Annotated in this window: 51 protein-coding genes and 2 pseudogenes (1 of these 53 running past the window's edge); 15 read left to right on the top strand and 38 right to left on the bottom strand. The window is 69.6% G+C overall.

The features are described 5' to 3' along the window. The 3 genes and pseudogenes from M878_RS83365 to M878_RS83360 form a co-directional block, all read right to left on the bottom strand. Positions 1–635 carry the 5' portion of a 5'-nucleotidase gene (locus M878_RS83365; RefSeq protein WP_023551956.1) on the bottom strand. The gene continues 304 nt to the left of window position 1, outside the view, so only the first 635 of its 939 coding nucleotides appear in the window; it begins with the start codon at positions 633–635; its stop codon lies off the left edge, out of view. Positions 636–681: 46 nt separating this feature from the next. Then, positions 682–843, bottom strand: a pseudogene (locus M878_RS000000100435) (PadR family transcriptional regulator); the annotation flags it as partial. Then, positions 777–1,421, bottom strand: coding sequence for a GNAT family N-acetyltransferase (locus M878_RS83360; RefSeq protein WP_023551955.1), 645 nt, complete (start codon positions 1,419–1,421; stop codon positions 777–779). The gene M878_RS83360 and the pseudogene M878_RS000000100435, both read right to left, overlap by 67 nt. A gap of 64 nt (positions 1,422–1,485) precedes the next feature. On the opposite strand from M878_RS83360, the gene M878_RS83355 reads away from it, so the two are divergent. After that, complete coding sequence (locus M878_RS83355) at positions 1,486–2,436, top strand: RluA family pseudouridine synthase (RefSeq protein ID WP_031226632.1); 951 nt, start codon at positions 1,486–1,488, stop codon at positions 2,434–2,436. 7 nt (positions 2,437–2,443) lie between these two features. Here the strand turns inward: M878_RS83355 and M878_RS83350 are convergent, their stop codons facing one another. The 16 genes from M878_RS83350 to M878_RS83280 all read right to left on the bottom strand — a co-directional run bounded on the left by M878_RS83350 (position 2,444) and on the right by M878_RS83280 (position 18,978). Next, entirely contained in the window at positions 2,444–3,931 is a 1,488-nt protein-coding gene (locus tag M878_RS83350) for a cytochrome P450 (RefSeq protein ID WP_023551953.1), read from the bottom strand. Between the two features lie 138 nt (positions 3,932–4,069). After that, positions 4,070–4,690 (bottom strand): GTP-binding protein, encoded by a 621-nt coding sequence (locus tag M878_RS83345; RefSeq protein ID WP_023551952.1) that lies wholly within the window; start codon positions 4,688–4,690, stop codon positions 4,070–4,072. Continuing rightward, positions 4,671–5,093, bottom strand: coding sequence for a DUF742 domain-containing protein (locus M878_RS49535; protein WP_031226630.1), 423 nt, complete (start codon positions 5,091–5,093; stop codon positions 4,671–4,673). Before M878_RS49535 ends, M878_RS83345 begins: the two co-directional genes overlap by 20 nt. Next, the gene (locus M878_RS83340) at positions 5,090–5,494 is read right to left on the bottom strand and encodes a roadblock/LC7 domain-containing protein (RefSeq protein WP_023551950.1); all 405 of its coding nucleotides are present in this window, start codon (positions 5,492–5,494) and stop codon (positions 5,090–5,092) included. Before M878_RS83340 ends, M878_RS49535 begins: the two co-directional genes overlap by 4 nt. Next, positions 5,491–7,155 (bottom strand): ATP-binding protein, encoded by a 1,665-nt coding sequence (locus tag M878_RS83335; protein WP_167345807.1) that lies wholly within the window; start codon positions 7,153–7,155, stop codon positions 5,491–5,493. The genes M878_RS83340 and M878_RS83335 overlap by 4 nt, the downstream gene beginning before the upstream one ends. A 330-nt stretch (positions 7,156–7,485) precedes the next feature. Further along, positions 7,486–10,338: a DEAD/DEAH box helicase gene (locus tag M878_RS83330; protein ID WP_031226625.1), complete on the bottom strand. Its 2,853-nt coding sequence runs from the start codon at positions 10,336–10,338 to the stop codon at positions 7,486–7,488. Between the two features lie 127 nt (positions 10,339–10,465). Beyond that, a complete protein-coding gene (tatC, locus tag M878_RS83325; protein WP_031226623.1) occupies positions 10,466–11,410 on the bottom strand; it encodes a twin-arginine translocase subunit TatC in 945 nt (314 codons plus the stop codon). 47 nt (positions 11,411–11,457) lie between these two features. Further along, positions 11,458–11,745: a Sec-independent protein translocase subunit TatA gene (tatA, locus tag M878_RS83320; protein WP_023551946.1), complete on the bottom strand. Its 288-nt coding sequence runs from the start codon at positions 11,743–11,745 to the stop codon at positions 11,458–11,460. A 240-nt stretch (positions 11,746–11,985) separates the two neighbouring features. Further along, on the bottom strand, positions 11,986–12,180 hold the full coding sequence (locus tag M878_RS83315) for a hypothetical protein (protein ID WP_023551945.1): 195 nt from the start codon (positions 12,178–12,180) through the stop codon (positions 11,986–11,988). A gap of 42 nt (positions 12,181–12,222) precedes the next feature. Next, positions 12,223–12,483, bottom strand: coding sequence for a hypothetical protein (locus tag M878_RS83310; RefSeq protein WP_037731079.1), 261 nt, complete (start codon positions 12,481–12,483; stop codon positions 12,223–12,225). Between the two features lie 94 nt (positions 12,484–12,577). Next, the gene (locus M878_RS83305) at positions 12,578–13,582 is read right to left on the bottom strand and encodes a helix-turn-helix transcriptional regulator (protein WP_023551943.1); all 1,005 of its coding nucleotides are present in this window, start codon (positions 13,580–13,582) and stop codon (positions 12,578–12,580) included. 15 nt (positions 13,583–13,597) lie between these two features. Beyond that, the gene (locus M878_RS83300; RefSeq protein WP_023551942.1) at positions 13,598–14,551 is read right to left on the bottom strand and encodes a helix-turn-helix transcriptional regulator; all 954 of its coding nucleotides are present in this window, start codon (positions 14,549–14,551) and stop codon (positions 13,598–13,600) included. A gap of 192 nt (positions 14,552–14,743) precedes the next feature. Then, positions 14,744–15,115 (bottom strand): FKBP-type peptidyl-prolyl cis-trans isomerase, encoded by a 372-nt coding sequence (locus M878_RS83295; protein ID WP_023551941.1) that lies wholly within the window; start codon positions 15,113–15,115, stop codon positions 14,744–14,746. A gap of 84 nt (positions 15,116–15,199) precedes the next feature. Next, the gene (locus M878_RS83290) at positions 15,200–16,204 is read right to left on the bottom strand and encodes an FKBP-type peptidyl-prolyl cis-trans isomerase (RefSeq protein WP_031226620.1); all 1,005 of its coding nucleotides are present in this window, start codon (positions 16,202–16,204) and stop codon (positions 15,200–15,202) included. A gap of 143 nt (positions 16,205–16,347) precedes the next feature. After that, entirely contained in the window at positions 16,348–17,709 is a 1,362-nt protein-coding gene (gene pafA / locus M878_RS83285) for a Pup--protein ligase (RefSeq protein ID WP_023551939.1), read from the bottom strand. A 9-nt stretch (positions 17,710–17,718) separates the two neighbouring features. Then, positions 17,719–18,978: an MFS transporter gene (locus tag M878_RS83280; protein WP_023551938.1), complete on the bottom strand. Its 1,260-nt coding sequence runs from the start codon at positions 18,976–18,978 to the stop codon at positions 17,719–17,721. Between the two features lie 169 nt (positions 18,979–19,147). Here M878_RS83280 and M878_RS83275 point away from each other — a divergent pair, with 169 nt between their 5' ends. Further along, positions 19,148–20,164: a LacI family DNA-binding transcriptional regulator gene (locus M878_RS83275; protein ID WP_023551937.1), complete on the top strand. Its 1,017-nt coding sequence runs from the start codon at positions 19,148–19,150 to the stop codon at positions 20,162–20,164. 87 nt (positions 20,165–20,251) lie between these two features. Here the strand turns inward: M878_RS83275 and prcA are convergent, their stop codons facing one another. The 6 genes from prcA to arc form a co-directional block, all read right to left on the bottom strand. Further along, positions 20,252–21,004 carry a proteasome subunit alpha gene (gene prcA, locus M878_RS83270; RefSeq protein ID WP_023551936.1) on the bottom strand — a complete coding sequence of 251 codons (753 nt, stop codon included), beginning with the start codon at positions 21,002–21,004 and terminating at the stop codon, positions 20,252–20,254. 63 nt (positions 21,005–21,067) lie between these two features. Continuing rightward, complete coding sequence (prcB, locus tag M878_RS83265) at positions 21,068–21,913, bottom strand: proteasome subunit beta (protein ID WP_031226618.1); 846 nt, start codon at positions 21,911–21,913, stop codon at positions 21,068–21,070. Next, positions 21,865–22,458: an endonuclease VII domain-containing protein gene (locus M878_RS49530; protein ID WP_245238261.1), complete on the bottom strand. Its 594-nt coding sequence runs from the start codon at positions 22,456–22,458 to the stop codon at positions 21,865–21,867. The genes prcB and M878_RS49530 overlap by 49 nt, the downstream gene beginning before the upstream one ends. A 32-nt stretch (positions 22,459–22,490) precedes the next feature. Then, on the bottom strand, positions 22,491–22,709 hold the full coding sequence (locus M878_RS83260) for a ubiquitin-like protein Pup (RefSeq protein WP_023551933.1): 219 nt from the start codon (positions 22,707–22,709) through the stop codon (positions 22,491–22,493). A gap of 172 nt (positions 22,710–22,881) precedes the next feature. Beyond that, complete coding sequence (dop, locus tag M878_RS83255; protein ID WP_342452736.1) at positions 22,882–24,393, bottom strand: depupylase/deamidase Dop; 1,512 nt, start codon at positions 24,391–24,393, stop codon at positions 22,882–22,884. Positions 24,394–24,625: 232 nt separating this feature from the next. Beyond that, entirely contained in the window at positions 24,626–26,392 is a 1,767-nt protein-coding gene (arc, locus tag M878_RS83250; RefSeq protein WP_023551931.1) for a proteasome ATPase, read from the bottom strand. Between the two features lie 519 nt (positions 26,393–26,911). On the opposite strand from arc, the gene M878_RS83245 reads away from it, so the two are divergent. Then, positions 26,912–27,214: a ferredoxin gene (locus M878_RS83245; protein ID WP_037730234.1), complete on the top strand. Its 303-nt coding sequence runs from the start codon at positions 26,912–26,914 to the stop codon at positions 27,212–27,214. A gap of 37 nt (positions 27,215–27,251) precedes the next feature. Here M878_RS83245 and M878_RS83240 read toward each other — a convergent pair whose 3' ends face one another. The 3 genes from M878_RS83240 to M878_RS95200 form a co-directional block, all read right to left on the bottom strand. Continuing rightward, a complete protein-coding gene (locus M878_RS83240) occupies positions 27,252–27,833 on the bottom strand; it encodes a hypothetical protein (protein WP_023551929.1) in 582 nt (193 codons plus the stop codon). A 247-nt stretch (positions 27,834–28,080) separates the two neighbouring features. Next, positions 28,081–28,983: a tRNA (adenine-N1)-methyltransferase gene (locus M878_RS83235; RefSeq protein ID WP_023551928.1), complete on the bottom strand. Its 903-nt coding sequence runs from the start codon at positions 28,981–28,983 to the stop codon at positions 28,081–28,083. Between the two features lie 162 nt (positions 28,984–29,145). Then, positions 29,146–30,279, bottom strand: coding sequence for a site-2 protease family protein (locus tag M878_RS95200; RefSeq protein ID WP_023551927.1), 1,134 nt, complete (start codon positions 30,277–30,279; stop codon positions 29,146–29,148). A gap of 826 nt (positions 30,280–31,105) precedes the next feature. Between M878_RS95200 and M878_RS49525 the strand changes: the two genes are divergently transcribed. Then, positions 31,106–32,269 carry a RecB family exonuclease gene (locus M878_RS49525; protein WP_023551926.1) on the top strand — a complete coding sequence of 388 codons (1,164 nt, stop codon included), beginning with the start codon at positions 31,106–31,108 and terminating at the stop codon, positions 32,267–32,269. 14 nt (positions 32,270–32,283) lie between these two features. Then, entirely contained in the window at positions 32,284–32,955 is a 672-nt protein-coding gene (locus M878_RS83225; RefSeq protein ID WP_023551925.1) for a response regulator, read from the top strand. Positions 32,956–33,030: 75 nt separating this feature from the next. On the opposite strand, the gene M878_RS83220 is transcribed toward M878_RS83225, so the two are convergent. The 4 genes from M878_RS83220 to metH all read right to left on the bottom strand — a co-directional run bounded on the left by M878_RS83220 (position 33,031) and on the right by metH (position 41,155). Beyond that, positions 33,031–34,611 carry an ABC transporter substrate-binding protein gene (locus M878_RS83220; protein WP_031226613.1) on the bottom strand — a complete coding sequence of 527 codons (1,581 nt, stop codon included), beginning with the start codon at positions 34,609–34,611 and terminating at the stop codon, positions 33,031–33,033. A gap of 94 nt (positions 34,612–34,705) precedes the next feature. After that, a complete protein-coding gene (locus M878_RS83215) occupies positions 34,706–36,310 on the bottom strand; it encodes an ABC transporter substrate-binding protein (protein ID WP_023551923.1) in 1,605 nt (534 codons plus the stop codon). Between the two features lie 431 nt (positions 36,311–36,741). Continuing rightward, positions 36,742–37,443 (bottom strand): HAD family hydrolase, encoded by a 702-nt coding sequence (locus M878_RS83210; protein WP_023551922.1) that lies wholly within the window; start codon positions 37,441–37,443, stop codon positions 36,742–36,744. 202 nt (positions 37,444–37,645) lie between these two features. Continuing rightward, a complete protein-coding gene (metH, locus tag M878_RS83205; protein ID WP_023551921.1) occupies positions 37,646–41,155 on the bottom strand; it encodes a methionine synthase in 3,510 nt (1,169 codons plus the stop codon). A 349-nt stretch (positions 41,156–41,504) separates the two neighbouring features. Here metH and M878_RS83200 point away from each other — a divergent pair, with 349 nt between their 5' ends. From M878_RS83200 to M878_RS83170, 7 genes are all read left to right on the top strand, one after another. Then, positions 41,505–42,269: an IclR family transcriptional regulator gene (locus tag M878_RS83200; RefSeq protein ID WP_023551920.1), complete on the top strand. Its 765-nt coding sequence runs from the start codon at positions 41,505–41,507 to the stop codon at positions 42,267–42,269. 390 nt (positions 42,270–42,659) lie between these two features. After that, complete coding sequence (locus M878_RS83195; RefSeq protein WP_023551919.1) at positions 42,660–43,454, top strand: MIP/aquaporin family protein; 795 nt, start codon at positions 42,660–42,662, stop codon at positions 43,452–43,454. Positions 43,455–43,525: 71 nt separating this feature from the next. After that, positions 43,526–45,064 (top strand): glycerol kinase GlpK, encoded by a 1,539-nt coding sequence (glpK, locus tag M878_RS83190; protein ID WP_023551918.1) that lies wholly within the window; start codon positions 43,526–43,528, stop codon positions 45,062–45,064. A gap of 42 nt (positions 45,065–45,106) precedes the next feature. Then, positions 45,107–46,723, top strand: coding sequence for a glycerol-3-phosphate dehydrogenase/oxidase (locus tag M878_RS83185; RefSeq protein ID WP_023551917.1), 1,617 nt, complete (start codon positions 45,107–45,109; stop codon positions 46,721–46,723). Positions 46,724–46,830: 107 nt separating this feature from the next. Beyond that, on the top strand, positions 46,831–47,376 hold the full coding sequence (locus M878_RS83180; protein WP_023551916.1) for a hypothetical protein: 546 nt from the start codon (positions 46,831–46,833) through the stop codon (positions 47,374–47,376). Positions 47,377–47,444: 68 nt separating this feature from the next. Continuing rightward, positions 47,445–48,116 (top strand): FadR/GntR family transcriptional regulator, encoded by a 672-nt coding sequence (locus M878_RS83175; protein ID WP_023551915.1) that lies wholly within the window; start codon positions 47,445–47,447, stop codon positions 48,114–48,116. A gap of 166 nt (positions 48,117–48,282) precedes the next feature. Then, positions 48,283–49,206 (top strand): PAC2 family protein, encoded by a 924-nt coding sequence (locus M878_RS83170; RefSeq protein WP_023551914.1) that lies wholly within the window; start codon positions 48,283–48,285, stop codon positions 49,204–49,206. 78 nt (positions 49,207–49,284) lie between these two features. Here the strand turns inward: M878_RS83170 and mshC are convergent, their stop codons facing one another. From mshC to M878_RS83150, 4 genes are all read right to left on the bottom strand, one after another. After that, complete coding sequence (mshC, locus tag M878_RS83165; protein ID WP_031226610.1) at positions 49,285–50,514, bottom strand: cysteine--1-D-myo-inosityl 2-amino-2-deoxy-alpha-D-glucopyranoside ligase; 1,230 nt, start codon at positions 50,512–50,514, stop codon at positions 49,285–49,287. A gap of 154 nt (positions 50,515–50,668) precedes the next feature. Next, complete coding sequence (locus M878_RS83160) at positions 50,669–51,508, bottom strand: SCO1664 family protein (protein ID WP_078630468.1); 840 nt, start codon at positions 51,506–51,508, stop codon at positions 50,669–50,671. Beyond that, positions 51,472–52,062 (bottom strand): DUF3090 domain-containing protein, encoded by a 591-nt coding sequence (locus M878_RS83155; protein WP_023551911.1) that lies wholly within the window; start codon positions 52,060–52,062, stop codon positions 51,472–51,474. The genes M878_RS83160 and M878_RS83155 overlap by 37 nt, the downstream gene beginning before the upstream one ends. Positions 52,063–52,180: 118 nt before the next feature. After that, positions 52,181–52,867 (bottom strand): histidine phosphatase family protein, encoded by a 687-nt coding sequence (locus M878_RS83150; RefSeq protein ID WP_023551910.1) that lies wholly within the window; start codon positions 52,865–52,867, stop codon positions 52,181–52,183. Positions 52,868–52,929: 62 nt separating this feature from the next. On the opposite strand from M878_RS83150, the gene corA reads away from it, so the two are divergent. After that, complete coding sequence (gene corA / locus M878_RS83145; RefSeq protein ID WP_031226606.1) at positions 52,930–53,925, top strand: magnesium/cobalt transporter CorA; 996 nt, start codon at positions 52,930–52,932, stop codon at positions 53,923–53,925. Positions 53,926–53,940: 15 nt separating this feature from the next. On the opposite strand, the gene M878_RS83140 is transcribed toward corA, so the two are convergent. Together M878_RS83140 and M878_RS83135 are read right to left on the bottom strand one after the other, a co-directional pair. Then, positions 53,941–54,729 (bottom strand): hypothetical protein, encoded by a 789-nt coding sequence (locus M878_RS83140; RefSeq protein ID WP_023551908.1) that lies wholly within the window; start codon positions 54,727–54,729, stop codon positions 53,941–53,943. Positions 54,730–54,974: 245 nt separating this feature from the next. Beyond that, positions 54,975–56,030 (bottom strand): LLM class F420-dependent oxidoreductase, encoded by a 1,056-nt coding sequence (locus tag M878_RS83135; protein WP_023551907.1) that lies wholly within the window; start codon positions 56,028–56,030, stop codon positions 54,975–54,977. Between the two features lie 159 nt (positions 56,031–56,189). Between M878_RS83135 and M878_RS83130 the strand changes: the two genes are divergently transcribed. After that, entirely contained in the window at positions 56,190–57,173 is a 984-nt protein-coding gene (locus tag M878_RS83130; RefSeq protein ID WP_023551906.1) for an aldo/keto reductase, read from the top strand. Continuing rightward, a pseudogene (locus tag M878_RS83125) lies at positions 57,170–57,671 on the top strand (DNA helicase RecD); the annotation flags it as partial. The gene M878_RS83130 and the pseudogene M878_RS83125, both read left to right, overlap by 4 nt.

Here is a 57,671-nt window from a genome sequence, read left to right as displayed (position 1 = left end):
TTCACCCCGGCGAGGAAGTCCCGCAACGGCCCCGGATCGTGCGGGGTCGCCGCGTTACGGGCCTCGTACGCGCGGAACTCCTCCAGACCGTCGGCCTGGTACACCTGCTCGGCCGCGTCGCCGGCGAGCACCCCGTCGAAGTCGAACGCGATCCGCAGCTCACGGTCGGCGGGGTCGTCCGCGTACGGCGATCCCAGCACATGCCCGGCCGGCAGACCGGCGGCGACCGCCTCGCGGACGTCGTCACCGTTCGCGGACAGGAAGAGGGACATGTTCAGCGCGGTGATGAACGCGTACGGCGATCTGCCCTGCATGAACACGGCCCGGCTGATGGGCAGTTCACGGGCCTGGATCGAGCGCATGACCCTGAGGCCGGTGTCGGGGTCGTTGCGGGAGAGGATGATGACCTCGACGAGCGGGTCGCCCGGCTCGCCGAGGTCGTTCAGCGACAGCAGCCTGCGGATGAACGCGAACGCGACTCCGGGCCGGAGCATGTCGTCCAGGTGCTGCTCCTGGTAGGCCCGGTAGGCCTCCTCGCCCTGCTCGCGGAAGACGGCGTCCGACTCCCGCAGATCGAACAGGGCACTGGAGGCGACACCGACGACGAGTCGGTTCGCGAGATCGTAGGCCGGCATGGGCTACATCTTCACACCGACCGCTGGCAGGAGCGGAAGGTGCCCCGAGCGAACCGTAGTTGATCTTCGTGATGGTGTCCCCGCCCTGGCGGCGCAGGGTCTGGGCGTTCTCGTACGGATGCATCGGCTTCTGCCAGAGGGTCACCAGCACGGCGAGCGCCAGCGGATTGCTGAGCCTGCGGCGCTTACCCGCTGGGTGACGCCCCAGTCGCCGCGCACGCGGGCGTGGAGGTGCATGTCGTGCCAGCCGTCGGAGTGGAGCAGGGCACTGCGCTTGGTGCCCTCCGCCGCGAAGCCTGCCTTCTCGGCCACGCGGCAGGAGGCCTCGTTGGCGGTGGCGTGGGAGAGTTCGAGGCGGTGGAGGCCGATCTCGTCGAACGCCCAGCGGGACAGGGTGGTCGTGGCCCGCACCGCGACACCCCGGCCGCGCGCCCGCGCTACCGTCCAGTACGCGACCTCGGCACAGCCGTCGCCGAGCAGGATCTCGCGCAGCGCGACGCGGCCCTGCAGTTCGCCGGTGTCCGCGTCCACGACGGCCCACTGGGCCTCGCGCTCGTCCTTCCAGCCGTTCTGCCACTGGGTGATCCAGCCGGCGACCTCTTCCTCGGAGTCGGCGGCCCTGATGTGCCACTGGTGCATCAACGGGTCCTGGAAGGCGGCGTACACGGCGGGCACGTCCTCGGCCCGCCAGGGGCGCAGCAGCAGTCCGTCGCCGGTGGGCAGGGTGGGCTGGGCGGTGCCGGCGAGGGTTCCGGCCGGCACGACCGGGCTGTTGAGATACGGCATGATCCACATCCTGCCGCCGGCCCGACCGTCCCCGCAGCCGTTTTCGCCCTCGTACCCTTGACCGATGAGACGCCGTACGCCGCCCCCGCCCGCCCCGCTGCCCCAGCGCGACGGTGTGGATCCCGTGCGGGTCCGGCTGCCGTACGGCGGGACGTGGGCCACCGTGCGGGAGCATCTCGTGGAACGGCTGACGGGGGCCGCGCCCGGGATGGTCGCGGCGATGTTCGACGCGGGGTCGATCGTCGGCGCGGACGGGCGGGCGGTGGCGCCGGACGCGCCGTACGAGCCGGGGATGTTCGTGTGGTTCCACCGCGAGCTGCCGGCCGAGGTGCCGGTGCCGTTCCCGGTGGAGGTCGTGTACCGGGACGCGCACATCGTCGTCGCCGACAAGCCGCACTTTCTCGCCACGACGCCGCGTGGCACGCATGTCGCGCAGACCGCGCTCGCCCGGTTGCGGCATGAACTGGGCATCCCGGCGTTGTCCGCCGCGCACCGCCTGGACCGGCTGACGGCTGGGCTGGTGCTGTTCACCGTGCGGCCCGAGGAGCGCGGGGCGTATCAGACGCTGTTCCAGGACCGGCGGGTACGCAAGGAGTACGAGGCGATCGCGCCGTACGACCCCGCGCTGGTCCTGCCCCGGACCCTGCGCAGCCGGATCGTGAAGGAGCGCGGGGTGCAGGCGGCCCGGGAGGTCGAGGGCGAGCCGAACGCCGAGACGTATGTGGAGCTGGCCGGGCACCGGGGCGGTCTGAGCCGGTACCGGCTCGTCCCGGCGACCGGGCAGACCCATCAGCTGCGGGTGCATCTGAACGCGCTCGGCGTGCCCATCCTCGGTGATCCGCTGTATCCGGAGGTGACCGGCCCGGTGCCGGCCGGTGACTTCCGGCGTCCCCTGCAACTGCTCGCGCGGAGGCTGGAGTTCACCGATCCGGTCACCGGCACGGAGCACGCGTTCACCAGCACACGCGCGCTCCAGGCCTGGGCGTCGTACGGCACCTGGGCCGGTGAGGGCTAGCCTCCGGTCACTCTCCGCGCCACCAGTGGAGCAGCCGCCGCAAGATGCCCCTTCGGCGGGCCGGTACCGGTGCCGTGGGGTGGGGCTCCGGGGCGGCGGGGGGCGGGGTGGTGGGGCGGGGCTCGGCGGCCGGGGTCTGCTCGGTGCGCAGGGTGCCGGCCTGCCAGGTGGAGCGCTGCGCGGGGACGGCCATGGGCCGCGGCGGGAGGGTGACGTCCTGCTGCGGCTTCGGTTCGAAGCGCACGGGCAGGGCCACCAGGTGCCGGGAGGCGATGGACGAACGCCAGCGCAACTCCCCTTCCGGGCAGTCTAGTTGGATATCGGACAGCCGCATCAGCAGCGCGTCGACGCCGACGTCGGCGATGGCGCGGCCGATGTCCTGTCCGGGGCATTCGTGCGGGCCGCCGCCGAAGGCGAGGTGGGAGCGGTTGCCCTGCATGCTCGCGGACAGGTCCGGGCGGATGCGCGGGTCGAGGTTGCCCGGCGCGGGTGCGAAGAGCAGGCCGTCACCCTTGCGGATGCGCTGCCCGCCCAGCTCGGTGTCCTGCTTGGCGTAGTAGCCGAAGACGGTGCTGAACGGCGGTTCGTCCCACAGGGACTGCTCGATCGCCTCGGGTACGGTCATCTGGCCGCCGCTGAGCCGGGCGCGGAAGCCCGGCTCGGTGAGGACCATGCGCAGCGCGTTGGCGAGGAGGTTCGCGGTGGCCTCGTAGGCCGCGAAGAGGACGAGCCGCAGATGTTCGCGGACCTCGTCGTCGCTGAGTCCGGCCGGGTGGGTGACGAGGTGGCTGGTGAAGTCCTCCTCGGGCCGGGCGCGGCGCCGGGTGGTGAGCCGGCTCAGCGCGTCCATGACGTAGGTGTGGCTCTGGATGGCGGTCTCGGTGCCCTTCAGGGCGTCCCGGGCGGCCTGCACCATCCGGTCGTTGTACTCCTCGGGCATACCGAGGATCTCGCACATGACGGCCATCGGCAGATGGTCGGCGAACTGGGACACCAGGTCGGCCCGGCCACGTTCGCAGAACCTGTTGACCATTGCCTGGGTGTGCAGGCCGATGTGGCGGCGCAGGGTGCGGTGGTCGATGGTGGTCATGGCCGCGGTAACCGCCGCGCGCAGCCGCTGGTGCTCGTCGCCCTCGGCGTGCGAGCAGATCGGCTGCCAGGCGATATGCGGCATGAGCGGGTGGTCGGGCTTGACCGTGCCGTCCGCCAGCGGGCTCCAGATCCGGCTGTCGCGGGTGTACAGGGAGGGGCTGCGCACCAAGTGCTGGTTCTCGGCGTGCCCGAGGACCACCCACATCGGTACGTCCTCGTGCAGCAGCACGGGCGCCACGGTGCCGTGCTGCTCCCGCAGCCGCTCGTAGAGGTCGCCCAGGTCCTGCGCGTCGGGGCCGTAGAGCCGCTGCAGACCGCCGGGGCCGAGGTGGTGCGCGGGGCAGCCCGGCGGCGGGCCGGGGGTGTGGTCGGTGTCGGTCAGCGAGGAGGAATCAGACGTCACGGTGTCGCTCCGGAACGGGAAGGTTGTGGGGTCGTACGACTGCGGTCGAATCAAGTTCGGATCGGGTTCGGATCAGATGTGGATCGGGTTCGGATCAGGTGCGGATCGAGTTCTGATCAGGTGCGGATCGGGTTCTGATCAGATGAGTGCGCGGGACATGGCGAGCGAGTGCAGGAAGCGCGTCAGGGTCATCAGCACGTCCCTGCTGGAGGCCCGGCGCCGTACGTCGCACTCCATGATCGGGATCTCCGGGGTCAGGTCGAGCGCGGTACGCAGTTCCTCGACGGGATAACGGGGCGCGTCGGGAAAGGTGTTGACGGCGACGACGAAGGGCACGCCGCATTCCTCCAGCCGGCCCATGACGTCGAAGCTGACCTCCAGACGCCGGGTGTCGACGAGGACCACGGCGCCGAGCGCGCCTTCGAACAGCCCGTTCCACAGGAACCAGAAGCGCTCCTGGCCGGGGGTGCCGAACAGGTAGAGCACCAGCTTGTCGGTGATACTGATGCGGCCGAAGTCCATGGCCACGGTGGTGGCCGTCTTGGACTCGGAACCGTAGTTGTCGTCCACGCCGATACCGGCCTGGGTCATGGTCTCCTCGGTGGTCAGCGGCCTGATCTCGCTGACGGAACCGACCATGGTGGTCTTGCCGACGCCGAAGCCGCCCACGATCACGATCTTCACTGCGGTCTCGGCCGAGTGCGGCAGATGATCCTCGGTGCGGGGGCCGGGGATGGTGTCAGAGCCTTTGAAGTCCATGCATCACCGCTTCAAGGATGGAACGGTCGGGAACCGCCTGCCGGGCGACCGGGGCGCGCGCCTGCACCAGCTCGGCCGTGATCATCTCGGTGATCAGGACGGTCATCGCGCTGAACGGCAGGTTCAGATAGGCCGAGAGCTCGGCCACGGACAGAGGGTTGGCACAGAGCCGCAGTACCGACGCCTGCTCCGGTGAGGCGGCCACCTGAGGCGCGTCGCGCGCCACGATTAACGTCACGAGGTCGAGTTCGGCGCGTGCCCCGTCCTCGGATCCGGCGACCGTGTACAGCCGCTCGGGGTTCTTGGGTGGCGGCTCGGCCTCGCCGTCCGCCGCTGTGGGTGCCGGTGGCTGCGGGGGCGGCGGGGGCTTCGGCTCGCGCCGTTTACGTCGTGGAGGAGTCATACGGTCTGCCCGTTCCGCCGGGGCGGACTGGTGAGATGGGCGCCGATCCGGACGACGAGGTCGCGCATCATGCCGCTCATCCGGCCCGGCTCGCAGGTCACGTCGGCGAGTACGGCGAGGTAGGCGTTGTCGCCGGCGTTCATGAGGTAGAAGTAGCCGCCCTCGATCTCGAAGACGACGACCTTCATGTCGCCGGCGCCCGGGAGTTCCTGGATGATGGCGCCGGCCAGGCTCTGCACGCCCGCGCAGGCGGCGGCCACGCGGTCGCATGCGTCGGGATCGCCGCCGTAGCGGGCGATGCGCAGTCCGTCCGCGGAGAGGACCACGATCATCTCGATGCCCGGCACGCCGTCGTTCAGCTGCTTGAGCATCCAGTCGATGTTGCCTCGCTGCTGGATCACTTGAGGTCCCCCTCGTCGTCGGCCCCGGTGGCGGCCTCGGTGGCGGTGTCCGAATCGTTGAGCAGGTACACGTACTTTTCCGGGTGCCGGGTGAAGTCGGTCAGTTCGGGCCCGGTGGCGCCCTCGGGCATGCCCTTGCGCAGGCCGTTCCAGAAGTCCTCGATCCCCTGGCCGATCGGCCGCTCCCTGAGCTTCTTGATCTCGGGGTCCAGCTCGGGCTCCGGTTCGGGCTTGGGCTGCGACCAGATGGTCGGCCTGCCCTCGCGCTCGGCCTGCTCGACCTCGGCCTTCTCGGCGAAGCGCTGGCTCAGCGGGGTCTTCATCCGGCTGCGGCGCTGCGGCAGTCCGCCCGCGGTCCACTCGGTGACCACGGGGACGTCGTCCTCCATGGAGATCCCGGCGGGAATCTTGGGGCTGGTGGGCCGGCGCCTCTTCGGCGGGCGCTTGGGGCCCTCGACGGCGCCGAGCTCGGGCATCGGGGTACCGGTGGCACCGATACCGTGGGCGGCGCCCACGCCGGGTTCGGTGGTCGTCATGACACGCGGCACGACGAGGATCGCGCGGCAGCCGCCGTAGGCGGAGGCCCGCAGCGAGACCTCCATGTCGAACATCTTGCACAGCCGGCCGACGACCGCGAGACCGAGACGCGGGTTCTCGCCGAGGTTGTGCGCGTCGTCGAGGTTCCTGGCGTCCTCGATCATCTTCTCGATGCGGGCGCGGGACTCCTCGGTGAGGCTGACACCGGCGTCCTCGATCTCGATGACGATGCCGGTCTGCACCTCGGTGGCGGTGACATGCACCTTGGCCGTGGGCGGCGAGTAGCGGGTGGCGTTGTCGAGGAGTTCGGCGGCCGCGTGGAGGACCGGCTCGACGGAGGTGCCCTTGATGTTGATGTTGACGATGGAGTTCAGCTGGATGCGGCGGTACTCCAGGATGCGCGACATGGCGCCGCGCAGCGTGCTGTAGAGGGAGACCGGCAGGGGCCACTGGCGGCCGGGACGGCCGCCGCCGAGGACGCCGATGGTGTCGGCGAGACGGCCGATCAGCGAGGTGCCGTGGTCGATGCGCAGCAGGTCGTCGAAGACCTCGGGGTTGCGGCCGTGGTCCTCCTCCATCTCCCGCAGTTCCTTGGACTGCTGGTGGACGATGGCCTGGATACGGCGGGCGATGCTCACGTACGAGCGCTCGGTGGCGTCGCGCATCGAGATCTCGCGGTCGGCGCCGCGCAGCGAGACGCGGAACATCTCGCGGTACATGTCCGGCAGGGCGCGCAGCTCGGGGTCGGCGTCGTAGATGTTCTTCAGGACGTCCCGGAGCGGTTCTCCGGCGCGCAGCCGCAGCAGACCGGTCGGGATGATGTCGGTGGCGAACTTCTCGATCAGCTCGTCCTGGGCGGCGATCCGGTGCTGCAGATACGCGGCGTGACGGGCGTGCTCGGCCTGTTCCTCGCGGATCCTGCGGCCACGGCGGGCGGCTTCGGCGCCCGTGGCGAGAACGAGCAGCACGGCGAGCGCTCCTACCGCGCCGACGGCGATCCGGGCCGACACGGGCGACAGGGCTACGGCGCCCCCGGTCGCTGCGGCCATCACTATGGCCGGCGGCAACAGGACGCGCGCATAGGGACGTTCACGGCGACCGGGAGGCTTCTGAACACTCACCATGGATGCCTTCTGAGACGAATCGGCTGGGTGTCGGGAGAGCTTTTGGGGGGAAGGTTCATAGAACTGTTGGGATCTATCGCATGTTTGGGAACAGGTGCACGAATTCACCTCAACTCGGTGCGCCGCGGGCGAGCTTAGTCCGACCGGATCATCGCCGTGTCATATTCAGCAAGCACCTGAAATCACCCTTGCGACAGGAGTACGCTCAGACGTATTTACACACTCGGCTGCAATTCGAACACGTTCGGTAACGGAATATGGGCATGCGAAAACTACTCACCGTAATGAGTGAAGGGGCCGCAGAAGCGACCCCTTAAAGCGCCCGGCAGGTCATCCCACGGACGAGTAGGCGACCACACCCCGCAGCAACTGATCAACGGCCTTGCGCGCGGCCTTGGCCACGGTCGAGCCCTCGACAGGCGCCGCGGCAGAAATCTGGCCCAGCACGTCGATGACCTGCTTGCACCACCGCACAAAGTCCCCCGCCGGCATGTCCGCCTCGCGCAGCACCTCGTCGAGTCCCTTGCCCGAGGCCCACATGTACGCGGCCCAGGCGAAGCCGAGATCGGGCTCGCGCTGCCCGACGCCCTCGGTCTGGTTGATCCGGAATTCCTCCTCCAGACCGTCGAGCCGGCCCCAGATCCGGACCATCTCACCGAGCGCGGCCTTCGCCTTGCCCGAGGGCAGCTTGGGTGCCATCGCGTCGTCGCTGACCCGTGCCTCGTACACCAACGCCGAGACGCACGCGGCGAGTTCGGCCGGGGCGAGGCCCTCCCAGACTCTCTCGCGCAGGCATTCGCTGGCGAGCAGGTCGAGTTCGCCGTACAGCCGGGCGAGCCGCTTGCCGTGTTCGGTGACCTCGTCGCCGCGCAGATAGTCCAGTTCGGTCAGCAGGGCCACGATCCGGTCGAAGGTCCGCGCGATCGTGTTCGTACGGCCCTCGATGCGGCGCTCCAGCTGTGAGGTGTCGCGCAGCAGCCGGTGGTAGCGCTCGGCCCAACGGGCGTGGTCCTCACGGTCGTTGCAGCCGTGGCAGGAATGCGCACGGATGGCGGTGCGCAGCCGGGCGATCTCACGGTCGTCGGCGGCCTGCGAGCGCTTCTTGCGGGCCCGCTCCGGCGGGATGTGCCCGGCCTTGCTGCGCAGCGCGGAGGCCAGGTCCCGGCGGGACTGCGGGGAGCGCGGGTTGAAGGACTTGGGGATCCGCATCCGGTCCAGCGGTTCGACCGGGACCGGGAAGTCCATCGACGCCAGCCGCTTGACCTGCCGCTCGGCGGTGAGCACCAGCGGGCGCGGGCCGTCGTGGTGGTCGAAGCCGCGGTGGCCGTTGGAGCGGCCGGCGGGCAGGCCGGGGTCCAGCACGAGGGCCAGACCGGCGTACTTGCCCGTGGGTACGTGGATGACGTCTCCCGGCTTGAGCTTCTCCAGGGCCACGGCCGCCTCGGCGCGCCGCTCGTTGGCGCCCTGCCGGGCCAGCTCGGTCTCGCGGTCCTTGAGCTCACGGCGCAGCCGCGCGTACTCCTCGAAGTCGCCGAGGTGGCAGGTCATGGAGGCCTTGTAGCCGGCCAGGCCCTCTTCGTTGCGCTGCACCTGGCGGGAGATCCCGACGACCGACTTGTCGGCCTGGAACTGCGCGAAGGAGGTCTCCAGCAGTTCGCGCGAGCGATGCCGGCCGAACTGCTCGACCAGGTTGACCGCCATGTTGTACGACGGCTTGAAGCTGGAGCGCAGCGGGTACGTACGCGTGCCCGCGAGACCGGCCAGGTGCTCGGGGCTCATCCCGCGCTGCCACAGCACGACCGCGTGGCCCTCGATGTCGATGCCACGCCGGCCGGCGCGGCCGGTGAGCTGGGTGTACTCGCCGGGGGTGATGTCGGCGTGCTGCTCGCCGTTCCACTTGACGAGCTTTTCCAGCACCACGGAGCGGGCGGGCATGTTGATGCCGAGCGCGAGGGTCTCGGTGGCGAACACGGCCTTGACCAGGCCACGTACGAACAGCTCCTCGACGACCTCCTTGAAGGTCGGCAGCATGCCCGCGTGGTGGGCGGCGATACCGCGCTCCAGGCCCTCCAGCCACTCGTAGTACCCGAGGACGTGCAGGTCCTCGGACGGGATGGAGGCGGTGCGCTCCTCGACCAGTGCGCGGACCTGTTCCCGCGCCTCCTCGTCGTTGAGTCTGAGGCCCGCGTACAGGCACTGCTGGACGGCGGCCTCGCAGGCGGCGCGGCTGAAGATGAAGGTGATGGCCGGGAGCAGGCCCTCGGAGTCGAGGCGCTCGATGACCTCGGGGCGGCCCGGCGTCCACACGCGTGAGCGCTGTCTGCGCTCCCGCTCGCGGTCGGCCTCGCGCATCGCCCGGCCGCGCCTGCGGTCCTGGTACGACGGTCTGGTGGCCTCCATGCGGGCCAGGCGGGCCAGGTCGGGGTTGACGGCCTTCTTGTGGCCCTCGCCCTCTTCGAACAGGTCGTACATCCGGCGTCCGGCGAGCACATGCTGGAAGAGCGGCACGGGCCGGTGCTCGGAGACGATCACCTCGGTGTCGCCGCGGACGGTGTCCAGCCAGTCACCGAACTCCTCGGCGTTGGACACGGTCGCCGACAGTGACACCAGGGTCACCGACTCGGGCAGGTGGATGATCACCTCTTCCCAGACAGCGCCGCGGAAGCGGTCGGAGAGGTAGTGCACCTCGTCCATGACCACGTAGCCGAGGCCGAGGAGGGTCTGGGAGCCGGCATAGAGCATGTTCCGCAGGACCTCGGTGGTCATCACGACCACCGGGGCGTCGGAGTTGATGCTGTTGTCGCCGGTGAGCAGGCCCACCATGCCGTCTCCGTAGCGGCGGCACAGGTCGGCGTACTTCTGGTTCGACAGTGCCTTGATGGGTGTCGTGTAGAAGCACTTCTTGCCCTGCCTCAGGGCGAGGTGGACGGCGAACTCGCCCACGATCGTCTTGCCCGAGCCGGTGGGGGCGGCCACCAGCACGCCCTTCCCTGTCTCGAGCGCCTCGCAGGCCTCGATCTGGAAGGGGTCGAGGCCGAAGTCGTACATCTCGCGGAAGGATGCGAGCGCGGTGGCCTGCTCGGCTGCCCGCCTGCGGGCTGCCGCGTACCGCTCGGCCGGTGAGAGGTCCTCTGTCATCGTGCTTTCGAGCGTACCGGGCGCCACTGACAACAGGACGATCATTATCCGAACGTGGGCTGATCGACGAAGCCCGCTGATCGACGGGACCGCTGACCTGCGAAGGCGAATGCCCCCGTCCCGGGAATCGTCCGGGGCGGGGGCGTCGTGAGCGGTTCGGTGCCCTCTGGGCTCAGGTCACGTCGTCATAGCCGTTGACCCGGTCCGTGCTCGACTGCTCGGGCAGCGCCCGGGCGGCCGGGACGGGCTCGATCTCGCCGATGTCCTCGGGGGTGAGGTCCAGCTCGGAGGCCTCGTCGTCGGCGGGCCCCTCGGCCGCCCGGCGCTCCTTGCGCCGGTCGTTGAGCAGCGAGACGGCCACGGCGATGAAGAACAGCGCCCAGATCGGCGCCGCCAGCGCCAGCATCGTCCCCGGGTCGGGGCTGGGTGTGGCCACGGCCGCGAAGGCGGCGATGCCGACGATCATGCCACGCCACCAGCCGAGCATCCGCCGGCCGGACAGGACGCCGGTGAGGTTGAGCATGACCAGCAGCAAGGGCATCTCGAAGGCGAGACCGAAGACAATGATCATGCGGGTGACCAGGTCGACCAGGTCGACCGCCGGCAGCAGGTTCTCGGCACCCTTGGGCGTGAGGTCGATCATCACCCTCGCCGTCATGGGCAGCACGTGGTACGCGATGTATCCGCCGGCGAGGAAGAGCGGGAAGCCGAACCCGACGAACGCGTAGGCGTACTTCTTCTCGTGCCGGTGCAGGCCGGGCGCGACGAACGCCCACAGCTGGTAGAGCCAGACCGGGGACGCCAGCACGATGCCCGCCGTCAGCGCGACCTTCAGGGCCAGGGTGAACGGCGCCAGCAGGCCGCTGACCGTGATGTGCGCGCAGTGGGCGTTCTTGGTCTTGGCCAGCTGCCCGAGGGACTGTGAGCAGCCGACCGAGTCGAGCACCGGCTTGGTGACGAAGTTGATGATGTCCTGGTAGAAGAAGGCGGACACGATCGTGACGACGACGATCGCCAGGACGGCCTTCGCGAGCCGGTTGCGCAGCTCACGCAAGTGATCCGCGAGTGGCATGCGCCCCTCGGGATCCCTCTCCTTCTTGCGGGCAGACTTGGGCAACCCACATCCTCATCTCGTGCAGCGGACCGGATTCTCCGGTCCTCGCGTCAGCGCTGGGTCGTCGTGTCCGTCTGCTCGTTCACCGGCCGGGAGCTGGTCACGTCGCCGGGCGAGGCCTGGATCGTGCGCTGAGCCGGGGGCTGCTCCTCGGCGGGCTGGGCGGAGGTGGTGGACTGCTTGCCGTCGTCCTTCATCGCCTTGGCCTCGCTCTTCAGGATGCGAGCGGACTTGCCGAGCGAGCGCGCCATGTCCGGAAGCTTCTTGGAGCCGAACACGAGGACAATCACCAGAACCAGGAGCACCAGGTGCCACGGCTCAAGTGCGTTGCGGAACATAAGTCTTCACCTTCTCACTGAGGCGGGGCGACGGGGCATGTCCGACGGGTCGGACAAATGTCTGACCATCGTGCTGGGAGCGATCGTATCGCCCGGGGATGAACGTAAAACAATCCCCGTGCGTACTCCCGCTCTGGCTGCGGACCGCGCCTCGTTTTCCGGGCCGCGACCAGCAGCGTACCTGGCCGGACCGGCACGGTGACAGGGCGAAGTGACCCAAAGCGCATGGGCTGAGGCAATCTACAACGCATCCACGGCGCGAGCCGTGCTGACGGCCGCCCGCTCCAGGTCCTCGGCCGCCCTGTTGATACGGCGCGCGGAGTCCGTGACCTGCTGTCCGAGGCGCCGCGCCTCCAGGAAGACCCGGACGGCGAGCACCCCCAGCACCGCGAGACCCAGGAAACCCACCGCTACCGCGCACATCGGCCAGAACATGACGTCGAGACTAGACCGTCCCCGGCCGTGCGACGCAGCCGCCTACACCGTGGAGTGCAGCCGCAGTGTGCTGACCCCGCCGTCGGTGAGCAGCTCGACGATGCGCTCCCCCGCTGGCTTGCGGACGGCGGCGCCGCACTCGGGGCAGGTGAAGGAGTAGAACGTGGTCCGGCTGCTGGCGCCGATGGCGAGGCGCAGCGCGCTCGCGGCGAGTTCGAAGCGGCCCCGGCAGTCCGGGCAGCCCGCCTTGAACACCACGGGGACCGCTCTCTTCATCCCGGCGAAGGCGACCGCCACCGTCATCTCACCCGCACCGGACACCGGAGACTCGCTCACAGCCCTCGCTCCTCATTTCGTGGTCGTACGCCAAGTGCGCCGCGCGCACCTTGGGGCGCTCTCACTGCCCGGAGTTCGCCGACTGCACCGTGTCATACGCCTCCAAGGCCTCACGGGCCGCCCGGCGGGCGCTGTCGGCCAGGTCGGGCGGGGAGACGATCCGGCCGTCCCGGCCGAGCCGCAGCGCCAGCCGGCGCAGCGAGGCCGGATCGGGGGTGCGCAGAGTGATACGCAGCCCGCCGTCGGGAAGCTCATCCGCGCTGTCGTGCGGGTAGTACTCGGCGACCCAGCGGCCGCCCGGGCCGACCTCGACCACGACCTCCGGATCCTCGGCGGCCGGCTGCACCAGCGCCTCGGACAGGTCACGCAGCTCTATCTCCGGAGGTGCGGACGGCTCGTCCAGGATTCTGATCTCGGCGACCCGGTCGAGCCGGAAGGTCCGCCTGGCCTCGGAGCGGCGGCACCAGGCCTCGACATAGGTGTGCCCGACGCTGACCAGACGGATGGGGTCTATCTCGCGCTCGGTGACCTCGTCCCGGGCCGGCGAGTAGTAACGGATCCACAGCCGGCGGCGCTCGGAGATCGCCCGGTCGACATCGGCGAAGACCCCGCCCTCGGACTCGAACGTCACCGACAGCCGGGCGCTGGCGCCCGCGGCCTCACCGGCGGCGGCCTCCACCTTGGCGGTGGCCCGCAGCAGCGCCTGCCGGTCGCCCTCGCGCAGACCCGGCAGCGTCGAGACCGCTCGGGCGGCCACCAGCAGGGCGGTCGCCTCGTCGGCGGCGAGCCGCAGCGGCTCGGCGGCCTCCTCGCCGAGCGCGGCCGCATTGTGCCACCAGATGCGCTCACCGTCGGTGTCGATGTCCAGCAGATCACCGCCGCGGAAGCTGGTGCCGCACATGGGCAGCAGATCGAGGTCGGCGACGAGCTCGTCCTCGGTGATGCCGAAGGCACGCGCCACATCCGCGATCCGCGCGCCGGGCCGCTCCCTGAGATACGTCACCAGGGAGAGCATCCGCCGGGTCTGGTCGATGGCGTTCACGGTCCTGACCGGTTTGCCTGCCACAGTCCTGCTCCCCCTTCAGCCTTTGGCCACGGCCCGCAGCCGGTCCACCACGTCCGCGCGCAGCTCGGCCGGCTCCAGGACCACCACGTCCGGCCCGAACTCCACCAGCCAGGCGTCCAGGCCGTGCCCGTACGGAATCTCCAACTCGTCCCAGCCGTCGCCGAGTTCCCGCACGCTGGTGGCCTTCGCCCGAAGGGGGTAACCGGCGCCGGAACGCAGCCGGATCAGAGCCGTACCGTCGGCGATCTCGCCCGCCCAGCTCGCGACGGTCTCCCGCACGGTGACGACATCGGGCACGGGAGCGGTGAAGCCCGTACCGCGCGAGCGCACCCGGCCGGTGATCCGGGAGAGCCGGAAGACACGCTCGGCACCCCGGTCCCGGTCGAAACCGGCCAGGTACCAGTGCCCGCGCCAGCACTCCAGCGCCCAGGGCTCCACATGCCGGGGCTCGGGGTGGGCGGCGGAGGCCTTGCGGTAGTCGAAGACGACCGGGCGGCGGTCGCGGCAGGCCAGCATCAGCGGCTCGAAGGCGGCCTCGTGCACCGGGATCCGCGGTTCCAGGGCACCGTGCGCCTCGTACGGGTCGACGTCCTCGGGCAGCCCCGCGGCGCGCAGCTTCTGCAGGGCCCCGCTGGCCGCGCCGGCCAGGCGGGCCTGCTGCCAGACCTTCGCGGCGAGGCCGAGCGCCGCGGCCTCCTCGGCGTCCAGCGTGATGGGCGGCAGCCGGTTGCTGTCACGGCGGGCGAGATAGCCGACCTCGCCGTCCAGGTTCTCGACCGTCTCGATCACCAGGCCCAGCTCGCGCAGGTCGTCCTTGTCCCGCTCGAACATCCGGTTGAAGGAGTCGTCGCTGCCCGCTTCGAGGTAGGCCTCGATGGACGCACGCAGCTCACGCTTGCTGAGTGGCCGCCGTGTGCCGAGCAGACACAGCGCGAGGTTCATCAGCCGCTCTGCCTTGGCAATGGCCATCGACGCCCTTCGCCTTTCCTCTGGTGCTTCCGAGCGATGACCGTACCGCTCCTGAGTGCGGTGGCAAAAGCCGAGGGCCCATGCCCGGACAGGCATGGACCCCAGGTGATCGGATCCGGTCGGACCCGGCCGGACGACCGGGCACGGCCCCGGCCGGACCCGACAGACGATCACGCGTGGATCAGGCCGGGATCAGACGGCGATCAGGTCCACCACGAAGATCAGCGTCTCGCCCGGCTGGATCAACGGAGTCGGGCTCTGGTTGCCGTAGGCGAGGTGGGCGGGGATGGTCAGCTGGCGACGGCCACCGACCTTCATGCCCTGCACGCCCAGGTCCCAGCCCTTGATGACACGGCCCCCGCCGAGCGGGAAGCGGAACGGGGTGCCCCGGTTCCAGCTGGCGTCGAACTCCTCGCCGGTGCTGAAGGCGACGCCCACGTAGTGCACCGTGACGGTCTGACCTGCCTTCGCGACCTCGCCGTCGCCCTCCCAGATGTCCTTGATCTCCAGGTCGGCCGGGGGCTCGCCGCCCGGGAAGTCGATCTCGGGCTTCTCGTTGCTCACGTCAAAAGCTCCTGCTTGTGTACGACACGAAACACGGACAGTCTTTCACCTCCGCAGCTCCGCCGCCCCTCACGGGCGCACCGGCTACATCGCCGCGAGGATGTCCACCGTGAACACGAGCGTCGCGCCCTTCTTGATGATGCCGCCGCTCGGCGGAGTGTCGCCGTAACCCAGCTCCGGCGGCACCACGATCAGCACCCGGCTGCCCACCTTCTTGCCGGTCAGACCATCCGCCAGACCCTTGACCGCCTGCTGCATCTGTGCCAGCGCGAACTGGCTGAGGCGGCCCGAGCCATACGTGCGCTGAAACGTCTTGCCGCTGTCCCAGACCAGCCCCTGGAACTGGCACAGGACCGTCTGGTCGGCCTTCAGCTCCGGCCCGTCGCCCTCCAGGACATACGTCGACACCAGCTTCTTCGGCGGAGCCGCCTTCGGAACCGTGACCTTGGGGACACCGCCGTCGGTGTTGGTGGCCACCGTGGGCAGCGAGGCGTCGCTCTGCGCCACCGGCTTGCCCTTGGCCGAGCTCTTCGAGTTGAAGACATCGATCACGTCGATCACGAACACCAGCGTGTCCGTGCCCTTGATACCCGCCTGCGGCTCGCCCTCCTTGCCGTAACCCAAGGAGGGCGGCACCGCGATCTGCACACGACTGCCGGCCTTCTTGCCCGCCAGCCCATACCGCCAGCCATCGATCACGCCGCCCGCGGCGAGCTGCAGCACCAGCGGACGCTTCTTGTCGTACGAGTTGTCGAAGACCTTGGCCGTGTCCCAGATCTGACCAAGGTAGTTCGCCTGGACGAAGTCGTTCTCCGCGACCGTGCCGCCACTGCCCGCGATCACCGTCTTCACCGCCAGGTTCGTCGACGGCTCCCCCGGCCCCTTGGCCACCGTCGGCTTCTCGCCGAACTTCGCACCCGCCGTGATCGCCGGCAACGGCCCCTCCACGATCTTCGGCGGCGGCGCCGAGGACACCGACGGCGACGGGGAGGCACTGGCCTTGCTGGAGGCGGACTTGCCGTCACCACACGCGGCGAGCGTGACCAGACCTGCGGGAACAGCGGCGAGGAGAAGTGAACGTCGACGCACGGAAGAGCCTCGTAATCGGTCGATCTTGCGGATGGCGTGCGCGCAACTCTACGGCGTGAGAAGGGCGCCGTACGGGAAACGTACGACGCCCGTGTGGCGTTCCGGCATTTCACAGCCGAAGCACTTGACTCACCCGGTTCCCGCTACATTCCGGCGATCAGCTTCTCCACCCGGTCGTCCACCGAACGGAACGGGTCCTTGCACAACACGGTGCGCTGCGCCTGGTCGTTGAGCTTCAGATGCACCCAGTCGACCGTGAAGTCCCTGCGCTGCTCCTGCGCCCGCCGGATGAAGTCGCCCCGCAGCCGCGCCCGAGTCGTCTGCGGCGGCACCGACTTGCCCTCGAAGATCTTCAAGTCGTTGCACACCCGGGCCGCTTGGCCCTTCTTCTCCAGCAGGTAGTACAGACCACGACGGCGGTGGATGTCGTGGTACGCGAGGTCTATCTGAGCAACCCGCGGATGCGACATCGTCATGTTGTGCTTGGCCCGGTACCGCTCGATGAGCTTGTACTTCATCACCCAGTCGATCTCGGTCGCGATCCGGTCCAGCTCCTCGGACTCGATCGCGTCCAGCGTACGACCCCACAGCTCCAGGACCTGCGCCACCGTACCCGTACGGATCCCCCGGCGGTCACAGAAGTCCACGGCCTTGTCGAAGTACTCCCGCTGCACCTCCAGCGCCGACGCCTCCCGGCCACTGGCCAGCCGCACCTTGCGCCGGCCCGTGATGTCATGACTGACCTCACGGATCGCCCGGATCGGGTTCTCCAGCGTCAGATCACGCATCACCGTGCCCGCCTCGATCATGCGCAGCACCAGATCCGTGGCACCGACCTTCAGCAGCATCGTCGTCTCGGACATGTTCGAGTCACCGACGATGACATGCAGCCGGCGATACCGCTCCGCATCCGCGTGCGGCTCGTCGCGCGTGTTGATGATCGGCCTCGAACGCGTCGTCGCCGAGGACACACCCTCCCAGATGTGCTCCGCACGCTGACTGACGCAGTACACCGCACCACGCGGCGTCTGCAGCACCTTCCCCGCCCCGCACAACAGCTGCCGGGTCACCAGGAACGGGATCAGGATGTCCGCGAGCCGGGAGAACTCCCCGTGCCGGGCCACCAGATAGTTCTCATGGCAGCCGTACGAGTTGCCCGCCGAGTCGGTGTTGTTCTTGAACAAGTAGACGTCGCCCGCGATTCCCTCCTCGTGCAGGCGTCGCTCCGCGTCCACCAGGAGTCCTTCGAGAATGCGCTCGCCGGCCTTGTCGTGAGTGACCAGTTCGATCACATTGTCACACTCGGGTGTCGCGTATTCCGGATGTGAGCCCACGTCGAGATACAGCCGGGCGCCGTTCCGCAGAAAGACATTGCTGCTGCGGCCCCATGACACGACACGGCGGAAGAGGTACCGCGCCACCTCGTCAGGAGACAGGCGCCGCTGTCCCCTGAACGTGCACGTGACGCCGTACTCGTTCTCCAGCCCGAAAATGCGGCGGTCCATGACTGAACATTACGCCCGATCCCCTGAGCTGAAACGGGGTTCGACAGCACGATTTGGATCATTTTCCGATGAAGCCGCAACCACCCCGCCCCGCGCGGGAGCTGCGAGGACCCGCCCCGTGGCAAGCAGGACCAGCAGCGACACGGCCCCCGCCGCACCCGGCACCGCGAACCCCCACACCGTGCCACCGGCCTGGACCACCGGCCCCGCCACACCCGTCCCCACCGAGGCACCCACGGTGAACGTCGTCACAAGCCAGGAGAACGCCTCGGTGACCGTCCCGGCCGGCGCATGCCGGTCCACGATGATGAACGCACAAGCGATACAAGGCGCCAGAAACACCCCGGAAACCACCGACAACACCACCATGGCCACCACACCCGGCATCAGCATCAACGGCAGGTAACACACCGCCAGAAGAGCCACCAGCACCCGCAGTCGCCGCTCCGGCGAACCAGCCCACCGACGGGCGCCGTACACCGTGCCACCCACCAGTGCGCCCAGCCCCAGCCCCGCCATCATCCAGCCGTACACAGCGTCACCGCCATGCCCATCGGCGTACGACACCGACGCGACCGTGATCGAACCCAACGCGAGACCCACGAACAGGAAAGCCCCCAGCAGCGCCAGCAGACCCGGCGAACGCAGAGCACCCAGCCAGTGCGCCTCACGCGGAGCCGACCGCCACGCGCGCGAAGGCGGCGAGACCACCACCGAGAGCGCCCCCAGCACACCCAGCAGATTCAGCACCAGCAGCGCGGCACGCTCGTCCCACAGGGACACACACAGAGTCACCAGCAGCGGACCGACCGTGAACATGACCTCCTGCGCGATCGCGTCCATGGCGTACGCCGTGTGCACCTGCTCCTCACGGCGCAGCACCGACGGCCACAGCGCCCGCAAGCCCCCCTCCAGCGGCGGCGTGAACAGACCCGCCGCCGCCACGGACCCATACGCGAGCGGCAGCGGATCGATACCGCAGAACGCGAACAGCGTCATGGACAGGGCCGCGAGAACAGCCGCGGGCAGCTGTACCCGCGGCTGGCCGTACAGGTCCACCAGCCGGCCCAGCACCGGCTGACCGACGGCATTGGCGACGCCGTACACGGCCGCCAGAGCGCCCGCGAGGCTGTACGTCCCGCCCTCGGCGCGGACGAACAGCACCAGGGCGATCGCGGCCGTCGCATTGGGCAGCCGCCCCACCAGCGTGCCGGTCAGCAGCCGCAGCGCATGCCTGGCGCGGAGTATCTCCAGATAACCCGTGGCCATGTGCTGCCCTCCAGCGACTCGACCAGGCCGCTGCGACGACCCGACGTTTTACGTATAACTTCCACTGCCATACGTACCATGTGCGCTGTTCACACGTCCAGACGACGGAAGTGAGCCCAGGGCCGCAGCCCCGGAGGCACACGACCGCACACAGAGGAGCAGGCCCACGGTGGCACGCAGCAGCACGCGCCCGACCAGCCGGGACGTCGCCCAGGCGGCCGGAGTCTCCCAAGCCGCCGTCTCCCTCGTCCTCGGCGAGAAATGGCGCGGCCGGGTATCCGAAACCACCGCCGAACGCGTCCGCCACGCCGCACGCGAACTCGGCTACCGCCCCAACCTCGCCGCCCGCAACCTCCGCCTCGGCCGCACCCGCACCGTCCTGCTCGTCGTACCCGCCCTGACCACGGAGTTCTTCGCCGGCGTCTACACCGGCGCCGCACGCGTCGCGGCCCAGAACGGCTTCGGCGTCGTCCTCTACCCCTCCCCCGAAGGCATCGGCCCCGCCCGCGACCCCTTCGCCTCCGCCCAAGCCGCCCTCGACGGAGTGATCGCCTCCTCCATGGCCGCCGACGCGCTGACCGCCATCCGCGGAGACCAGCTGCCCCTGGTGATGCTCGACAGCGACCCCGAAGGCAGCCTCGGCGCCGCCACCGTCAACCTCGACATCGCCGACGGCGTCCGCCAGGTCACCGAACACCTCCTCGCCCTCGGCCACCGCCACATCCTCCACCTCGCCGCCGACGTCCCCTCATGGACCTTCGACATCCGAGCGAAAGAACTGGCAACACGCCTGGCCGCCGCACCGGGAACAGAGCTGCGCACAACCCGGGCCCCCATCTCCATCGAAGGCGCCCTCACCGCCACCGAGACCGCCCTCACCACACCCGGCCCCCGGCCCACCGCCATCGTCTGCGACGACGACAAACTCGCCGCCGGCGCCTACAAAGCCCTGCGCCGCCTCGGCCTGCGCATCCCCGACGACATCTCCGTCACCGGCCTCGACGACCTCGCCCTCGCCACCGCCATCGACCCCGAACTGACCACCGTACGACTCGACGCCGAACTCTTCGGCGAACGCGGCATGCAGGCCCTCCTGGCCGTCCTGGAGGGCCAGGAACCCCAGAGCGGAGACATCCCCGTCCACCTGGTCATCCGAGGCTCCACAGCCCCACCACGGGCCGCCTAGGCATCCCAGACCGGCGGACCCGAACACCGTGTGCCCCGGCCAGAACAACGGCCGGGGCACACAGAACCAGACAAGCGGGGCGACTGGTCACTCCTCCTCGGAGCCATCCTCCTCAGCACTCTCCGCCTCCGTGGCGGCACCATCCGCAGCCAGCAGACGCGACAACCGACGGCCCACAATCCGCTTGAACTTACGCTTCTGCGGACGCGTACGATCCAGCACCGCCACCTCAAGACGCTCCGCGGGAATCTCCCGCTCACTCCCATTGGTGTCACGCGACAGCGCCTGCACCGCCAGCTTCAGCGCCTCAGCGAGACTCATGCCATCACGGTGACGCTGATCCAAGAAGCTACTGATCTGCTCCGCATTACCGCCCACCGCGACCGAACCGTGCTCATCCACGATCGAACCGTCATGCGGCAACCGATAGATCTGATCACCCTCCGGAGTCTCCCCGACCTCCGCCACGACCAGCTCCACCTCATACGGCTTCTCAGCGGCGGAAGAGAAGATCGTGCCGAGCGTCTGGGCATACACGTTCGCCAGACCACGCGCGGTCACATCATCACGGTCATAGGTGTAACCCCGCAGGTCGGCGTAACGGACACCACCGATGCGCAGGTTCTCGTACTCGTTGTACTTACCGGCGGCCGCGAAACCGATCCGGTCATAGATCTCGCTGAACTTGTGCAGCGCACGGGACGGGTTCTCACCGACGAACACAATCCCGTCGGCATACTGCATGACCACCAGGCTGCGGCCACGCGCAATGCCCTTCCGGGCATACTCCGCCCGGTCCGCCATGGCCTGCTGGGGTGAGACATAGAACGGCGTCGACACCGGTTATCCGTCCCTTTCTGTCCTGGTCACTGGATCACCTTCACAAGAAACCGGGGCCCGCACTCAGAGCAGGGCGGCCTTCGGGCCGTCCGGCTCCTCCAGACGCCGCTGGAGCACCGCACGCGCGACCTCGGAGGACTCCCCCTCCGTGAGCCGACGGAAACCGTCCTCGGTGATCACCGTGATGATCGGGTAGATCCGGCGGGCGACATCGGGACCACCGGTCGCCGAGTCATCGTCAGCCGCGTCATACAGAGCCTGCACCACCAACGTGGTCGCCTGCTCCTCGCTCAGGTCGTCACGGAACAACTTCTTCATCGCACCACGCGCAAAGATCGAGCCGGAACCCGTCGCCGCGAAGTTGTGCTCCTCGCTGCGACCACCCGTGACGTCGTAGGAGAAGATCCGCCCCTTCTCCCGGTCCAGGTCGTAACCCGCGAAGAGCGGCACCACGGCCAGACCCTGCATAGCCATGCCGAGATTGGAACGGATCATCGTCGACAGCCGGTTCGCCTTGCCCTCCAGCGACAGCTGCGCACCCTCGACCTTCTCGAAGTGCTCCAGCTCCAGCTGGAAGAGCTTCACCATCTCCACGGCGAGACCGGCGGTGCCGGCGATACCGACAGCCGAGTACTCATCCGCCGGGAAGACCTTCTCGATGTCCCGCTGAGCGATGATGTTGCCCATGGTGGCGCGACGGTCACCGGCGAGCACCACGCCCCCCGGGAAGGTCACCGCGACGATGGTGGTGCCGTGGGGCGCCTCGATCACGCCCTGCGTGGGCGGCAGCTGCCGGTTGCCGGGCAGCATCTCGGGCTGGTGCTCGGACAGGAAGTCCATGAAGGAGGAGGATCCTGGCGTCAGGAAGGCAGCTGGTAGACGCCCGGTGCCACGAGTATTGGCTTCCACGAGTTTCCTTCCAGATAGGCGGCGGCCCGGCGCACGGCGTCGGGGTCGTCACCCAACTTGCCGATGGCCGAGTTGCAGTTGAAGCACAGTACGCCTCGGACCCTACCCGTCTTGTGGCAGTGATCCACATGCACGGGCGGGACGGCCAGGCAGATCACGCAGAGGCCGCGCTGAGCAGCGATCATCGCGTCACGCTCGGCCTCGGTCAGGCCGTAGTTGCGCTTGAGATGGTGCTGGCGACCCTTTACCGCCTTGCACGCCTTACAGAGGGTTGCCAGGCCATCCGAGGCACTACTGTTCCGCGTCCACTCGCTGTGCGGCTTGGTTTCGCCGCAGGTACGGCAGTGCTTGTGGCCCGGCGGCACTTCCACTCTCGGCCGAACATTGCGCCCCTTGGCCACCTGACGCTGTTGGTGATATGCCGCCGCGCACTCACGGCAATAGACCTGCAACCCATCGCGCATGGCCTTGTTCCGTGCGAACGCTGCCCGCGGCTTGTACTGCTTGCACCGCGAGCAACGCTTCACATCTTCTTCGCTTTCCAAGCCAGATCCCCCCGTCACCTTCAATTCGAAGGCTACTGGCCGCCTTTTTGAACGAAACTTCGAACGAAGTCCTCTGCGTTCTCCTCGAGCACGTCATCGATTTCGTCCAGCACGGAGTCCACGTCATCGCTCAGCTTCTCGTGCCGCTCCTTGAGGTCCTCCGAAGCCTGCGCGTCCTGCGCCTGCTCCTCGACCTCTTCGGTCGCGCGCGTGGCCTTCTGCTGGCCGCCGCCGGTGTCCTTGGTTGCCATAACCCTCACCCCGCTCAGTTCGCCTGCCGATCGGTGATGATCAGACCCTACAAGCCGGGTCCGACATCGGCCCCGCAGTTTCTCCAACGTACGGGGGCCACCTCGATGATTCCCGGGCGGTGGGATTTCCACCCTGCCCGCGCGGGGCGGGCCGGGTGCCCGCCTGGTCCGCTCAGCCGCCTGACAGGACCCTGACCAGGTCTTCCGCGGTGCGGCAGCGGTCCAGCAGTTCCTTGACGTGATTTCGCGTTCCGCGTAGCGGTTCCAGGGTTGGGACCCGCTGTAGCGAGTCCCGGCCCGGGAGGTCGAAGATCACCGAGTCCCAGCTCGCGGCCGCGACGTCGTCGGCGTACTGCTCCAGGCAGCGCCCGCGGAAGTACGCCCGCGTGTCCTCCGGTGGCTTCCTCATGGCCTGCTCGACGTCCGTCTCGTCCAGGAGCCGCTTGATGCGGCCGCGGGCCGCGAGGCGGTTGTAGAGGCCTTTCTCGGCGCGTACGTCGGCGTACTGGAGGTCGACGAGGTGGAGGCGGGCGGCGTCCCAGTCGAGGCCGTCTCGGCGGCGGTAGCCCTCCATGAGCTCTCGCTTGGCGACCCAGTCGAGTTCGCCGGCGAGGCTCATCGGGTCGTTCTCCAGGCGCGTGAGGGTGTCTTCCCAGCGGGTCAGGATGTCCTTGGTCTGTTCGTCGGCGTCGGCGCCGTAGCGTTCCTCGACGTACTTGCGGGACAGCTCGAAGTACTCCATCTGCAGTTGGACCGCGGTCAGGGTCCGACCGCTACGCAGTGTGACCAGGCGCTGCAGTGAGGGGTCGTGCGAGACCTGGTGCAGGGTGCGTACCGGCTGGTCGACCGCGAGGTCTACCGCGATGAAGCCGTCCTCGATCATGGACAGGACCAGGGAGGTCGTGCCGAGTTTGAGGTAGGTGGAGATCTCGGAGAGGTTCGCGTCGCCGATGATCACGTGGAGGCGGCGGTATTTCTCGGCGTCGGCGTGGGGTTCGTCGCGGGTGTTGATGATGGGGCGCTTGAGGGTGGTCTCCAGGCCGACCTCGACTTCGAAGTAGTCGGCGCGCTGGCTGATCTGGAAGCCGTGTTCGTGGCCGTCCTGGCCGATGCCGACGCGGCCGGCGCCGGCGAAGACCTGGCGGGAGACAAAGAAGGGGGTGAGGTGGCGCACGATGTCGGAGAAGGGGGTTTCCCGCTTCATCAGGTAGTTTTCGTGCGTGCCGTAGCTGGCGCCCTTGTTGTCGGTGTTGTTCTTGTAGAGGTGGATGGGCTGGGCGCCGGGGAGCTGGGCGGCTCGTTCGGCGGCTTCTGCCATGATGCGTTCGCCGGCCTTGTCCCAGAGGACGGCGTCGCGGGGGTTGGTGACCTCGGGGGCGCTGTATTCGGGGTGGGCGTGGTCGACGTAGAGGCGTGCGCCGTTGGTGAGGATCACGTTGGCGAGGCCGATGTCCTCGTCGGTGAGCTGGCTGGCGTCGGCGGCCTCGCGAGCGAGGTCGAAGCCTCGCGCGTCCCGTAGCGGGTTCTCTTCCTCGAAGTCCCAGCGGGCCCGGCGGGCCCGGTGCATCGCCGCTGCGTAGGCGTTGACGATCTGGGACGAGGTGAGCATGGCATTGGCGTTGGGGTGGCCGGGGACGGAGATTCCGTACTCCGTCTCGATGCCCATTACTCGCCGTACGGTCATGCGGCCCTCCTTGCCGGGCGGCACCCTCGGTCGTGGGCCCCGCTCAAGTACCGCTGGCGCTCCGGTGCGTGTGCGGTGCCCGTCCCCGCACTGCGCGACTCGGCGGTAGGAACGAGCCTAGAACGCCTTTGCGCTGGTGGGGAGATCATTTGCGTCATTGCCTGCTCCGGTCGTGGCCGGAAAAGCAGTCGGCTGCGGGTACCCGGTGAGGGGACCCGCAGCCGCCCTGCTTTTACAGGTACTGGCCGGTGTTCGCCACCGTGTCGATGGAGCGTCCGGTGTCTGCGCCCTGTTTTCCGGTGATGAGGGTGCGGATGTAGACGATCCGTTCGCCCTTCTTTCCGGAGATTCGGGCCCAGTCGTCGGGGTTGGTGGTGTTGGGCAGGTCTTCGTTCTCCTTGAACTCGTCCACGCAGGCTTGGAGGAGGTGGGAGACGCGGAGGCCCTTCTGGCTCTTTTCGAGGAAGTCCTTGATCGCCATTTTCTTGGCGCGGCCGACGATGTTTTCGATCATGGCGCCGGAGTTGAAGTCCTTGAAGTAGAGGACTTCCTTGTCGCCGTTGGCGTAGGTGACTTCCAGGAAGCGGTTTTCCTCGGATTCGGCGTACATCTGCTCGACCGCCGTCTGGATCATGCTCTGGACGGTGGTGGCCTTGTCGCCGCCGTGTTCGCCGAGGTCGTCGGCGTGCAGCGGGAGGCGTTCGGTGAGGTATTTGCCGAAGATGTCCTTGGCTGCCTCGGCGTCGGGACGCTCGATCTTGATCTTCACGTCGAGTCGGCCGGGGCGGAGGATGGCGGGGTCGATCATGTCCTCGCGGTTGGAGGCGCCGATGACGACCACGTTCTGCAGGCCTTCCACGCCGTCGATCTCGGCGAGCAGCTGGGGGACGATGGTGTTTTCCACGTCGGAGCTGACGCCGGAGCCTCGGGTGCGGAAGAGGGATTCCATCTCGTCGAAGAAGACGATGACGGGGGTGCCTTCGCTGGCCTTCTCGCGGGCACGCTGGAAGACGAGGCGGATCTGCCGCTCGGTCTCGCCGACGTACTTGTTGAGGAGCTCGGGGCCCTTGATGTTGAGGAAGAAGCTCTTGCCGGCGGCTTGACCGGTGACCTCGGCGACCTTCTTGGCGAGTGAGTTGGCGACGGCTTTGGCGATGAGTGTCTTGCCGCAGCCGGGGGGGCCGTAGAGCAGGACGCCCTTGGGCGGGCGCAGCTCGTGCTCTTTGAAGAGGTCCGGGTAGAGGTAGGGCAGCTCGACCGCGTCGCGGATGGCTTCGATCTGGTTGCCGAGTCCGCCGATCTGGTCGTAGCCGATGTCGGGGACCTCTTCGAGGACGAGTTCTTCGACTTCGCTCTTGGGGACGACTTCGTAGACGTAGCCGGAGCGGGGTTCGAGCAGGAGGGCGTCGCCGGGGCGGATGGTGACGTCCAGCAGTGGCTCGGCGAGCCGTACCACCCGTTCTTCGTCGGTGTGGCCCAGTACGAGGGCGCGCTCGCCGTCCTCGAGGATTTCCTTGAGGGTGACGATGTCGCCGACGCGCTCGTATTCCATGGCTTCGACCACGTTGAGCGCTTCGTTGAGCATGACTTCCTGGCCGCGCCGCAGGTCGTCGAGGTCGACGCTTGGGCTGACGTTCACCCGGAGTTTGCGGCCGCCGGTGAAGATGTCGGCGGTGGCGTCTTCGTTGGCTTGCAGGAAGACTCCGAAGCCGGCCGGTGGCTGGGCGAGCCGGTCGACTTCTTCCTTGAGGGCCACGATCTGGTCGCGGGCCTCGCGGAGGGTGTTGGCCAGTCGTTCGTTCTGGGCGGACACGCCGGCCAGGTTGGTCTGCAGCTCGACGATCCGCTCTTCGAGAATCCTCGTGTGTCGCGGAGAGTCGGCGAGCTTACGTCGCAGGACGGCGATCTCCTGCTCAAGGTAGGCGATCTGCCCGGCCGGGTCGTCGGACCCTCGTCCCGGGCGGATGCCGCGGTTCATGTCGTCGTCGTGGGCTGCCACGGTCCTCACCTCCTCCAAGGGGAGCTGGACGCTTCCAGACCCTACCTGGGTGGGTGTCGATTGAAACCCCTAGATCACCAAGACTGTCAAGGTGTGTCGTCGGTCACCCGGTGCGCTCTCCCTCGCACGGAGGGGATACCCACTCAACGTGATGGGGAAGCAGCTTGTTCCGGGCATCGCATGGTCGAAACCCTTCAGGAGTGGGCGGAGTTGTCCGGTGCGGGCTGTTGGGCCTGGTTGCGGGCAGCGGGCGGTGCGCTCGTACGATCGTTACGCAGAGCGACGGTGCGGGCGGGGGGTGTCACTGTGGGCCCGGCTTGAAGTGGTCGTTCCCTTGGTGGGGACTCCGGTGTGCTGGTCGGGCGCTGCTACCCGGGTGGGCGGGGGTGGAAACCCGGTGGCTGTGGAGGTCGGCTGGATTGTGGGCGGAGGTAGGGTCGGGGTGTTCAACGGCCGCTGGTGCGGACCCGGCTGGCCCTGGTGGTGCCGGTGTGGCCCGGCGTATCTATGGCAGGAGAGGTGACTGTGCAGCAGGAGGCCCCGGGCGGGGAGGCGCTGGAGGTCTGGATCGACCAGGATCTGTGTACCGGCGACGGGATCTGCGCCCAGTACGCCCCTGAGGTGTTCGAGCTGGACATCGATGGGCTGGCCTATGTGAAGGGCGCGGACGACGCGCTGGTGCAGGCGGTGGGGGCGACGGTGCCGGTGCCGTTGCCGTTGCTGGTGGATGTGGTGGATTCGGCGCGGGAGTGTCCCGGCGAGTGCATTCATGTGCGCCGGGTTTCGGACAAGGTCGAGGTGTACGGGCCCGACGCGGAGTGAGTCCGGGCCGGGCTCGGGCGCCGGGTGGGGCCGGGGGTCAGATGCTGTGGGCGTCTGTGGGTGTGGTGCGGATGAACGCGTTGCCGTTCCACTGCCAGGTGACGGGGGTCTTCAGGTCGGGGCAGCAGTTGGGGACGGCGGCGGAGGAGTAGCCGAGGAGGGTGGCGCCGACGGTGCCCGTGTGCAGGGTGAAGTCGGTGACGGTGAGCCGGTCCTTGGGGTCGACGAGGGTGGCGACGATGCGTGACGTGTCGTTGTCGGCGGTGCGGGTGAGGACGTAGACGCCGTCGGGCGGGGTGCCCATGGCGGAGTCGCAGTGGACGACTGCGACGGTTTCCGGTCTGCCGTCGCCGTCGAGGTCTCCGGTGGCTTTCTTGGCAACGACGGCTTTGGCGTGTCCGCACTGCAGGGGGAAGTCGACGCCGGTGGTGCCGGGCGGCTGGGCGGCCGCGTGGGCGGATTTGTTCTGGGTGCCGGTGGCGGACTGGGCGGCCGTGGCCGATCCGGGCTGTACGAAGGAGGAGAGGGCCACGACGCCGGAGACGGCTGTGGCGGTGGCGACCCAGTGGATGGGCCGGGTGTGGGTGTGGGCGAGCTCCGGAACGGCGGATTGCTGCACTAGGAGTGTCTCCTGTGAGGGCTGTGCCGGTGGGGTGGCCAGCATGGTGCCACACGTCACAGTGCGGGGGAACGGCGGGGTCCGGGATTCCCGCAGGCGGGAGCCCGCGTGTGGGGCGGGCGTTGGGGCCGTCGGGCGCGGCGGGGTTCCTGGTGTCCGGTCAACGGATGGGCGCCGTGCCCGAGTTCCCGTGGGTCGGTGGGAACTCGGGCACGGCGCCCTTGCGTTGTGCTGTGTACGGGGTGGGTCAGCGGGCGGTGCCGCCGTCGGCGTTGGGTCCGGCGTAGTCCTCGCCGTAGGCGCCCTTGGCGGGGCGGCGGCGGCGCATGGGCGGCTCGACGCCGTCGGCGAGGCGGCGGGCGGTGAGCAGGAAGCCGGTGTGGCCGATCATGCGGTGGTCGGGGCGGACGGCGAGGCCTTCGATGTGCCAGTTGCGGATCATGGTTTCCCAGGCGGTCGGCTCGTTGAAGCAGCCGATCTCGCGGATGGATTCCACGGTCCGGGCGAGCTGGGTGGTGGTGGCGACGTAGCAGCACAGGATGCCGCCGGGGACGAGGGCCTTGGAGACGGCCTCCAGGCATTCCCAGGGGGCGAGCATGTCGAGGATGACGCGGTCGACGTCGGTGTCGGACAGGTTGTCCTGGAGGTCGCCGACGGTGAGCTGCCAGGCGGGGTGGGGGCCGCCGAAGTAGCGCTCCACGTTCTGCTGGGCGATCTCGGCGAAGTCCTCGCGGCGCTCGTAGGAGTGGAGCATGCCCTGGTCGCCGATGGCGCGCAGCAGGAAGCTGCTGAGCGAGCCGGAGCCGACGCCGGCTTCCACGACGCGGGCGCCGGGGAAGATGTCGGCGAAGGCGAGGATCTGCCCCGCGTCCTTCGGGTAGACGACGGCTGCCCCTCGGGGCATGGACAGGACGTAGTCGGGGAGCAGGGGGCGCAGCGCGAGGTAGGCGACGTTGCCGGTGGTGCGGACAACGCTGCCCTCGGGAGCGCCGATCAGTTCGTCGTGCGGGAAGGAGCCCTTGTGGGTGTGGAAGTTCTTCCCGGCTTCGAGCGTGAACGTGTAGTGGCGGCCCTTGGGGTCGGTCAGCTGTACCTGGTCCCCGACCTTGAAGGGCCCGCGCCTGCGGGCGGCACCGGTCGGTTCGGACATGTGACCAGCGTACCGGTTCCTGTCCGGGGGTTTGGCCGACGGAGGGGGTGGGGGACGGTGTGTGGTGCAGGTGCGGGCCGTGTACGGCTGGTCGCGCCCACGCGGCGGTAGCCGTACATCGATACGACCCCGCGCCCTTTTGGGTCGTTTCAGTGCGGGGTGTTATGAAGCGGGCCTTGCCATTGCCCTGACGAAGGCCCGTTCTACGTCTGCCGCGGACAGGACGCCGTAGATCTCGCCGGTTTCCTCTACGACGAGGTATTCGGTGGCGGGGGTGGCCCGCAGGACGTCGAGGAGTTCCTCCCCGGCCAGCTCGGCGGAGACGCGCATGCCGTCGGTGAGGTCCTGGGCGAGGCCGCTGACGGGGACCCAGGGGCGGCGGTGTTGGGGTACGCCGACGATGGCGGACTCGCGGACGAGGGAGAGGGGGTTGCCGTGGGCGTCGACGACGACAAGGGCGCGCGCTCCGGCGGCGTTGGCGCGGCGGAGGGCTTCGGAGAGGGGGGTGTCGGTCTGGACCGGTACGGCGCGGCGGGTGAGGGTGCGGGCGCGGAGTTCGGGGAGGTGTTCGCGCAGGCGGGCCATGCGCAGGCTGTTGCCGGCGCCGGTCCAGATGATCGCGGCGAGGATGGCGGCGAGCAGGGCGTCGGTGACGGTGTCCATGCCGCCGGCGTCGGTGTGGTCGCCGCCGAGGGCGCCGGACTGGTTGAGCAGGGGCAGGCCGACGAGGACGGCGACGGCGAGGGCGCGGCCGACCCAGGCGGCGGCGATGGTGCCGCTCATGGGTTTGCCGGTGATTTTCCAGACGACGGCGCGGAGCATTCGGCCGCCGTCGAGGGGCAGGCCGGGGAGGAGGTTGAAGATCGCCACGATGAGGTTGGAGATCATCAGGCCGGCCAGCAGGACGCCGGGGACGGTGCCGGGTTCGACGGGTTTCATGGCGAGGTAGAACAGTCCGGCGAGGATGAGGGAGAGCAGGGGGCCGACGAAGGCGAGGACGAACTCGCGGCCGGGGGTCTCTGCTTCCTTCTCGATCTCTGAGACGCCGCCGAAGAACTGCAGCTGGATCCGGCGGACGGGGAGTTTGAAGCGGATCGCGGCGACCGTGTGGGCGAGCTCGTGGACCAGGACGGAGGCGTAGAAGGCGACGGCGAAGAACAGGGAGACCAGGTAGCGGGCGGCGCCGAGTCCGGGCAGTACGCGGTCGAGCTGGCCGCCGAAGACCCAGGTGATGAGTGCGGCGACGAGGAACCAGCTGGGCGCGACGTACACCGGCACGCCGAAGGGCCGGCCCATGAGGATGCCGCCACCGGGCTCCTTGGGCCGCGGCTGCGGCGGCTCGCCCTTGGCGATCCCGGACTGTGCGAGGGAACGATGCTCGCTGTGCGGGTCGCGGGGGGTGCGGGGGCCGGGGCCGGGGTGTGCTGGGGGCGGGCGGGGGCGTCCGTGGCGGCGGGCGGGGCGTCGGTGCCGAGGGTGTCGGTGCCGAGGGTGTCGGTGCCGGGAGCGTCGGTGCGGGGGGTGTCGTCCTTCGTGCCCTGGTTCGCGTCGCTGTCGAAGCCGGTGCGGGTCGTCGTGGCGTCGGTGGCGTTGGCCTCTGTGGCGCTGGTGGGGTTCTCGGCGGCCGAGCCGGTGTCCATGCCGGTGCCGGTGTTGTCGGTGTCCTCGGGGGCGCCGGTGGTGTCCGGGCCGGTGCTGGTGCCGGTTGCGGCCTGGGCGGGAGGTGCGGTGGCCGGTCCGCTGGTCGGCTTCCCGGTGGCCTCGGCGTCGGACGGGTCTTGGTCCGTGGGTGCCTGGTGGGGGGCCGCGTCAGGCGTGTGGGGCCGGCGCTCCGGGCTGGGATCGTGGGTGGGGCCGGTCGTCGGGGCCGTTGGACCTGCGGGGTGCTCGGCCGGCTTGTCTTTGCCGGACCGCGGCTGCCCGCTTCCGCCGCTCACGTCCACGGTGTCCCCTCGTTCGAAGCGTCTTCCGTACCTGCCGGACGGAAGGGTCTGTGGTCGATGGTATGCGGCCGTGGTGACGCGTTTCGCCCCGGCACCCCTTGTGTTTGCCCCGCTGTCGTGCGGTCGAACGCGGGCGGCGGCCGGGTCACTGTCAGTGGTGGGCCGTAAGGTCTGTGGGCATGGACAGCAGCATCGAGGACGCGGGAGCCCCGGCGGGTGGCGCCGGGCAGACGGATCCGGCCGAGGCGCCGCAGCCGACACCCACGACGGCTCCGCGGGCCCCGGCCACAGGGCCGGTGCCGGGCCCCTCGACGCCGGCGGTGGCGCCCCGGGAACTCCCCGCGGCCGAGGCGTCCCCCGCTTCCGTGGCATCCGCCGCATCCGGTGCCGAGCGGGTCGCCGTCCCGCCCACCTCGCTCTCTCCTTCCCGGGCCGGCGATTTCATGCAGTGCCCGTTGCTGTACCGGTTCCGGGTGATCGACCGGCTGCCGGAGAAGCCGAGTGCGGCGGCGACGCGGGGCACGCTGGTGCACGCGGTGCTGGAGCGGCTGTTCGACGCGCCCGCCGCCGAGCGGACCGCGCCGCGGGCCAAGGCGTTGATCCCGGGACAGTGGGACCGGCTGCGGGAGAGCCGGCCGGAGGTCACGGAGCTGTTCGCGGACGACCCGGACGGGGAGCGGCTGTCGGGTTGGCTGGCGGAGGCCGAGCGGCTCGTGGAGCGCTGGTTCACGCTGGAGGATCCGACGCGGCTGGAGCCGGCCGAGCGTGAGCTGTTCGTGGAGGCCGAGCTGGAGTCGGGGCTGCGGCTGCGCGGGATCATCGACCGGGTGGACGTGGCGCCGACCGGTGAGGTGCGGATCGTCGACTACAAGACGGGGAAGGCGCCGAGACCGGAGTACTCCGAGGGCGCGCTGTTCCAGATGAAGTTCTACGCCCTGGTCGTGTGGCGGTTGAAGCGGGTGGTCCCGCGCCGGCTCCAGCTGGTGTATCTGGGCAGCGGGGATGTGCTGACGTACGACCCGGTGCTCGCCGATCTCGAGCGGGTCGAGCGCAAGCTGCACGCGCTGTGGGAGGCGATCGAGCGGGCCACGCGGACGGGTGAGTGGCGGCCTCGCCCGACCAAGCTGTGCGGCTGGTGCGACCATCAGGCGCACTGCCCGGAGTTCGGCGGCACTCCTCCGCCGTATCCGCTGCCGGTGCGGGCGGCCGAGGGGCATGCGGTGGAGGGTCCGGCCGACGGCGCGGCCGCGGTCGAACAGGGCGTTTCGCGGGAAGCACGGCAGTCACCGGTGAGGGCGGCCGAGTCCGGGGCCGTGGAGCAGGGCAGAATGGGCCCGGACTAGCGAAGGAGTGTCACGTGGCCATCCGTGTCCTACTGGTCGACGACCAGCCCCTGCTGCGTACGGGTTTCCGGATGATTCTGGAGGCCGAGCAGGACATCGCGGTCGTGGGCGAGGCCGGTGACGGCCTGCAGGCCCTCGATCAGGTGCGGGCCCTGCAGCCGGACGTGGTGTTGATGGACATCCGTATGCCTCGGATGGACGGGGTGGAGGCGACCCGGCAGATCACCGGTCCCGACCGGTCCGGCCCGGCGAAGGTGCTGGTGCTGACCACGTTCGATCTGGACGAGTACGTGGTGGAGGCGCTGCGCGCCGGTGCGAGTGGTTTTCTGCTGAAGGACGCACCCGCCAATGAACTGGTGCAGGCCATCCGGGTGGTGGCGGCGGGTGAGGCGATGCTGGCACCGAGCATCACGCGCCGGCTGCTGGACAAGTACGCCACGCATCTGCCCTCCGGCGACGAGCCGGTGCCGGACACGCTGAACACCCTCACGGACCGTGAGGTGGAGGTGCTGAAGCTGGTGGCGCGCGGCCTGTCGAACGCGGAGATCGCGGCCGATCTGTTCGTCAGTGAGACGACGGTGAAGACGCATGTGGGGCATGTGCTGACCAAGCTGGGCCTCAGGGACCGGGTGCAGGCTGCGGTGTACGCGTACGAGAGCGGTCTGGTGCGTCCCGGCGCTCAGTGAGCGCGCATACGTCCGGTACGACGGTGAAGGGCGCCCCTCCCGTGCGGAGATGGGCGCCCTCGGTGTCAACGGGTGTCAGCTCTTGCTGAGTTCCCAGAACCGGAACACCGTGGAGGCGTCCAGGCAGTACTCCAGGCCGTAGACGCCGTCGCGGACGACGGCGTACTGCTTGGCCTGCCAGACGGGCAGGACGGGCAGTTCGGTGGCGACGATGTTCTGCAGCCGGCCGAAGTCCCCGTCGGTGGCGGCGCGGTCGCTCTGTGCGGCCGTGCTGGGGATCAGCGAGCCGGTGATGGTGTTGTTGCGGTAGTTGTTGTCCAGCACGTTGCCCTTGCCGAAGAAGGGCGCGGTGAAGTTGTCGGCGTCCGGGTAGTCCGGCACCCAGCCCTTGACGTAGACGCCGTACTTGCCGGCGGCGATGTCCTTCTCGTACTGGTCGAAGGCGACGGACTTGACGTCGGCGTCGAACATGCCGCTGGCGTTGAGCTGGCCGGCGATGGCTTTCAGCTCCTCGTCGGTGGCGGGGCCGTAACGCGACGGCGTGGACCACAGGGTGAGCTTGACCTTGCCGGTGATGCCGTCGGCGCGCAGCGCGGCGGCGGCCTTGGCCTGGGAGGGTCGGGCGCCGTAGGTGTCGAAGAAGGCGGTGTTGTGGCCGACGATGCCCGCCGGGATGATCGAGTACAGCGGGGTGGCGGTGCCCTGGTAGACGTTCTTCATGAGGGCATCGCGGTCGAGGAGGTAGGCCATGGCCTTGCGGACGCCGAGCTTTTGGGCGATCGGGTCCTTCATGTTGAAGACCAGGTGCTGGACTTCGGCGCTGGTGCCTTCGATGACGTCGACGCCCTTCCTGCCGTCCTGCTTGTCGAGGCCGGCGATGTCGGAGGCGGACAGGCCTCGGTAGGCGATGTCGACCTTGCCGTCGAGGAGGGCCTGCTTCAGGGCGGTGCGGTCGCCGTGGAAGAACTTCAGGGTGACGCCGGAGTTCTTGACCTTGGCGGTGCCCTGGTAGTTGTCGTTGACGGAGAAGACCGCTTTGTCCTTGTCGAAGGAGTCCAGCTTGTAGGGGCCGGAGCCGACGGCCTGGTGGTCGGTGCGCAGGCCGTTCGCGTCGTACTGGCTGTGGTCCACGATGGAGCCGGCGCCGGAGGCGATCTTGCTGGGGAAGGTGGCGTCGGAGGACTTCAGGTGGAAGACCACCGTCTTCGCGTCGGGTGTGCCGATGCTGCCGAGCATCGGGAACATGATCGCGGGTCCGGCCGAGTCGTTGATCTTCAGCATGCGGTCGAAGGAGAACTTCACGTCCTTCGAGGTGAGGGCGTCACCGTTGCTGAATTTCAGGCCGTCCCTCAGCTCGCACTTGTAGACGGTGGCCCGGGAGTCGGTGAAGGAGCACTCCTTGGCCAGTTCGGGCTGGGGTTGGGTCGCGCCCTTGGGGAAGCTGAGCAGCGACTGGAAGACGTTGTCGAACAACAGCCAGGAGCCAGGGTCGTAGCCGGATGCCGGGTCCGTGGCGAGGACGTCGTCGGACATCCCCATCACCACGGAGGAGCCGGTCCCCCCGGAATCACCGCTCCCCGAGCCGCAGCCGGTCAACAGGCCGGAGGCCAGTCCTGCCACGACGGGCAGGACCGGCCACTGGTTGCGCAGATTCACTCGCATGTGCCTTATTCGTCGGTTCGTCACCCCGGAGCCCCGTCCTGGCCCCGGGTCACCGGGGCAGCCGTCCCTGGCCCCCGGGAGAGAGCCGTCAGCCGCTCACACCGCGGCCGAGCTCCCACAGCTGAAGCGTCGAGGAGGAGTTGAGGGCGTACGCGACACCCGTGATGTCGCTCCGTGCGGCGACGTACTGCTTGCCCTGCCACAGCGGCAGCACCGGGACGTCGTCGGCGACGGTGTCCTGGATCGCGGTCAGGCTCTTGGCGGCGGCGAGCCGGTCGGCCTCACGGCGGGAGTCCGGGATCAGAGTGTTCTGGATGGTGCTGTTGGAGTACGGCGAGCCGAGGAAGTTGTCCTTGTCGAGGAAGGGCGCGAGGAAGTTGTCGGCGTCGGGGAAGTCGGGGAACCAGCCCATACCGTAGACGTCGTACTGCCCCTTCTTCTCGGCGGGCCGGAAGGTCTCCCAGGTGTGGCCCTGGATGGACGCGTTGAACAGGCCGCTGTCGTTGAGCTGCTGCTGCAGGACCTCGAACTCCTTCTTCTCCGCGGAGCCGTAGTGGTCGGTGGTGTAGTGCAGGGTCAGCTTCACCGGGGTGGTGATGCCGGCCTTGGCGAGCAGGCTCTTGGCCTTGTCGACGCTGGGGTTGCCGTACTTGTTGAAGAACGAGTTGGAGTGGCCGGTGATGGTGGCCGGGACCAGCGAGTACAGCGGCTCGGCCTGGGTGCCGTAGACCTTGCCGACCAGTGCCGCGCGGTCGATGAGCTGGGCCACGGCCTGGCGTACGGCCTTGGACTTCACGCTGGGCGCGTTGGTGTTGAAGGCCAGGTAGCGGATTTCCAGGCCCGGCATGTCGACCAGGTCGACCTTGTCGTCGCCGCCGGCGTCCAGCTTCTGGATCTGCTCGGGCGACATGGTGCGGGTCATGACGTCGATGTCACCCTTGTCGATCGCGGCGCCCATGGCGTCGGCGTCGGAGAAGGAGCGCAGCTCGACCTTGTCGTTGTTCACCTTCACATAGCCCTTGTAGTTGGGGTTCTTGGTGAAGGTGGCGGTGGTGATCGCGTTGCCGTCGGTATCGGCGTGGAAGGTGTACGGGCCGGAGCCGTCGACCTCGAAGCCGTCGCGCAGCTTGTCCTTCGGGTAGTCCTTCGGGTTGATGATGCCCGCGACCGGAGTGGACAGCTTGTACGGGAAGGTGGCGTCGGCCGTCTTGAGGTGGAAGATGACCTCGCGGTCGCCCTGCGTCTCGATGGTGTCGATGGTGTTGAGCAGGGAGGCGACGCCGCTGTCGGACTTGATGCGCAGGGCGCGCTCGATGGAGTACTTGACGTCCTGGGCGGTGACCTGGTCGCCGCTGGCGAACTTGAGGCCGTCGCGGAGCTTGCAGGCGTAGCGTTCGCTGCCGCTGTCGGTGAAGGAGCAGCTCTCGGCGGCGTCCGGGACGGGGTCGCCCTCGCCCTTGGGCTGGGCCATCAGGGTCTGGACGGTCTGGCGAAGGATGTTCCAGGTGCCGACGTCGTAGGCGTAGGCCGGGTCGATGGGTGCCGGGGCGTCGCTGGTGGCGGTGAACCGGTCCGTGGTGCCGACGACGATGGCGTCGCCGCTCTTGCTCCCGCTGCTGGTCCCGCCGCATGCGGCGAGAACCGGGGTGAGCAGGCCGGCTACCGCCGGCAGCACCAAAGTCTTGCGGTTCATGCGGGGGTTTCTCCAGAGCTGTTCGGGTCCGTGTATCCGGCATGCATGGTGGTGCGGCGGATCACGGGGGGTTGCGGCGATGTTCTCGCGACGAGATTAGTCCGCGCCCGCAGGACGGTTCGCGGCCGCGTGAGTTGACCCCCCATCACGCAGGGGAACCGGGTGCGGACGCACCGAAAACCCGACAGCGGCAGGATTAGTGCAGCTTCCCATCAATCGGGACACAAAGACCCGTGGTTCGGGCCCGAACGGGGTCGTTCAGCACAGTCGACCCGGGCTGTCCAGGGCCTTCAAGGTGGCGAACGTCACACCTCCAACTGTGCGGTGAGTCAGTGGAATTCGGCCGGACGGCCGGGCTGGAATTCCCCGCGGGGGGACTTCCCGGAAATGTGTCCAGCAGGGCCAATGGACTTTTCACGCTGGGTGAACGGCTAGGGCATTTCCGTCATCAGGCCACGCAGAAATGCCAGGTCGACCTCTTCCAGGGAGGTGACCACGGTGCGTCCCTCGGACGGGGTGATGGGCGCGACGGAAGGTACGGCGACCACGCGGCAGCCGGCGGCCTCGGCCGCGGCGACTCCGGTCGCGGTGTCCTCGACCACCGCGCACCGGTCGGGCTGCGCGCCGAGCCCGGCGGCGGCGAGCAGATAGGGGTCGGGGAAGGGCTTGGTGCGCGAGACCTCGTCGCCCGCGATGGACAGGGCGAAGTGGTGCGGGCCGAGAACCTTCAGGACACGGTCGATGATGCGCCGGTGGGAGGCCGAGACAAGGGCCGTGGGGATGGCGTGCTCGTGGAGTTCGGCGAGCAGGCGGGCGGCGCCCGGCATCAGCGGCAGGGCATGGCCGATGCGGTCCTCGAAGCCGTCGTTGAGCAGCGCGGTGAGCTCGGTGAGCGGGATGTCGGCGCCGGTGGCCTCGATGAGGAAGCCGGCGCTGCGGGTCATGGGTCCGCCGACCACGACATGCCGCCAGGATTCGTCCAGGGTGTGGCCGAGGCGGGCGAAGATCTCGACCTCGACGTCCCACCAGAAGCCCTCGGTGTCCACCAGGGTGCCGTCCATGTCGAGAAGCACCGCCTGCAGGGCGGAGCCTTCGGCCGTACGGGTTCCGAGCGCGGGGACCGTGCTGGTCATCCGGGCGCACCTCCTTGAGGGACGATCAGGCCGGTTCCCGGACGGGGAACCGGCCTGCAGTGGACCGACCAGTGTACGACTCCGACGCTCGAAGCGCCTCGTTTATCACTCGCGCACGGGGGTATCCCTGAAAACACCCCCGGCGCAGACCAGAGGGTCGTCACCATGCCCGGCGACGGCAGCGCGGCCCCGGAGGGCCGGCTCACCTGGCGTTGAAGTACTTCGCCTCCGGGTGGTGGATCACGATCGCGTCCGTGGACTGCTCGGGGTGCAGTTGGAACTCCTCGGACAGGTGGACACCGATGCGTTCGGGCTGGAGCAGGTCGGCGATCTTGGCGCGGTCCTCCAGGTTCGGGCAGGCGCCGTAGCCGAGGGAGAAGCGGGCGCCCCGGTACTTCAGGGCGAACATGTCCTCGATGTCGGCCGGGTCCTCCCCGCCGAAGCCCAGCTCCGTACGCACGCGCGCGTGCCAGTACTCGGCGAGCGCCTCGGCCAACTGGACGGACAGGCCGTGCAGTTCGAGGTAGTCACGGTAGGAGTTGGACTCGAAGAGCTTGGCGGTCTCCTCGCCGATGCGCGAGCCGACGGTGACGACCTGCAGGCCGACGACGTCGGTCTCGCCGGACTCCTCCGGGCGGAAGAAGTCGGCCAGGCACAGCCTGCGGCCGCGGCGCTGACGCGGGAAGGTGAACCGGGTGCGCTCGTTGCCCCGCTCGTCCAGGATGATCAGGTCGTCGTCCTTGGAGACGCAGGGGAAGTAGCCGTAGACGACGGCCGCTTCCAGCAGGTTCTCCGTCTGGAGCCGATCCAGGAGGCCGCGCAGCCGGGGGCGGCCCTCGCTCTCCACGAGTTCCTCGTACGACGGTCCCTCGCCGGTGCGGGCCTGCTTCAGCCCCCACTGGCCCTTGAACAGCGCGCCCTCGTCGAGCCAGCTCGCGTACTCCTTGAGCTGGATGCCCTTGACGATCCGGGTGTCCCAGAACGGCGGGGCCGGCACCGGGTTGTCGGTGGCGACGTCGGAGCGGACGTGCCCCTCCTCCGGGCGCTCCTCGACGGCGGCGGTGGCACGGACCCTGCGCTGCTTGAGCTCGGGCAGCTTGGCGCCGGGCACGCCGCGCTTGACGCCGATGAGGGCGTCCATCAGGTGCAGGCCCTCGAAGGCGTCGCGGGCGTAGCGGACCTCGCCCTCGTAGATCTCGTGCAGGTCCTGCTCGACGTAGGCGCGGGTCAGGGCGGCACCGCCCAGGATCACCGGGAAGCGGGCGGCCAGGCCGCGCTGGTTCAGCTCCTCCAGGTTCTCCTTCATGATCACCGTCGACTTGACCAGGAGACCGGACATGCCGATGACGTCGGCCCGGTGTTCCTCGGCGGCTTCCAGGATCGCGGAGACCGGCTGCTTGATGCCCAGGTTGACGACGTTGTAGCCGTTGTTGGACAGGATGATGTCGACGAGGTTCTTGCCGATGTCGTGCACATCGCCGCGCACGGTCGCCAGGACGATGGTGCCCTTGCCCTCGGAGTCCGATTTCTCCATGTGCGGTTCGAGGTAGGCGACGGCCGTCTTCATGACCTCGGCGGACTGCAGCACGAACGGCAGCTGCATCTGGCCGGAGCCGAACAGCTCGCCGACGACCTTCATGCCGTCCAGCAGGGTCTCGTTGACGATGTCGAGTGCCGGGCGGTCCTGGAGGGCGGCGTCCAGGTCGGCCTCCAGGCCGTTGCGCTCGCCGTCGATGATCCGCCGCTTCAGGCGCTCCTCCAGCGGCAGCGCGGCCAGCTCCTCGGCCTTGCCCGCCTTCAGCGACTTCGCCGTGGCGCCCTCGAAGAGAGCCATGAGCTTCTGCAGCGGGTCGTAGCCCTCGCTTCGGCGGTCGTAGATCAGGTCCAGGGCGGTGGTGACCTGCTCCTCGTCGAAGCGGGCGATCGGCAGGATCTTGGAGGCGTGCACGATCGCCGAGTCCAGGCCCGCCTTGACGCACTCGTCCAGGAACACACTGTTGAGCAGGATGCGGGCGGCCGGGTTCAGGCCGAAGGAGATGTTGGACAGACCGAGGGTGGTCTGCACGGCCGGGTGGCGGCGCTTGAGCTCGCGGATCGCCTCGATGGTGGCGATGCCGTCGCCCCGGGACTCCTCCTGACCGGTGCAGATGGTGAAGGTCAGAGTGTCGATGAGGATGTCGTCCTCGCGAATGCCCCAGTTCCCTGTCAGGTCCGCGATCAGCCGTTCGGCGATCTCGACCTTCTTCTGCGGGGTGCGGGCCTGGCCCTCCTCGTCGATGGTCAGCGCGATCAGCGCGGCGCCGTGCTCCCGCGCGAGCTTCGTCACGCGCGCGAACCGCGACTCGGGGCCGTCGCCGTCCTCGTAGTTCACGGAGTTGATCACCGCGCGGCCGCCGAGCTTCTCCAGACCGGCCTGGATGACGTCGACCTCGGTGGAGTCCAGCACGATCGGCAGGGTGGAGGCGGTGGCGAAACGGCCGGCCAGCTCCTCCATGTCGGCCACGCCGTCCCGGCCGACGTAGTCCACGCACAGGTCGAGCAGGTGCGCGCCCTCGCGGATCTGCTCGCGCGCCATCTCCACGCAGTCGTCCCAGCGGGCCTCCAGCATGGCCTCACGGAACTTCTTGGAGCCGTTGGCGTTCGTACGCTCGCCGATGGCCAGGTAGGAGGTGTCCTGGCGGAACGGCACCGTCTGGTAGAGGGAGGCTGCGCCGGGCTCGGGGCGCGGGTCGCGCTCGGACGGGGTGAGGCCCTGGACCCGCTCGACGACCTGGCGCAGGTGCTCGGGGGTCGTGCCGCAGCAGCCGCCGACGAGGGAGAGGCCGTACTCGCGGACGAAGGTCTCCTGGGCGTCGGCCAGCTCGGGCGCGGTCAGCGGGTAGTGGGCGCCGTCCTTGCCGAGGACGGGCAGGCCCGCGTTGGGCATGCAGGACAGCGGGATTCGGGCGTTACGGGCGAGGTAGCGCAGATGCTCGCTCATCTCGGCCGGGCCCGTGGCGCAGTTCAGGCCGATCATGTCGATACCGAGCGGTTCCAGCGCGGTGAGCGCGGCGCCGATCTCGGAGCCGAGCAGCATGGTGCCGGTGGTCTCGACGGTCACCGACACGATGACCGGCAGGTCGAGACCGAGGGCTTCGAGGCCGCGGCGGGCACCGAGGACGGCCGCCTTGGTCTGCAGCAGGTCCTGGGTGGTCTCCACGAGCAGCGCGTCGGCGCCGCCGGCGACCAGGCCCTCGGCGTTGCGCTGATAGGCGTCGCGCAGGGTGGTGTAGGGGGCGTGGCCGAGGGTGGGCAGCTTGGTGCCGGGGCCCATGGAGCCGAGGACCCAGCGGGAGCGGCCGTCCTGGGCGGTGAACGCGTCGGCGGTCTCGCGGGCCACGCGGGCGCCGGCCTCGGACAGCTCGTACACGCGCTCGGGAATGTCGTACTCGCCGAGGGCGGAGTGGTTGGCCCCGAAGGTGTTGGTCTCGACGCAGTCGACGCCCACGGAGAAGTACGCCTCGTGGACGGAGCGGACGATGTCGGGGCGGGTGAGGTTGAGGATCTCGTTGCAGCCCTCGAGCTGCTGGAAGTCCTCCAGGGTGGGTTCCTGCGCCTGGAGCATGGTGCCCATGGCTCCGTCGGCGACCACCACGCGGGTGGCGAGCGCCTCACGGAGCGCGGACACACGGGTCCGGCTGTCGGCGGAAGGGGACGGTGGCAACGAGGCCATGAAGGGGCTCCCTCTATGCGACGGCTGTCGGCTATGCGGCTCTCCCGGGCGGGCCGGGATGCCGCACGGCGCCAGCGTAACCGGGAGTCGGCTTGGATGGGCAGCGGCGTCCACGAGGCGGACGCGGGTGGCTCTGCTTCCGCGGACAGGTCACGTGTGAGGTAACAGGTGCCGACCGGCCGTTAGCGGGAGGTCGACATGGACCGGTAGTGTTCGACATTGCCGAACGGCGGGTAACACGTCGCACGACGGTGTATGACAGCAGTCGCGGTATACGACAGCGGTCGGCACCGTGGACGGCGCGACCGGCCGTTCGACGGCGGTCGAAGGGGACGGAGGCAGGACGGCGATGGCACGGAACATCCAGTCGCTCGAACGGGCGGCCGCGATGCTGCGGCTGCTCGCGGGCGGCGAGCGACGGCTCGGCCTGTCGGACATCGCCTCGTCACTGGGTCTCGCCAAGGGCACCGCCCACGGCATCCTGCGCACCCTCCAGCAGGAGGGGTTCGTGGAGCAGGACGACTCCTCCGGCCGCTATCAGCTGGGCGCGGAGCTGCTGCGCCTCGGCACCACATACCTGGACGTGCACGAGCTGCGGGCCAGGGCCCTGGTATGGACCGACGACCTGGCCCGTTCCAGCGGCGAGAGCGTCTACCTGGGGGTCCTGCACCAGCAGGGCGTGCTGATCGTGCACCACGTCTTCCGGCCGGACGACAGCCGGCAGGTGCTGGAGATCGGCGCCATGCAGCCGCTGCACTCCACCGCGCTCGGCAAGGTGCTCTCGGCGTACGACCCGGTGGCGCACAGCGAGTCGCTGGAGACCGAGCGGAAGGCCTTCACCGACCGCACGGTGTGCGACGCCGGGGACTTCGAGCACCTGCTCGACCTCACGCGCGCGCGTGGTTACGCGGCGGACGTGGAGGAGACCTGGGAGGGGGTGGCGTCCATCGCTGCGCCCATCCACGACCGGCGCCGTATGCCCGTGGGTGCGGTCGGCATCGCCGGCGCCGTGGAACGGCTGCGCCGCGACGGCGAGCTGCGTTCCGAGCTGATCGCGGCGGTGCGCGACTGCGCCCGTGCGGTGTCCAGGGACCTGGGCGCAGGACGGTTCTGAGCGGGCGCGGGACAGTTCTGAGCGCTGTGCGCTCGCCCCCGGGTGCGCCCGGGGAATCTCTCTCGGCGGCGACCTGGACGCCGGGCGGCGTTCCGGATCTCGCCCTACCCTGAAATGGACATATCCGACTAACACCTATGTCTGGGCGCGAAGAGTGATAACCGGCAGCGATCAATAACGATCCTGTTTTCAATAACAGAACCCTTGACGCATGCGTAACGCCGAAGCAAGACTCCCGTCCATCGGTCGGCATTGTCGAACACCTACCGGCAATACGCGCTAGAGTGTGACAACGCCAAGGACCGGCATCGCTCTCACCCCCGAGGGCGCCAGAACCCCCGGCGGGACCGGGGTTCGGCTATCCCTGGACGAAGGACAAAGGAGTCGCGGGTGTCCAGCTCCGACATCTTCATCGGCGAGACCATCGGTACCGCCATACTCATCCTGCTCGGCGGCGGCGTCTGCGCGGCCGTCACGCTGAAGGCCTCCAAGGCCCGTAACGCCGGTTGGCTCGCCATCGCCTTCGGGTGGGGCTTCGCCGTCATGACGGCCGTCTACATCTCCGGACCGCTCTCCGGTGCGCACCTCAACCCGGCCGTCACCGTCGCCCTGGCCATCAAGAGCGGCGACTGGACCAACGTTCCGGTCTATTTCGCCGGCCAGCTGCTCGGCGCGATGATCGGCGCGACCCTGGTGTGGGTCGCCTACTACGGCCAGTTCCACGCGCATCTCACCGACAAGGAGATCGTGGGCGGTCCCGGCGCGCAGGCCACCGCGGCCAAGGCGGTCGAGGCCCAGGAGAAGGGCGCCGGCCCGGTCCTCGGCATCTTCTCCACCGGTCCGGAGATCCGGAACGTGGCGCAGAACCTCGCCACGGAGATCATCGGCACGGTCGTGCTGATCCTCGCGGTCCTCACGCAGGGCCTGAACGACAAGGGCAACGGCCTCGGCATCCTCGGCGGTCTGATCACCGCGTTCGTGGTGGTGTCGATCGGTCTCTCCCTCGGCGGCCCGACGGGCTACGCGATCAACCCGGCCCGTGACCTGGGCCCGCGCATCGTGCACGCCCTGCTGCCGCTGCCCAACAAGGGCGGTTCCGACTGGGCTTACGCCTGGATCCCGATCGTCGGTCCGCTGATCGGCGGCGCGATCGCTGCAGGCATCTACAACGTCGCATTCGCTTAATACGTATACGTAGGTATTGAGCACGCGCCGTACGTAAAGCCCCCTCACCACGGATCTTTCAGGAGCACACAGTGACCGACGCCCACACCGCAGGCCCGTTCATCGCCGCGATCGACCAGGGCACGACCTCCTCGCGCTGCATCGTCTTCGACAAGGACGGCCGGATCGTCTCCGTCGACCAGAAGGAGCACGAGCAGATCTTCCCGAAGCCGGGCTGGGTCGAGCACAACGCCAACGAGATCTGGACCAACGTCCAGGAAGTCGTCGCCGGAGCCATCCAGAAGGCCGGCATCACCCGTGACGACATCAAGGCCATCGGCATCACCAACCAGCGCGAGACCACCGTGCTGTGGGACAAGAACACCGGTGAGCCCGTCCACAACGCCCTCGTCTGGCAGGACACCCGCACCGATGCCCTGTGCCGGGAGCTGGGCCGCAACGTCGGCCAGGACCGCTTCCGCCGCGAGACCGGCCTGCCGCTGGCCTCGTACTTCTCCGGGCCCAAGGCTCGCTGGCTGCTGGACAACGTCGAGGGCCTCAAGGAGCGCGCCGAGGCCGGCGACATCCTCTTCGGCACCATGGACACCTGGGTCATCTGGAACCTGACCGGCGGTGTCAACGGCGGCCACCACGTCACCGACGTGACCAACGCCTCCCGCACCCTTCTCATGAACCTGCACACCATGCAGTGGGACGAGAAGATCGCCGAGTCCATCGGCGTCCCGACGCAGATCCTTCCCGAGATCCGCTCCTCCGCCGAGGTCTACGGCGAGGTCAAGGGCGGCAAGCTGGGCGAGCTGCTCGGCGGCATCCCGGTCGCCTCCGCGCTCGGCGACCAGCAGGCGGCCCTGTTCGGCCAGTGCTGCTTCGCCGAGGGCGAGACCAAGTCGACCTACGGCACCGGCACCTTCATGGTGATGAACACCGGCGACAAGATCATCAACTCCTACGCCGGTCTGCTGACCACGGTCGGTTACAAGATCGGCGACCAGCCGACGGTCTACGCCCTGGAGGGCTCGATCGCCGTCACCGGCTCGCTGGTGCAGTGGATGCGCGACCAGATGGGCCTGATCTCCACCGCCGCCGAGATCGAGACGCTCGCGCTCTCGGTCGAGGACAACGGCGGCGCCTACTTCGTGCCGGCCTTCTCCGGTCTGTTCGCCCCGCACTGGCGTTCCGACGCCCGCGGTGTGATCGCCGGTCTGACCCGGTACGTCACCAAGGCGCACCTCGCGCGCGCCGTCCTGGAGGCCACCGCCTGGCAGACCCGGGAGATCGCCGACGCCATGGTCAAGGACTCCGGCGACGAGCTGGTGGCCCTGAAGGTGGACGGCGGTATGACCTCCAACAACCTGCTGATGCAGACCCTCGCCGACGTTCTGGACGCACCTGTGGTGCGCCCGATGGTCGCCGAGACCACCTGCCTCGGCGCCGCCTACGCCGCCGGTCTCGCCGTCGGCTTCTGGTCCAGCACCGACGAACTGCGCGCCAACTGGCGCCGGGCCGCCGAATGGACTCCCCAGATGGACGCGGACACCCGCGACCGTGAGTACAAGAACTGGCTCAAGGCCGTCGACCGGACCATGGGCTGGATCGAGGACGAGAGCTGAGCTGCCCCACAGATCAGCTCTGACGAGGAGTAAGTACCCGACATGACCAGTCAGTCCACCCTGCAGTCCGTGCCTGCCCTCGGGACGCACCCGGCCTCCGGCTCCAACCCGAGCCGCGCCGAGACCCGGGAGCAGCTCTCCAAGGCGTCGTACGACCTTCTGGTGATCGGCGGCGGCATCCTGGGCATCTCCACCGCCTGGCACGCCGCGCAGTCCGGCCTGAGGGTGGCTCTGGTCGACGCCGGCGACTTCGCCGGCGCCACCTCCTCCGCCTCCTCCAAGCTGCTCCACGGCGGTCTGCGCTACCTGCAGACCGGCGCGGTGAAGCTGGTGGCGGAGAACCACTTCGAGCGCCGTGCGGTCTCCCGCCAGGTGGCCCCCCACCTGGCGAACCCGCTCACCTTCTACCTCCCCGTGTACAAGGGCGGGCCGCACGGCGCGGCGAAGCTCGGCGCGGGCGTCTTCGCCTACTCCGCGCTCTCCGCGTTCGGCGACGGCGTCGGCCATCTGCTCTCGCCCGCCCGGGCGGCGCAGGACGTGCCCGAGCTGCGCACCGAGAAGCTCAAGGCCGTGGCCGTGTACGGCGACGACCAGATGAACGACGCGCGCATGGCGCTGATGACGGTCCGTGCTGCCGTCGAGGCGGGCGCCGTCGTCCTCAACCACGCCGAGGTCACCGGGCTGCGCTTCACCAACGGCCGGGTCACCGGCGCCGAGCTCAAGGACCGGCTCTCCGGTGCGGAGTTCGGGGTCAACGCCCGCCTGGTGCTGAACGCGACCGGCCCCTGGGTGGACCACCTGCGCAAGCTGGAGGACCCGAACGCGGCGCCGTCCATCCGCCTGTCCAAGGGCGCGCACCTGGTCCTGAAGCGGACGTCCCCGTGGAAGGCCGCGCTGGCGACCCCGATCGACAAGTACCGGATCACCTTCGCCCTCCCCTGGGAGGACATGCTCCTGCTCGGTACGACCGACGAGGAGTACGAGGGCGACCCGGCGGACGTCGACGTCAACGAGAAGGACATAGCCCAGATCCTGGACGAGGCCGCGTTCTCCGTGCGCGACCAGCAGCTCCAGCGTGACCTCATCACCTACGCGTTCGCCGGTCTGCGGGTGCTGCCGGGCGGCCCCGGTGACACCGCCAAGGCCAAGCGCGAGACCGTGGTGACCGAGGGCAAGGGCGGCATGCTGTCCGTCGCGGGCGGCAAGTGGACGACGTTCCGGCACATCGGCCGTACGGTGATGCAGAAGCTGGAGTCGCTGCCGGGTCACCCGCTGGGCGACGACTTCGAGCCGATCTCCTCGCTGCCCAAGAAGCTGCCGCTGCCCGGTGTCGCCAACCCGCGCGCGGTCGCGCACCGGCTGCTGGTGGACCACCCGGCGCCGGGTCCGCGCATGGCCGCCGACACGGCCAAGCACCTGGCGACGCACTACGGTTCGCTGGCCTTCGACATCGCCCGCCTGGCGAACGAGAACCCGGACCTGGCCGAGCGCGTCCACCCGGACGCCCCGGAGATCTGGGCGCAGGTCGCCTGGGCCCGCGACCACGAGTGGGCCGAGACGCCGGACGACGTGCTGCGCCGCCGGACGACGCTCACCATCCGGGGTCTGGCCACGGACGAGGTCCGCGCCAAGGTGCAGGACCTGCTCGACAAGAAGTAGGCGGGCGCGAGCGACCGGGCCTGGCTGAGGGGCTGTTCCACCGCGGTGGGGCGGCCCCTTTCGCCAGGTCAGGGGGCATTGTCAGTGCCGGGTGCTTCCATGGGGGCATGGACAACGATCACGTGGATCCGGCGGAACTCGCGGCCCTGCGCGAGGCGTTCGGTGCCGACGACGGGGGCGCGTCGGCGCTGGGCTGGGAGGCGGTGCGGGCCTTCGAGGCGCAGCACGGGGTGATACTGCCGGAGCCGTACAGGACGTGCGTGGCGGAGGTGACGGACGGGTCGTCCCAGGGCCCGCCGGAGTACGGGCTGGTGGCACTGGCCGAGGGCGGCGGCAAGCAGCGGCTGGCCGAGCCGTTCCCCCTCACCCGGATGTGGCTGTGGGAGCAGGACGACGGGGGGTACGAGGATCCGGGCGCCGTCATCGAGCAGGTCGCCGGCGACGGGTCGATCGTGCTGGGCACGGACGGCTGCGGCATGGACTGGCATCTGATCGTCAGCGGTCCCCACCGGGGTCACATATGGCAGATCACCGGTGAGGGCGCGGTTCCGTTCGGTGCGGAGTTCGGACACACCACGGCCGAGCCGGGCTTCGCCGGCTGGGTGCGGCACTGGGCGGACGGCAAGGAATGGTTCGACAGCCCGGCCGTATGAGGTCCGGCCGCATAATGTGCTGAGACATCCGATGTCTGAGGCATGGGGCGGGCGACAGGAGGCCGGGCATGGCAGTCACCGACGAGGCGATCGAGAAGATCAAGGACATGATCGTCTCCGGTGCGCTGCGCCCCGGCGACCGGCTGCCCAAGGAGAGCGAGCTGGCGGCCGAGCTGGGCCTGTCCCGCAACTCGCTGCGGGAGGCCGTACGGGCCCTGTCACTGATCCGGATCCTGGACGTGCGCCAGGGCGACGGCACCTATGTCACCAGCCTCGATCCGCAGCTGCTGCTGGAGGCGATGAGCTTCGTCGTGGACTTCCACCGCGACGACACCGTGCTGGAGTTCCTGGCGGTGCGCCGGATCCTGGAACCGGCCGCGACGGCGATGGCGGCCTTCCGGATCAGCGAGCAGCAACTGGACGCCTTGACCGCCCAGTTGGACGCGCTGGGTGAGGAACCCTCGGTGGAGGAGCTGGTCGCCGCCGACCTGGAGTTCCACCGCGGCATCGTGCGTGGTGCCGGCAACTCGGTGCTGTGCTCCCTGCTGGACGGCCTGTCGGGGCCGACCACACGGGCCCGGATCTGGCGGGGTCTGACCCAGGAGGACGCGGTGGGCCGCACCCTGCGCGAGCACCGGGCGATCCTGGCCGCACTGCGCGACCGGGACGCGGAGGCGGCCCGCTCCTGGGCGACCGTGCACATCGCGAGCGTGGAGCAGTGGCTCCGCAGCACACTGTGAAACGCCCGTGCGGAGCGGTCCGGGCTCCCGGTTGACGCGGGGTGTTCGACGGGGGCGATCGGGGCAGTGATCCGGTCACTCCCCCACGCAAGGGGGCTGCGGGCGCCCCCGCCGGACGCCGTAAGGTTGGTGAGTCAAGCGAGGGCACGTCGGAAGGAGGCACTGGGTGATCGAGCTGGAGGGGGTTCCCGAGCTGATCGACCCAGTCATGGTGGCCGCGTTCGAGGGCTGGAACGATGCCGGCGACGCCGCCTCCACGGCGGTCGCACATCTGGAACGCGAATGGAAGGGCGAGGTGTTCGCGGCGCTGGACGCCGAGGACTACTACGACTTCCAGGTGAACCGCCCCACGGTGTTCATGGACGGCGGTGTGCGCAAGATCACCTGGCCGACGACGAGGCTGTCGGTGGTGCGGGTCGGCGGCGAGAAGCCGCGCGACCTGGTGCTGGTCCGCGGCATCGAACCGTCCATGCGCTGGCGCTCGTTCTGCAACGAGCTGCTCGGCTTCGCGCACGAGCTGGGCGTGGAGCTGGTGGTCATCCTGGGCGCGCTGCTCGGTGACACCCCGCACACGCGTCCGGTGCCGGTCAGCGGGGTCACGTCCGACCCGGACCTGGCCGAGCGGATGGATCTGGAAGAGACCAAGTACGAGGGCCCGACCGGCATCGTCGGTGTCCTGCAGGAGGCGTGCACGCACGCCGGCGTCCCGGCGGTGTCGCTGTGGGCGGCCGTACCGCACTACGTCTCCCAGCCGCCCAACCCCAAGGCCACGCTGGCGCTGCTCAACCGCCTGGAGGATCTGCTGGACCTGCGCATCCCGCAGGGCGAGCTGCCCGAGGACGCGCGGGCCTGGCAGGTCGGCGTGGACCAGCTGGCCGCCGAGGACAGCGAGGTCGCCGAGTACGTCCAGACGCTGGAGGAGGCCCGGGACACCGCGGAGCTGCCGGAGGCGTCGGGCGAGGCGATCGCCCGCGAGTTCGAGCGGTATCTGCGGCGCCGGGACGTGAGCCCTCCGGGCGGGAAGCAGAGACCTCCGGCCGGTGGCGCGGGTGGCTCCAAAGAGGACGACGACGACGGTCCGGAGGACTGAGGTACGGCGAAGGGGCGGTTCCCGTGTTGGGGACGCGCCCCTTCTTTTTGCTGCCGTCCTTGTGTTGCCGTCGCGGTGTTACAGGGCTACCCCCAGCAGCGCGTCCACGGCACGCGTGACAACGCCCGGCGCGCCCGTGTCGGTGCCGCCCTGCTCCTCCTGCTGAGCCGCCCAGCGGTCCACCGCGGCCAGCGCGGCGGGCGCGTCGAGGTCATTCGCCAGGGCCTCGCGGATTTCCTCGACGAGAGCGTCGGCGGACGGGCCGTCGGGGCGGGAGACGGCGGCGCGCCAGCGGCCCAGGCGGGCCACTGCGTCCTGGAGGACCTGGTCGGTCCACTCCCAGTCGGCGCGGTAGTGGTGGGCCAGCAGGGCGAGGCGGATGGCGGCCGGGTCGACGCCGTCGCGGCGCAGCTTCGAGACGAAGACGAGGTTGCCCTTGGACTTGGACATCTTCTCGCCGTGCAGGGCGACCATGCCGGCGTGCACATAGGCCTTGGCCATGGGGAACTCGCCGGTGAGCACCTGGGCGTGCGAGGCGCCCATCTCGTGGTGCGGGAAGGCGAGGTCGGAGCCGCCGCCCTGGACGTCGAAGCCCATGCCGAGGTGGTCGAGGGCGATGGCCACGCACTCGATGTGCCAGCCGGGCCGGCCCCGGCCGAGGGAGGCGCCGTCCCAACTGGGCTCGCCCTCGCGGGCGGCCATCCACAGCATCGGGTCGAGGGGGTTCTTCTTGCCCGGGCGGTCCGGGTCGCCGCCGCGCTCGGCTGACAGCAGCCGCATGGCGGCCGCGTCGAGGTTCGAGACCGAGCCGAAGTGGCTGTCGGACTCGACGGAGAAGTAGATGTCGCCCTCCAGCTCGTAGGCCGCGCCGAGTTCGCGCAGCCGCTCCACGAGCGGGACGATGCCGGGTATCGCCTCCACGGCGCCTATGTAGTGCTGCGGCGGGAGCAGGCGCAGGGCGGTCATGTCCTCGCGGAAGAGGGCCGTCTCCTTCTCGGCGAGGGCGACCCAGTCGATGCCGTCCCGCTCCGCGCGCTGCAGCAGCGGATCGTCGACGTCGGTGACGTTCTGGACGTAGTGGACCTGCCGCTTGGTGTCGAGCCACACGCGCTGCACAAGGTCGAACGCGTTGTAGGTCGCCGCGTGCCCTATGTGGGTGGCGTCGTACGGCGTGATGCCGCAGACATAGAGACGGGCGACGGGACCGGGGGCGAGGGTGACGAGGCCGCCGGTCGCGGTGTCGTGGATCCTCAGGTCGCGGCCCTGACCAGGCAGGGCGGGGACCTCGGAAGCGGGCCAGGCATGCATGTACATGAGCCTAACCGGCCGCCAGCCGCGTATACGAACGGGATCGCGCCGGATGGCCTGTCAGGCGTTCTTGCATGTCGGCGGGCGATGTGCTGACCGTGCTCGAACGGGGGCCGCCGACCGTGCTCGCACCCGTGGGTTCACCCGGGTGGGTTCACACCGGCGGCCAGGGGATGGCCGGCCACTCCCCGCTCGGCTCGGGGTGGACTCCCGTGGTGAGCAGCGCGTCGACACGCGCGCGTGTGGCGTCGATCTCAGCCGGACTGATCAGGCCGGTCAGCCGCTCGCCCAGCGGCCCGTCGAGGGCTCCCCGCAGTCCCCCGAGGACGTCGACGGCCTCGCCGGTCAGCGGCTCCCCGGCCCAGCCCCACAGCAGCGTGCGCAGCTTGTCGTCGACGTTGAAGGTGACGCCGTGGTCGATGCCGTAGAGCCGACCGTCGGGGGTGGGCAGCAGATGGCCGCCCTTGCGGTCGGCGTTGTTGATCACCGCGTCGAGGACGGCGAGCCGGCGCAGCCGCTCGTCGTCGGCGTGCACGAGGAGCGCGGTGCGGCCCTCGCCGACCTCGGCCAGGCCGATCGCCTTCCAGCCCGGCTCCGGTTCCTCGGCCTCGACCAGGGCGAGCAGCTCCGCCTCGGCCTGGACGTCGATCCACAGCTGGCACATGCCGTCGCCGTAGGGCCCGTCGCGCAGCACCGTCGGCGGGACGAGCCCCCAGCCGGTGGCCTCGGAGACCTCGTAGGCGGCCACCTCGCGGCCTGCCAGGGTGCCGCCGGGGAAGTCCCACAGCGGGCGCTCCCCGGCCACCGGCTTGTAGATGCAGGAGGCTTCCCGGCCGTCCAGGGCGATCGTGCAGAACAGCGCTGCGTTGGAGGCCTCGCGGATCCGGCCGCGGACGGTCAGCTCACCCCGCGCGAGCAGCTCGGCGGCGGCCGCGTCAGCCCCGGTGTCGGCGGCGGTCACGCTCCGCGGCGGTATCCGTTCTGGCGCGGACATACGTGTCCTTCCGGATCGAGCGGGAGGCTGCACAGCGGGCACGGCGGCCGCCCGGCGTTGACGACGTCGAGGGCGCGCTTGGCGAAGGCCCTGGCCTGCGCGCCGGTCAGCCGGACCCGCAGCATCGGGGGCCCGTTCTCCTCGTCCTGGAGCAGCCGCTCCTCGGCCTCGGCGAGGTCCTCCTCGGTGTCGGCGTCCAGCTCTACCAGAGCCTGCGCCTCGACGATCATGCGCTGTTCCTCGCCGTCCCAGGCCAGCGCCATGGTGCCGACGCGGAACTCCTCCTCGATGGGGGTCTCCAGCGGGGCGGTGTCGGCGATCTCGGTGGGCGCCACGGCGGGCACGGAGGCGCTGCCGCCGCTACGCCGTACGACCTCGTCGAGCAGTTCGTCCATGCGCTCGGCGAGCGCGGCCACCTGGGTCTTCTCCAGAGCCACGCTGGTCACCCGGGAGCCTGCGATGGCCTGGAGGAAGAACGTACGGCGTCCGGGCAGCCCGACCGTGCCGGCCACGAAGCGGTCCGGCGGGTCGTAGAGGAACACCTGACGGGACACGTCCTGTCTCCATTGGATTCGAGAGTTTCAGCGGTGCGGGAGCCTCAGCGGGCGAGGGACCGCGGATGCGCGACGATGCGGATCGGTGCGGACCGCTTCACCCTACTGCGGCAGACGATCACGGTGCGCCCGCACCACCCCCGACCGGTGCGTCGCCCTCACCGGCTTCCTCGCGCGGGGCGAGTGAGGCGAAATCCCCGGTGTCGCCGAGGCGAACGAGAAACGGCCGGAGGCGGGTGTAGCGGATCGCGGTGACGGAACACGGCTCCACGGAGATCCGCTGGAACAGGTCGAGGTGGAGCCCGAGGGCGTCGGCGACCAGGGACTTGATGATGTCACCGTGGGAGCACATCAGGTAGACGGCGTCGGCGCCGTGCTCGCGCTCCACGCGCGCGTTCCACTCGCGTACGGCCTCGGCGGCGCGGGTCTGCATGGCGCGCAGGGACTCGCCGCCGGGGAACGCGGCGGCCGACGGGTGGGCCTGGACGACCTCCATCAGCGGTTCGTCCGTCAGCTCGGCGAGCTTGCGGCCGGACCAGTCGCCGTAGTGGCACTCCCCGATCCGTTCGTCGGTATGGGCGCGCAGTTCCGGGCGGGCTTCGAGGAGCGGCCGCAGGGTCTCCTGGCAGCGCTGCAGGGGGCTCGTGACGACCTCGGAGATCGGCAGCCCGGCGAGCCGTGCGGGCAGCGCGGCGGCCTGTGCGGCGCCGCGCTCGTCGAGGGCGACGCCGGGCGTCCAGCCGGCGAGCACCCCGGAGGTGTTGGCGGTGGAACGTCCGTGCCGGACGAGGATCAGCGTGGGCATGCGGCCCAGGGTAGGCGCATCATCACATGCATGGGTGAGCGAGCGAGGGGAGAATGCGCTCCGTGATCGTCGACTGCGCCATCTACCGGCACGGGCACCGCATCGAGGGCCCGGAGGACCTGTCCGACGCGCTCGCCGAGGCGCGGGCGGCGGGCGGGTTCGTGTGGATCGGCCTGTACGAGCCGTCCGAGCGCGAGTTCGACCTGGTCACCCAGGAGTTCGCGCTGCATCGGCTGGCGGTCGAGGACGCCCTCAACGCGCATCAGCGGCCCAAGCTGGAGGTGTACGACGACTCGCTGTTCATGGTGCTGAAGCCGGTCGCGTACGACGCGGACCATGACACCGTCTCGGCCGACGAGATCATGGTCTTCATCGGCAACTGCTTCGTGGTCACCGTCCGCCACGGCGAGATCTCGCCCCTGGCCGCCGTACGGCACCGGCTGGAGGAGGAGCCGGAGATGCTCGACAAGGGCCCGACCGCCGTGCTGTACGCGATCTCCGACGCTGTCGTCGACCACTATCTGGAGGTGGCGACGGAGCTGGGGAACGATCTGGGGGAGCTGGAGGCGGAGGTGTTCCGGCCGGAGGGCGGCGGCTCGCGGCACATCGCGTCCCGGATCTACGGCTTCAAACGGCAGATCCTGGAGTTCCGCCGGGCAACCGGGCCGCTGGCGCTGCCACTGACCCGGCTGGCGGGCACCGGACCGTTCGGTGCCACGGTGCCCTTCGTGCACGACAAGGCGCGCCCGTTCTTCCGTGACGTCGGCGACCATCTGATGCGGGTGAACGAGTCCGTGGAGGCCCTGGACCGGCTGGTGTCGGACATGCTGTCGGCGCATCTGGCGCAGATGAGCGTGCGGCAGAACGACGACATGCGGAAGATCTCCTCGTGGGCGGCGATGGCCGCGGTTCCCACGATGATCGCGGGTATCTACGGCATGAACTTCGACCACATGCCGGAGCTGCACTGGCTGTGGTCGTACCCGGCGGTGATCCTGCTGATGGCGGCCCTGGAGGTACTGCTGTACCGGCTGTTCAAGGGGCGCGGCTGGCTGTGAGGGCCCGGATGCGGCTCAGGCGAACTCGTGGGCGGGGGTGGCGGGGCCGCCGAGGGCGTCGCGGCGCTCGGGCAGGCGGAGGACGAGCATGCGGCGCCAGCCGACGAGGCGCTCATAGCCGTACATGGCGTGGATGCCCGCCGCGAGTACGACGGACTTCGCCTTCGGCCAGCCGAGGATGCGGCCCATGCGGGCGAGGACGGCGAGGCTGACGTCCCGGTAGACGCGGCTCTCGGCGAGCGCGCAGGTGCGCAGGGTGCGCCGGATCAGCCGGCCGTGGCCGGCGGCGGCGAACCGCAGCAGTTCCTCGTGGGTGTAGGCGAGGTGGTTGTCCTCGTCGTCCGAGATGATGCGGACGGCCTTGCCGACCTCGGGATGGTCGCCGAAGTACCGGCGCAGCATCACCATCTGGTCGGCGGCGCGCTGTTCGGTGACCCGGCTGTGTGAGAGGTAGACGATGAGGTCCCGCACGCTGAGCGGCTCGTCCCGGCGGAGCTTGTCGTGGGCGAGGCCGATGCCGCGCCGCTCCAGGAGCATCGTGTAGTCGGTCTCGGGCGGTACGGCGGCGGGGGTGAGCCCGCGCTTCCTCAGCAGGGCGTGGAAGATGCGTCCGTGCTTGTCCTCGTCGGCGCCGTGGCGGGCGATCTTCGGTGCCAGTTCGCGTGCGCTGCCCGGCACCAGGGAGGCGATCCGTCCGTTCTCCCAGCCGCCCTGGGACTCCCCGCTGGCGGCGATGGAGCAGAAGAGCCGGAACGACTCGTCGTGGTCGAGGATCTCCTGGAACAGACTCCTGGCCGACAGCATGGATGCCACCTCTCCGGACGATTCCTCAGCATTCCCCGATATTCAGTGCTCTTCCAGTGCCTTTCGCGATATTCCGCAAAGAACGAGTCAAATGCGGGCAGAGGAGAGCCGCAACACGGGTGCCGGAAGACTCGGCCGAAAGAAGGAACGCGGGCGTCGTAACCGCGCGACGCCCGGCGCGTTGTTCCCCGTGACGGCCGTGGCGGGGAAGACCCCCGAGCCCCCACCACGGCCGCTGACGCTGTCTAGGCCAGTCCTGCGCGTTCCAGGGCCTCGCTGCCGGCGCGCAGGGAGGCGAGGCGCTCCTCCAGTGTGAAGCCGGCGGGCGACAGGCTGAGGGTGGTGACACCGGCGGCGGCGTAGGCCCTCATCCGGTCGGCGATCCGGTCGACGGAGCCCAGCAGCGTCGTCTTGTCGATGAGGTCCTGCGGGATCGCGGCGGCGGCGCCCTGCTTGTCGCCGGACAGGTACTTCTGCTGGATCTCGGCGGCCTCCTTCTCGTATCCCATGCGCTGGGCGAGCTGGTTGTAGAAGTTCTGCTTGGCGCTGCCCATGCCGCCGACGTACAGCGCGGTGTAGGGGCGGAAGGTGTCGGCGAGGCGGGCCACGTCCTTGTCGTCGCCGACGGCCAGCGGCAGGGTCGGGCACACATCGAACCCGTCGAGCGTCTTGCCCGCCTTCTCGCGGCCGGCGCGCAGGTACTTGAGCGTGGTGTCCTCGAGGTGGTCGGCGGAGGGGAAGATCAGCAGGGCGCCGTCGGCGATCTCGCCGGTCTGCTCCAGGTTCTTCGGGCCGATCGCTGCGATGTAGAGCGGGATGTGCTCGCGCTGGGGGTGCACGGTCAGCTTGATCGGCTTGCCCGGACCGCCCGGCAGCGGCAGCGTCCAGTGCTCGCCCTCGTACGTCAGGCGCTCCCGCGTCATCGCCTTGCGCACGATCTCCACGTACTCGCGGGTGCGGGCCAGCGGCTTGTCGAACTTGACGCCGTACCAGCCCTCGGAGACCTGCGGGCCGGAGACGCCGAGGCCGAGGCGGAAGCGACCGCCGGAGAGCGAGTCCAGGGTGGCCGCCGTCATCGCCGTCATCGCGGGCTGGCGGGCCGGGATCTGGAAGATGGCCGAGCCGACGTCGATGCGCTCGGTCTGCGCGGCGACCCAGGACAGGACCGTCGCCGCGTCGGAGCCGTATGCCTCGGCGGCCCAGCACACCGAGAAGCCCAGCCGGTCGGCCTCCTGCGCGACCGCCAGATTGTCCCCGTCCATCCCGGCGCCCCAGTAGCCGAGGTTGATCCCGAGCCGCATGCCGTCCCCTTACCGATCAGTAACGTCCCTGTGGGGCCGACCATAGCGCGGGGGCGGGTGTCAGGGCAGTAGCTGGGCCACCGCACCGGGCGCCCCGCAACCGACTTGGTTATCCACAGGCCACCCACCGCGCGGGTTCTGGCCAGTAATCTCGCCCGCATGGAGCAGAGGCATCTCGGCCGTACCGGCCTGCGCGTGTCCCGGATCGGACTCGGCACCCTCACCTGGGGCCGGGACACCGACGAGCACGACGCCGCGGACATGCTGAAGGCGTTCTGGGAAGCCGGCGGCACGCTCGTCGACACCGCGGACGTGTACGGCGACGGCGAGGCGGAGTATCTGCTCGGGCAGCTGATGGACGGCCTGGTGCCGCGCCGGGACCTGGTGATCTCCACCAAAGCGGGCAGCGTCCCCGACCCCGACCGTCGCGTCGACGGCTCCCGCGGCCATCTGCTCGCCGCGCTCGACGCCTCCCTGAACCGCCTGGGCACGGAGTACGTCGACCTGTGGCACGTCCATGCCTACGACCCCGGCACCCCGCTGGAGGAGACGCTCCAGGCCCTCGACATAGCGGTGAGCAGCGGCCGCGCCCGCTACGCCGGGGTCTCCAACTTCTGCGGCTGGCAGCTCGCCAAGGCGGCCACCTGGCAGCTCGCGGCACCCGGCGTCCGGACCCGGCTGGCCAGCACACAGCTGGAGTACTCGCTGCTGCAGCGGGGCGTGGAGCGTGAGGTGCTGCCCGCCGCGCTGGACCTCGGCGTCGGTCTGCTGCCCTCCTCGCCGCTCGGCCGGGGCGTCCTGACCGGGAAGTACCGGCACACCACTCCGGCGGACTCGCGCGGCGCCTCCGAGCACCTGGCCCCGTTCGTGGAGCCGTATCTGGACGACACGGCCTCCCGCATCGTGGACGCGGTGACGACGGCGGCCGACGGGCTCGCCGTCACCCCGCTCCAGGTGGCCCTCGCCTGGGTCCGGGACCGGCCCGGCGTGGCCGCGCCGATCGTGGGCACGCGCAACGCGCAGCAGCTCACGGCGGCGTTGTCAGTGGAGGCCCTTAGTCTTCCTGACGAGATCTGCCGGGCGCTGGACGATGTGTCGGCGCCCTTGCACCGCTATCCCGATCACGACTGGAGCACGCTGTGAGCACGGAGCCGGAGACCACGGAGGAAGCCGGGCCGGGGACACCGGACACACCCCGAGGCCTCGGGTGGGGACACCCGCCCACGCCCGAGGGGAGCCGTGCGGACGGTGCCGAGGCGGGCGAGGCCGAAGGCGGGGGCGGCGCGGGCGCCAGGGCGCACGGAAGCGAGGACACCGGCGCGGGCGAGGACGGCGCGAGTGCGGCCGAGGGCGAGAGCACTGGCGCAGGCGCGAGTGCGGCCGAGGGCGAGAGCACTGGCGCAGGCGCGAGTGCGGCCGAGGGCGTGGACACCGGCGCGGGCGCGAGTGCGGCCGAGGGCGTGGACACCGGCGCGGGCGAGACCGAAGCCGAGGGCGGCGCGAGCACGGGCGAGGCCGAAGGCGAGAGCGGTTCGGACGGCGGTGAGGGTTCGGGCGGCGACGGTGAGGGCGCAGGCGGAGCCGGCGGCGGTGAGGGCGCCGGGGCCCAGGTGTCCGAGGCGGAGGCCGAGTTGGCGGCGC

Source organism: Streptomyces roseochromogenus subsp. oscitans DS 12.976 (assembly GCF_000497445.1).
GTDB classification, from domain to species: domain Bacteria; phylum Actinomycetota; class Actinomycetes; order Streptomycetales; family Streptomycetaceae; genus Streptomyces; species Streptomyces oscitans.
This window is presented reverse-complemented; position numbering and strand designations above follow the sequence as displayed.

What these genes read in the sequence shown, in the direction of transcription:
- M878_RS49535 (WP_031226630.1), bottom strand. Translation starts at nt 5,093, where the DNA reads ATGACTCCTCCACGACGTAAACGGCGCGAGCCGAAGCCCCCGCCGCCC.
- M878_RS83180 (WP_023551916.1), top strand. Translation starts at nt 46,831, where the DNA reads ATGGACAACGATCACGTGGATCCGGCGGAACTCGCGGCCCTGCGCGAG.
- M878_RS49525 (WP_023551926.1), top strand. Translation starts at nt 31,106, where the DNA reads ATGGACAGCAGCATCGAGGACGCGGGAGCCCCGGCGGGTGGCGCCGGG.
- M878_RS83315 (WP_023551945.1), bottom strand. Translation starts at nt 12,180, where the DNA reads ATGTTCTGGCCGATGTGCGCGGTAGCGGTGGGTTTCCTGGGTCTCGCG.
- metH (WP_023551921.1), bottom strand. Translation starts at nt 41,155, where the DNA reads ATGGCCTCGTTGCCACCGTCCCCTTCCGCCGACAGCCGGACCCGTGTG.
- M878_RS83280 (WP_023551938.1), bottom strand. Translation starts at nt 18,978, where the DNA reads ATGGCCACGGGTTATCTGGAGATACTCCGCGCCAGGCATGCGCTGCGG.
- mshC (WP_031226610.1), bottom strand. Translation starts at nt 50,514, where the DNA reads ATGCATGCCTGGCCCGCTTCCGAGGTCCCCGCCCTGCCTGGTCAGGGC.
- M878_RS83130 (WP_023551906.1), top strand. Translation starts at nt 56,190, where the DNA reads ATGGAGCAGAGGCATCTCGGCCGTACCGGCCTGCGCGTGTCCCGGATC.
- M878_RS83355 (WP_031226632.1), top strand. Translation starts at nt 1,486, where the DNA reads ATGAGACGCCGTACGCCGCCCCCGCCCGCCCCGCTGCCCCAGCGCGAC.
- M878_RS83135 (WP_023551907.1), bottom strand. Translation starts at nt 56,030, where the DNA reads ATGCGGCTCGGGATCAACCTCGGCTACTGGGGCGCCGGGATGGACGGG.
- M878_RS83150 (WP_023551910.1), bottom strand. Translation starts at nt 52,867, where the DNA reads ATGCCCACGCTGATCCTCGTCCGGCACGGACGTTCCACCGCCAACACC.
- M878_RS83200 (WP_023551920.1), top strand. Translation starts at nt 41,505, where the DNA reads ATGGCACGGAACATCCAGTCGCTCGAACGGGCGGCCGCGATGCTGCGG.
- M878_RS83345 (WP_023551952.1), bottom strand. Translation starts at nt 4,690, where the DNA reads ATGGACTTCAAAGGCTCTGACACCATCCCCGGCCCCCGCACCGAGGAT.
- M878_RS83260 (WP_023551933.1), bottom strand. Translation starts at nt 22,709, where the DNA reads ATGGCAACCAAGGACACCGGCGGCGGCCAGCAGAAGGCCACGCGCGCG.
- M878_RS83160 (WP_078630468.1), bottom strand. Translation starts at nt 51,508, where the DNA reads ATGTCCGCGCCAGAACGGATACCGCCGCGGAGCGTGACCGCCGCCGAC.
- M878_RS83215 (WP_023551923.1), bottom strand. Translation starts at nt 36,310, where the DNA reads ATGAACCGCAAGACTTTGGTGCTGCCGGCGGTAGCCGGCCTGCTCACC.
- pafA (WP_023551939.1), bottom strand. Translation starts at nt 17,709, where the DNA reads ATGGACCGCCGCATTTTCGGGCTGGAGAACGAGTACGGCGTCACGTGC.
- M878_RS83140 (WP_023551908.1), bottom strand. Translation starts at nt 54,729, where the DNA reads ATGCTGTCGGCCAGGAGTCTGTTCCAGGAGATCCTCGACCACGACGAG.
- M878_RS83210 (WP_023551922.1), bottom strand. Translation starts at nt 37,443, where the DNA reads ATGACCAGCACGGTCCCCGCGCTCGGAACCCGTACGGCCGAAGGCTCC.
- tatA (WP_023551946.1), bottom strand. Translation starts at nt 11,745, where the DNA reads ATGTTCCGCAACGCACTTGAGCCGTGGCACCTGGTGCTCCTGGTTCTG.
- M878_RS83300 (WP_023551942.1), bottom strand. Translation starts at nt 14,551, where the DNA reads ATGGCCATTGCCAAGGCAGAGCGGCTGATGAACCTCGCGCTGTGTCTG.
- M878_RS95200 (WP_023551927.1), bottom strand. Translation starts at nt 30,279, where the DNA reads ATGGGCCGGCCCTTCGGCGTGCCGGTGTACGTCGCGCCCAGCTGGTTC.
- M878_RS83310 (WP_037731079.1), bottom strand. Translation starts at nt 12,483, where the DNA reads ATGACGGTGGCGGTCGCCTTCGCCGGGATGAAGAGAGCGGTCCCCGTG.
- dop (WP_342452736.1), bottom strand. Translation starts at nt 24,393, where the DNA reads ATGACCGTACGGCGAGTAATGGGCATCGAGACGGAGTACGGAATCTCC.
- M878_RS83360 (WP_023551955.1), bottom strand. Translation starts at nt 1,421, where the DNA reads ATGCCGTATCTCAACAGCCCGGTCGTGCCGGCCGGAACCCTCGCCGGC.
- M878_RS83330 (WP_031226625.1), bottom strand. Translation starts at nt 10,338, where the DNA reads ATGATCGTCCTGTTGTCAGTGGCGCCCGGTACGCTCGAAAGCACGATG.
- M878_RS83175 (WP_023551915.1), top strand. Translation starts at nt 47,445, where the DNA reads ATGGCAGTCACCGACGAGGCGATCGAGAAGATCAAGGACATGATCGTC.
- M878_RS83335 (WP_167345807.1), bottom strand. Translation starts at nt 7,155, where the DNA reads ATGGTGAGTGTTCAGAAGCCTCCCGGTCGCCGTGAACGTCCCTATGCG.
- M878_RS83235 (WP_023551928.1), bottom strand. Translation starts at nt 28,983, where the DNA reads ATGTCCGAACCGACCGGTGCCGCCCGCAGGCGCGGGCCCTTCAAGGTC.
- M878_RS83185 (WP_023551917.1), top strand. Translation starts at nt 45,107, where the DNA reads ATGACCAGTCAGTCCACCCTGCAGTCCGTGCCTGCCCTCGGGACGCAC.